Origin of the sequence: Kluyvera genomosp. 2 (assembly GCF_036759865.1) — a bacterium.
Lineage (GTDB): Bacteria > Pseudomonadota > Gammaproteobacteria > Enterobacterales > Enterobacteriaceae > Kluyvera > Kluyvera ascorbata_B.
Genome location: NZ_JAPKIA010000013.1, coordinates 133 through 56552, shown reverse-complemented (window position 1 = coordinate 56552; position 56420 = coordinate 133). Strand labels below are relative to the sequence as shown.

Here is a 56420-nt window from a genome sequence, read left to right as displayed (position 1 = left end):
CGCCCAGGCGTGCGACTTCGCGCATGTTTTTGCTGCGGGCAAAAATGAGCATGGCAATGACCAGTGACAGCGTGGCCCCTGCGCCACCCATCCAGATCATGTCAAAGAACTGCTCGGTAATAATGTGCGGCGGCGTTACGCCGGCCTGGATGGCGGCGATATTATCGGTCTGGTTTTCCATCCACAGCGGACGAATGATGCCGTTCACCATCGAACCGGAGTTGATCCCCACCGACCACAGGATAGTGATACTGAATACCGTCATCAGTGCACCGAAGTAGGAGGTGCCGAAATGGCGAACCGGCGTCGCGACCACTTCATAGATGAACTGGTGAATGGTGTTGTAGTGGGTGTTTTCAAAACCGATGCGGATAGCCAGCACCAGAATCATGACCAGCAGCGCCGGGATTAACGCGGCGAATGATTCCTGTACCGCTGGCGGCACGCCTTCCGGCATCTTGATGACCAGCTTTTTACGCTTCAGCCAGCAGAACAGTTCGGTCCACAGCAACGAGCCAATCATGGCGACGAACAGGCCTTTAGTACCAATCCATTCTACCGGTATCACGGTGATGCCGCCGTTCTCTGCGACCTTAATAAACGGCGTCAGGATGAGGAAGCAGACCAGTGCCAGGATTCCGCTGGAAATTTTGTCATCACCGTAGTGTTCCGCCAGGCGGTAGGCGACCAGGAAGCTGATAAACAGCGACATTGTCGAGAAGACGGCATTAAACGGAATTTCGACGATCGCGCTCCAGTTAGCGCCAAACATGCTGGACATAAACTGCTGGTAACCCTGATTCGGGAACGACGAGATAACCAGCAGGATGGAGCCGACGATAATGAACGGCATAAAGGAGACGTAAGCGCCACGGATGGCGCCAAGGTGACGTTGCTGCGACGTTTTGGCAGCAATCGGCATTAATTTTTCTTCTAAAAATCCCAGAACATTGTTCATTGTGAACTCCGTATAAGATTAACGGACATTGTGTGTGTTATGTAATAGAAACGGCGGGAGGGATTATCGGAGAAAGCCTGGTGTAGAAAGGTGAAACGGGTCACAATGCGCCGACTTAATTCATATAAATCTCATATGATTGGTTATTTGTTTTTCAGAGGGCGTCATGGAAATTAAGCTGCATGCCAACGCAACGACTACGCCGAGGATCAGAAAATACCTTCAGGATTCAACGAAAAGTGACCGTGAACTGGCGCTTGAACTCGGTATTTCCGTTACTACGGTGCGCCGCTGGCGAAACCGTGAGCAAACGGCCGATCGCAGTACGGCACCTTCTGTAGTACACAAAGTAATGAGACAAGAACAGATTATATTGATTAACGTTCTGCGGCATATTTTGCAGGCGCCGCTGGATGACCTGCTGTTTATCGTGGTGGAGGGGCTGGGCATTCCGCTGTCGCGTGCGACGCTGAGCCGCTATCTGACGCCTTCATATCCCAAAAATAGCGCCGAGCGGCTTAGCGGAAAGAAGGCTATCAAGGCGGGCGTCAGGCCGCAGATGCTGACGCTGCACTATCGTTTTCTGTCGCTGCATATGGATGACGACGGCGATCATCACGTGCTGTGGGCGCAGGAGCCGGTTAGCGGGTGGTGCGCGGCGCGCATCTATTCAGGGATGTCCGCGCCGCTGGTGACGCACTGGCTTGATGACGTGCTGTCGGCGTTTCCGGGTGATATACAATCTGTTGAGATTAAAAGCGACGAATGGCTGAATGAGGCGCATGTTGTCGCGTTGCGCCAGCATCTGGCCGCGCGGGGTATTGCCTGTAGTATGACGATGGCGGGGGAAAAACGTCAGGCAGTGGCGGTAACCGTGCCGTTAGCGGAAATCATTCCGGCCGTACGGGCCGTTACGCCGGATGCGCTGGTTGTGCGGCTGTGTGAACTGTTTAACGCGGGCAAGCCGCAGAAAAAACTCGGTAATATGACGCCGCAGGCGTTTCTCGACGCGCTGCGGCATGAGGGGGGTTAGCTCACGATTTCCAGTACCTGCTCGGGTGGGCGCCCAATGCGCGCCTGCCCGTTGCTGACGACGATCGGGCGTTCAATCAGCTTCGGGTTGTCGACCATCGCCTGAATTAGCTCCGCTTCGCTCAGGTGGCTGTCGGCCAGATTCAGCGACTTGTACAGATCTTCTTTCTGACGCATCAGATCGCGGGCGCTGGCGAAACCGAGCAGGGCAATCAGCTCACGTAGCGTGGCGGCGTCCGGCGGTGTCTCCAGGTAGAGCACCACGTTAGGGTCAATGCCGTTGGCCTTCAGCAGGCTCAGGGTGTCGCGGCTCTTTGAGCAGCGCGGGTTATGATAAAGGGTGACTGAATCCGTCATCGTCTCTCCAGTTACATTTTCTGATAAGGGCGGAAACGCTCTTGCAGCTGGCGCAGCTGGTCGATACGCGCGTCGTAGCGTGCCTGCTGCAGGCTGCGTAATTTCACCTGCGCGCTGGCGGCGCTGAGCAGGGAAATGGCCTGGTCGAGTCGACCCACCAGCGCCATGTTTTCAGCACGCGCGGCCAGCTCCTGATCGCGGTTGCCCAGCTTGGCCTCCGCCTGGGCCAGCAGATCCCAGCCGTTGGTATCGTCTTTGTTATTAAAGGTGTAGCGGTTGAGGATCGTCGCCGCCTCTGCGGCCTGGCCACCTTCCAGAAGGGCGTTAGCCAGGTTGAGCTGCAGTACCGGGTTGGTGCGCAGCTCGCGAGCGTTCTTCAGCCGGTTGATGGCTTCACTCGTTTTGTTCTGGCCGAGATCGATATCGGTCGCCAGATCGAGGAACCAGGCGTTTTGCGGATCGGCGCTCAGCAGCGGTTGCAGCAGCTTGCTGGCCTCAGCGTAGTTTTTGGCTTCCATGGCCAGCAGCGCTCGCCCGTACTGGGCGGCGTGTTGCTCGCGGATGTTGCCCTTTGACCAGTTATCGAGCAGGTCGGTGCCCAGCTGGTTTTGCCCGTTGTTATACATGCCGAGCGTACGCGCTTTGGCAAAGTAGAAATCGGCGGAAGACTGAACCACCACCGGGCGCATTTGGTTGGCGCGGTTGCGCGCGTCCGATAAGCGGCTTTCCGGCAGCGGGTGAGTTAACAGCATTTCCGGCGGGCGCGAAGAGTAGCGCGACTGATCGAGCAGCTTTTCCATAAAGGCAGGCATGGCCTGCGGGTCGAAGCCGGCGCGCTGGAGAACCTGAATACCAATACGATCGGCCTCTTCTTCATTCTGGCGGGTAAAGCTGATCATCCCCTGCTGGGTGCCCGCTAAAGTCCCGCTCAGCGCTGCCATCCCGGCCTGTGGGCTGGCCATCGCCAGCAGAATGGAACCCAGCGCGCCGACCCACGTTAGCGGGGCGTTACGTTTCTGGTCTTCCATTGCGCGCGCCAGGTGGCGTTGGGTCACGTGGGAGATTTCGTGCGCCATAACCGATGCCAACTGACTTTCGGTGTCAGAATAGCGGAACAGCGCGGAGTGCAGCACTACGTTACCGCCGAAGAAGGCGAAGGCGTTGATATCGTCGTTGTTAATCAGATAAAAATGAAACGGCGTACGTACGGAGAAGGCGTGCGAAACCAGGCGCATGCCCAATGAATTAATGTACTGAACCAGCAGCGGGTCGTTGATGAGCGGCGCGCTACCGCGCAGTTGTCGAACATAGTAATCCCCCATTTGCATCTCCTGACCAATGGAGAGCGTGCTTCCTGCGGATGTACCCATATCCGGTAGATTATCGGTTGTATCGGCAAATGCCGGCGCAACCTGACCGAAAGTGAGTGTCGCAATAAGGGATGCCAACAGCGTTTTTTTCAACTGCCTGAACATAACCTCTGTCCTGTAATGTGGGATGTGCCTGTTTTGACCAGCAGGATAATCTGACGTTCAATTACCGTCTGCTTTTGGAGTGTATCTATCTGCTCACGGCTTGAAAACGATAATCGCGAGAATGCGGAGATAAAAATAAAAAGCGAAGTCTTTTTTGTGACACTTAGATACAATTCATCTTCTATATGAAAGCGATAGGCTTCAGGGAATAGATTTATGCTCGAGATGTTGATGCAATGGTATCGCCGCCGATTCAGCGACCCGGAGGCCATCGCGCTGCTGGTCATTCTGCTCGCCGGTTTCTGCATTCTGTTTTTCTTCAGCGGCCTGCTGGCGCCGCTGCTGGTGGCAATAGTGCTTGCCTACCTGCTGGAGTGGCCGACGGTACGGTTAGAGCGGCTGGGCTGGTCGCGCACCTGGGCGACCAGCGTCGTGCTGGTGCTGTTTGTTGGCATTCTGCTGCTGATGGCCTTTGTGGTAATGCCCATCGCCTGGCAGCAGGGAATTTACCTTATCCGCGACATGCCCGGTATGCTCAACAAGCTTTCCGATTTTGCCGCCACGCTGCCGCGCCGCTACCCGGCGCTGATGGACGCCGGGATTATCGACGCGATGGCGGAGAATATGCGTACGCGTATGCTGACCATGGGCGACTCGGTGGTGAAATACTCGGTCGCTTCGCTGGTGGGGCTGCTGACCCTGGCCGTGTATCTGGTGCTGGTGCCGCTGATGGTTTTCTTCCTGGTGAAAGACAAAGAGCAAATGCTCAACGCCGTACGCCGCGTGCTGCCGCGCAACCGTGGGCTGGCGGGGCAGGTGTGGAAAGAGATGAACCAGCAAATCACCAACTATATTCGCGGTAAAGTGCTGGAAATGGTGGTGGTAGGTGTCGCCACCTGGCTTGGTTTCCTGATGTTTGGCCTCAACTACTCGCTGCTGCTGGCGGTGCTGGTGGGGCTGTCGGTGTTGATTCCGTACATCGGTGCGTTTGTTGTGACGATCCCGGTTGTCTGCGTCGCGCTGTTTCAGTTCGGTCTAGGCACCGAGTTCTGGAGCCTGTTTGCGGTGTATCTGATTATCCAGGGGCTGGACGGTAACCTGCTGGTGCCGGTGCTGTTCTCTGAAGCCGTGAACCTGCATCCGCTGGTGATTATCCTGTCGGTGGTGATTTTTGGCGGCCTGTGGGGCTTCTGGGGCGTATTCTTCGCCATACCGCTGGCAACGCTGATTAAGGCGGTGGTTCACGCCTGGCCGGACGGTCTGGTGGTGGAAGAAGACGAAACGGCATAATCGATAAAAAACCCGGCGTCGCGATGCTCAGCCGGGTTACGTCATTCACGTCAGGGAAAGGGTCAGGCGTTGGCCTGCAGCCAGCTCAGTACCACGTCGTGGTGATTGCTGGTTTTGAAGTCGTCGAAGACGTGCTCAATTTTCCCTTCCGCATCGACCAGGAAGCTGATGCGGTGAATGCCATCATAGGTTTTGCCCATGAAGGTTTTTTCGCCCCAGATACCAAACTGCTCGCAGACCTGGTGATCTTCATCGGAAAGCAGAGTGAAGTTCAGCAGCTCTTTTTCTGAGAAGCGGGAGAGTTTTTCCGGTTTGTCGGTGCTGATGCCCAGAACTTCAACGCCCGCTTTTTTCAGCTCGTCCATATTATCGCGAAGGCCGCATGCCTGCACGGTGCAGCCAGGGGTCATCGCTTTCGGGTAAAAATAGACCAGAACACGTTGTCCCTGGAAGTCGGTCAAATTTACTTGCTCGCCGTCTTGATCGGGCAAACTAAATTTCGGTGCGATATCACCGGCTTTCAGTGGGTTCATTACTCAGCTCCATCCTGTTCATCATGCTGTGAATAATTAATCACGTTTATACTGCCTTGCGCTTTCAGTTCTGTACATAGTGCTTTGAACGCTTGCTCAATATTTGATGCATTTTGCGTAGCTGGGCTATGGGCGGTAATTTGAATAAACAGCTGCGCCGCGCCTTCGTCGGCGCCCGGCTGGGTTCGCGACACCAGCTCGGCGATGTTCATTTCCCAGCTGTCGAACAGGGCGGTAAAACGCTCAATAATATGCGGCGAATCAGGGACTTCGACCTGTACCCATACGGTGGCCGGCATCGCCGGGCGCGGGCTGGCGGTGGTGCGTTTCATCACGATAAGCAGGTCCAGCTCCGCACCTTTGAGCGGCAGGGTGGACTCAATCAGCGTGATGGCGTTCCAGGTTCCGGACAGCAGCATAATAAAAGTGAATTCATCCCCCAGCATCGCCAACCGACTGTCTTCGATATTACAGCCGCAGCTGCTCACATGACGGGTAATCGTATTGACAATGCCGGGGCGATCCGCGCCCAGGGCCGTAATGACCAGATAGTGTTGTAATGAGGCTGTCAAACCTGTTCTTCCTTTAAAAAGGTGCGGTATATCCTAGGAAAGCATAAAAAAAACCGGCATACAACATTCTGAAGGCCCTGAGTCTCTTGCTTTTATTACAGGACCAAACGTACCATTGAGTTTCATGTCCGCACGTCAGCACAGAGGATGGCCCATGTTCACGGGAAGTATTGTAGCGCTTGTCACGCCGATGGATGAAAAAGGTAATGTCGACCGTTCAAGCCTGAAAAAACTGATTGATTATCATGTCGCCAACGGAACCTCGGCGATTGTGTCGGTAGGGACTACCGGTGAATCAGCCACGCTGAGCCACGAAGAGCATGGCGATGTGGTATTAACCACGCTGGAACTGGCCGATGGTCGCATTCCGGTTATCGCGGGAACGGGGGCAAATGCAACCGCAGAGGCGATTAGCCTGACCCAGCGTTTTAACGACAGCGGCGTCGTTGGCTGCCTGACCGTGACCCCCTATTACAACCGCCCGACTCAGGAAGGGTTGTTCCAGCACTTTAAAGCGATTGCCGAGCATACTGACCTGCCGCAAATTCTGTATAATGTGCCGTCACGTACCGGCTGCGATATGCTGCCGGAAACCGTAGGTCGCCTGGCGAAAATTAAAAATATTATCGCCATTAAGGAAGCCACGGGGAACTTAAGCCGCGTTCATCAGATCAAAGAGCTGGTTTCAGACGATTTCATCCTGCTTAGCGGCGATGATGCAAGCGGTCTGGACTTCATGCAGCTTGGCGGGCACGGCGTTATTTCGGTAACGGCGAACGTTGCGGCGCGTGATATGGCTGAAATGTGCAAGCTGGCCGCCGAAGGGCAGTTCGCGCAGGCGCGCATCATCAACCAGCGTTTGATGCCGCTGCACAATAAATTATTTGTCGAACCCAATCCTATCCCGGTGAAATGGGCGTGTAAGGAATTGGGGCTTGTGGCGACCGACACCATGCGCTTGCCGATGACACCGATCACCGACCACGGTCGTGACGTTGTGGCATCCGCACTGAAGCATGCCGGTTTGCTGTAAAGTTTAGGGAGATTTGATGGCTTACTCAGTACAGAAGTCGCGCCTGGCCAAGGTTGCGGGTGTATCGCTGGTTTTACTGCTTGCGGCCTGTAGTTCCGACTCGCGCTATAAGCGCCAGGTGAGCGGCGATGAGTCCTATCTGGACGCGACGCCGTTAGGTGAACTTCACGCCCCTGCTGGCATGATCCTGCCGATTGAAAATGGCGACTACAACATTCCTGTCGCTAACGGCAGCGGTGCCGTCGGTAAAGCGCTGGATATCCGCCCACCGGCTCAGCCGCTGGCGCTGGTTGCCGGTGCGCGCACGCAGTTTACGGGCGATACCGCCACGCTGCTGGTGGAAAACAGCCGCAGCGGTTCACTGTGGCCGCAGGTGGTCAGCATTATTCAGGCGAAAAACTACGCCATTACCAAGCGTGATGATGCTAGCCAGACGCTGACAACCGACTGGGTTGAGTGGAACCGTCTGGACGAAGACCAGCAGTATCGCGGTCGTTATCAAATCTCCGTGCAGCCTCAGGGCTACCAGCAGGCGGTGATGGTGAAGCTGGTTAACCTAGAACAGGCCGGTAAACCGGTCGCCGATCGTGCTTCTCTGCAGCGCTACAGCGCCGAAATGCTGAATGTGATCTCCGCCGGTCTGGATAAGAACGCCAGCGACGCGCAGGCCTCTCGCGGCACCGCGGGAGCCACCTTTGACGTGCAGAGCGCTTCCGATGATACCGGCCTGCCGATGCTGGTGGTGCGCGCGCCGTTCAACCAGGTCTGGCAGCGTCTGCCGGGCGCGCTGGAAAAAGTGGGCATGAAAGTGACCGACAGCACGCGTTCTCAGGGCAGCATCGCGGTGACCTACAAGCCGCTGTCTGACGGCAGTTGGAGAGATCTGGGTGCCAGCGATCCGGGTCTGGTCTCCGGTGACTACAAACTTCAGGTCGGCGATCTGGACAACCGTAGTAGCCTGCAGTTCATCGATCCGAAAGGCCATACGCTGACGCAGTCGCAGAATGACGCCCTGGTCGCCGTATTCCAGGCCGCATTTAGCAAGTAATTAAACAGGGCTGGAGCAATCCGGCCCTTTTTTCTGTATAGTGACGCAAACGTGTGCGTAGACAGAAAAGCACAAATATTTATGGTTAATCATCACTGGAGTGACAAAGATGCAAAAGCTAGCTGAGTTGTATCGTGGTAAAGCGAAAACCGTATACAGCACCGAAAACCCGGATCTGTTGGTACTCGAATTCCGTAACGATACGTCAGCAGGGGACGGCGCCCGCATTGAACAGTTCGATCGTAAAGGCATGGTGAACAACAAGTTCAACCATTTCATTATGAGCAAACTGGCGGAAGCAGGGATCCCGACCCAAATGGAAGCGCTGTTGTCCGATACCGAATGTCTGGTGAAAAAGCTGGATATGGTGCCGGTGGAATGCGTTGTGCGTAACCGTGCCGCCGGCTCGCTGGTGAAACGTTTAGGGATTGAAGAAGGCATTGAGCTGAATCCGCCGCTGTTTGACCTGTTCCTGAAAAACGACGCGATGCACGACCCGATGGTCAACGAATCCTACTGCGAAACCTTCGGCTGGGTGAGCAAAGAGAATCTGGCGCGTATGCAGGAACTGACCTTCAAAGCGAATGACGTGCTGAAAAAACTGTTCGATGACGCGGGTCTGATCCTCGTGGACTTCAAGCTGGAATTCGGTCTGTTCAAGGGCGAAGTGGTGCTGGGCGATGAATTCTCGCCGGACGGCAGCCGCCTGTGGGACAAAAAGACCATGGACAAAATGGATAAAGACCGTTTCCGCCAGAGCCTTGGCGGCCTGATTGAAGCCTACGAAGAAGTGGCACACCGTTTAGGCGTGAAGCTCGACTAAGTCATAATGCCTCCCGGCCTCCCGGCCTCCCGGCCTCCCGGCCTCCCGGCCTCGCGCCATGCGGAGGCCGGATAAGGCGTTGACGCCGCTACTCCGGCAAGGTGCCTATTGTGCCCGATGGCGCTACGCTTATCGGGCCGACTACAATCTCCCTTCCTGACGCATTTCCAGTGGTAATCCCGCCCGTAACCGCCTACGATCGTAACAGTCATAATAAAAAAAGATCGAGGTAGTTATGCGTTGGCAAGGCCGTCGTGAAAGCGACAATGTAGAAGACCGGCGGAACAGTTCCGAATCCCCGTTATCCGGGCGCGGTCCAGGTTTCCGTATTCCAAGCGGCAAGGGCGGCATTATCCTGCTGATTGTCGTGCTGGTCGCGGGCTATTACGGCGTTGACTTAACCGGGCTGATGACCGGCGAGCCGGTTGGACAGAGCCAGCAGCAAAGTTCTCAGCGCGTCAGCAACCCGAATGATGATGAAGCGGCTAAGTTCACCTCGGTTATTCTGGCCACTACCGAAGACACCTGGGCGCAGCAGTTTAAAGAGATGGGCAAAACCTATCAGCCGCCGCGCCTGGTCATGTATCGCGGCGCAACGCGTACCGGCTGCGGCACCGGGCAATCGGTTATGGGGCCGTTTTACTGCCCGACCGATAGCACGGTCTACATCGACCTTTCTTTCTACGATGACATGAAAAGCAAGCTCGGCGCGGGCGGTGATTTCGCCCAGGGCTACGTGATTGCTCATGAAGTGGGTCACCATATTCAAAAACTGCTGGGTATTGAGCCGAAAGTGCGTCAGATGCAGCAGGGGGCATCTCAGGCAGAGGTAAACCGTCTGTCGGTACGTATGGAGCTACAGGCCGACTGCTTCGCTGGCGTCTGGGGCCATAATATGCAGAAGCAAGGGATTCTGGAAGCGGGCGATCTGGAAGAGGCGCTGAACGCCGCGCAGGCTATCGGCGACGACCGTCTACAGCAACAAAGCCAGGGGCGCATCGTGCCGGACAGCTTCACCCACGGGACGTCGCAGCAGCGTTACACCTGGCTGAAACGCGGCTTTGACAGCGGCGACCCGGCGCAGTGCAACACCTTCAGTAAATCGTTCTAAGCCGATGCAGGACGTCATGGATGAGCTGCTCGCGCAGGCCGCGCGGATGGCGCAGGAGGGCATTCGCCGCCTGCTGGTGGTCAGCGGCGAGCCCGACTGGTGCGCTCAGCGGGCAGCGGCGTTTCGTGATGCCGTCGGCCCCGAGGTGCTATGGGTCGGCCCGCAGGCCGCCGCCGAGCCTTTTTGCCCACCGGGTAAATTCGCCACGCTGCTGGGACGTGAGTTCCAGCACGCTATTTTTGACGCCCGCGCGGGGTTTGACGTTTCGGCGTTTGCCGCGCTGGCCGGTACGCTGCGCGCCGGTAGCTGGTTGTTGCTGCTGGTGCCGGACCTTTCTCTCTGGCCAACCCGTGCCGATGCGGACTCGCTGCGCTGGAGCGATACGCCGGAACCTATTGCCACGCCGCATTTTGTCCACCATTTTTGCCGCACGCTAAAGAATAACCCGCAGGCGCGAATCTGGCGTCAGGGGCTGCCGCTTGCGCCGCTAAACGAGACGCCGCGCCCGCGCTGGCAACGTGCGAACGGCCAGCCCGACGGTGAACAGCTGGCGATTTTGTCGGCGCTGGCGAACGCGACTGCGCAGGTTTCCGTGGTCACGGCAGAGCGCGGTCGCGGCAAATCGGCGCTGGCCGGGATGCATATTCGCCAGATTGCCGGTTCGGCGCTGGTGACGGCGCCATCCCGCGCCTCGGCGGAGGTGATTGCCGCCTTTGCCGGCGAGCACTTTCGTTTTATTGCCCCCGATGCGCTGTTGGCTTCCGATGAAAAGGCCGACTGGCTGGTGGTTGACGAGGCTGCCGCCATTCCGGCGCCGTTGTTACAAAAGCTGATCTCCCGTTTCCCGCACGCACTGCTGACGACCACCGTTCAAGGTTATGAAGGCACCGGGCGCGGTTTCTTGTTGAAATTTTGCGCTGCATTCCCCCAGCGGCAGGCGTTTACCCTGAGCCAGCCCATCCGCTGGGCCGCAGGATGCCCGCTGGAAGCGGTGGTTAACGAGGCGCTGATTTTTGACGATGATGCATTTAATTCTCCTCTTCAGGGGGACGTACGGCCAATCGCCGTTCCCCAATCGGCATGGCAAAGTGCACCGGCGCTGCCGCGTGCGCTGTATCAGCTGCTTTCTGGTGCCCATTACCGTACCTCACCGCTGGATCTCCGACGCATGATGGATGCACCGGGGCAGCATTTTATCAGCGCCCAGTGCGACAGCGGCCCGGCAGGCGCGCTGTGGTTGGTGGATGAAGGTGGCCTGTCGCCGGCGCTGAGCCGCGCCGTGTGGGCCGGCTTTCGCCGTCCGCGGGGTAACCTGGTGGCACAGTCGTTGGCAGCGCACGGCGGCAGTCCGTTGGCGGCGACGCTTATCGGGCGACGCATCAGCCGTATTGCAGTACATCCGCAGCGCCAGAGAGAGGGGATAGGGCAACGCCTGGTGACCCAGGCATGGCAAGAGGCGAAAGGCATTGATTACCTGTCTGTCAGCTTTGGCTATACCGACGCGCTGTGGCGTTTCTGGCAACGCTGTGGTTTTACGCTGGTGCGTATTGGCAGTCAGCGCGAAGCCAGCAGCGGCTGCTATGCGGCAATGGCCCTGCGGCCGTTGACGGCGGCGGGGGAGGCGCTGATGCAGCATGAGCATCAGCGTCTGTGCCGTGAATGGCGCTGGCTAAGCCAGTGGGTGGATGAAAAATTGCCGCTGCCGGATGCCGCAGACGCTATGCTTACTGACGATGACTGGTGGGATCTGGCTGGCTTCGCGTTTGCCCATCGCCCTCTGCTGGCGGTGCTGGCAAATCTCCATCGGCTGAGCGAGCTGGCCGAGAGTGCGATGCCTGCGCTACGTGGGCGACTGCGGGGAGAGAGTGAAGCCGCACTCTGCGCCCAGCTGGGCGTACAGGGCCGTAAGGCGCTGCTGGCGCAAATGCGCCGCGAGGCAGCACACGCGATGCGCGTTATTGATGGCGAACGCACAAACCGTTTGTCGGAACAGATCCTACAACTGCAATTTTTTTAACTGACTCATTCAGTTAAATGGCATGGTCATTATTCTGGTGCGGCGTAAACTGACCGTCAAAACCAAGGAGACAGCCATGACACACGATCATTTTGTTGTTCAAAGCCCCGCGAAGCCCGCTCAACAGCTGCTGCTGTTGTTTCATGGCGTGGGCGATAATCCGGTGGCAATGGGGGAGATCGGCAGCTGGTTTGCGCCGCTGTTCCCGGACGCGTTAATCGTCAGTATCGGCGGTGCCGAGCCGTGCGGCCCAGCGCCGGGGCGGCAGTGGTTTTCCGTACAGGGCGTGACCGAAGACAATCGTCAGGCGCGCGTTGATGCCATTATGCCGACCTTTGTTGAAACGGTGCGCTACTGGCAAAAACAGAGCGGCGTCGGTCCACAGGCCACCGCGCTGATCGGCTTTTCTCAAGGGGCGATTATGTCGCTCGAAAGCATCAAAGCCGAGCCAGGACTCGCCTCACGCGTCATTGCTTTTAACGGCCGTTATGCCACGCTGCCGCAACATGCAGATACCAGCACCACCGTTCATCTGATTCACGGTGGGGAAGACAGGGTTATCGATCTGGCCTGGGCCGTTCGCGGACAGGAAGCGCTGCTGGCAGCCGGTGGCGATGTGACGCTGGATATTGTTGACGAGCTGGGGCACGCGATTGACGATCGCAGCATGCAGTTTGCGCTCGACCATCTGCGCTATACCGTGCCGAAGCACTATTTTGATGAAGCGTTGAGCGGCAGTACGCCGAAAGACGACGATATTATCGAGATGCTATAAGAACATGTAGGCCGGAGAAGACGTTTACGCCACCATCCGGCAATCTGCAGCGGATTGCCTGATGGCGCTACGTTTATCAGGCCTACACGATCCTGCACTATTTCTTCGGCTGGTCTTTCTTCGGCCAGTCGTCGTCATCGTCCCACTTATCGTTAAAGTCGCGATGCGGTGGCAGTTCCGGCTTATCGGCAAGGAATTTTTTATGATCGACGCGGCTAAGATCCTTAATCACGTTGATAATGACCCCCGCCAGAAACACCAGCACCAGAATCCACCAGTATTTTGTCAGCCAATCCATGCGCGTTACCTCTTATGTTATGCCGTCAGGCGACAAGTTGTTCCATGATACGCTGATACATCCGCGCCAGCATCTGCAGGTCGGCGGCGTTCACACATTCGTTGATTTTATGAATGGTGGCGTTCACCGGCCCCAGTTCAACAACCTGTGCACCCATCCGGGCGATAAAGCGGCCATCTGACGTTCCACCGGTGGTCAGCAGCTGCGGTTCTATTTCATTATAGTGCGCAATGGCATTGACTACGGCGTCAACCAGTTTACCGCGGGCGGTCAGGAACGGCTGGCCGGAGATCCACCAGTCCACGCTGTAGCGCAGCTGGTGTTTCTCCAACAGGGCGATAACGCGTTCTTTGATCATCTCGTCGGTCAGTTCGGTGCTGAAGCGGAAGTTGAACTGGACGAACAGATCGCCTGGGATCACGTTGTTGCTACCGGTACCCGCCTTGATGTTGGCAATCTGCATGCTGGTTGGCGGGAAGAATTCATTGCCCTGGTCCCATTCGATAGACACCAGCTCGTTCATCCACGGCGCGGCGCGGTGAACCGGGTTGTCGGCAAGGTGCGGATAGGCAACATGGCCCTGCACGCCGTGAATCGTCAGGTTACAGGTCATCGAGCCGCGACGGCCGTTTTTCACAACGTCGCCCACGACCTCGGTGCTGGAGGGTTCGCCGACCAGACAGTAGTCCAGGCGCTCGTTGCGCGCCATCAGCGCTTCGACCACCTTCACGGTACCGTGGGTAGCGCTCGCCTCTTCATCGGAGGTGATGAGGAACGCCAGGCGGCCTTGATGGTTTGGATGCTGGGCGACAAACCGTTCGGCGGCAACTACCATCGCAGCCAGCGAGCCTTTCATGTCGGCCGCGCCGCGACCAAACAGCATTCCGTCGCGAATCGTAGGTTCGAACGGTGGATTAATCCAACGGTCGGCGTCGCCGGCGGGTACCACATCGGTGTGGCCAGCAAACGCCAGGGTTTCCCCTTTGCCGCGCCATGCCCAGAAGTTCTGGGTATCGCCAAAATCCATCGGTTCAACGGTAAACCCGATTGCGCGCAGGCGTTCAATCATTAATGCCTGACAGCCCGCGTCATCCGGGCTAAGAGAAGGGCGGCGAATAAGCTGCTGAGCCAGCTCAATGACTGGGCAAGACATAAACTAAACCTCGTTATTGTTCGTTATCTGCAAAAAGTCAAAACGGGCGACGGCGTTAACGCGTCTGCGCGAGCCACTGACCATAGCTGGCGTCACTAAAACCCAGCAGCATAGGCTGTGCGGGCGCGTAGAGCAATGGGCGTTTGATGATTGCCGGCATTTCCAGCATTAGCGCGGCGGCGGCATCGGCGTTGTCGATCCCCGCACGAACCTGCTCGTCCAGCTTCCGCCAGGTCGTACCGCGCGTATTCAGCAGCGCTTGCCAGCCGAGTTCGGCAATAAAGGACGCCAGCAGTTCTGGCGTCAGACCGTCGACGCGGTAGTCGTGGAAACGATATTCAACCTGGTGGTCATCCAGCCAACGACGGGCTTTTTTTATCGTGTCGCAGTTTTTTATTCCATAGAGGATGGTCATGTTCCACCTTTATATCAACCGGTTTTAGGGACTCGAATATACACGGAATTCCGGCGGCTGCCTGTTTTAATTTTGCTGCCGCAAATTGGCTAAAAATCATGCAGTTTATTGCGCTAATTACGCAGAAAGTCGCAGATGATTTGCTTTGACATAGCGTAAATTTTTATCATAACATTCACACTTCGATAACTATTTCAGAATATTGCTGTCCGTCACATTAAATGTCCACATTCCGGCCCATAGTGGCTTCAAGCAGTAAACAAATGTTGGCAGCGGCAATTAAAGTAATCGGATTAACCGTATTCACAGGTCATACGACAGTACGTAAAATACGCATAATAATAAGAGAGGTAGTTATGATCGAACGTGAACTGGGGAACTGGAAAGATTTTATCGAAGTGATGCTTCGTAAATAATTTTCAGCAATGTGAGTGACAAAGCGCTGTGTTCTTTCAATAACCAAGACGGTGTTGTTTGCAGTACAGAGTATAAGCATCACATAAAGATAAAAGGCGACATCCTGTGTCGCCTTTTTTTGTGGCTGCGTGAACCCCTCCTGCGAGGGGCTGAGGACTTATTCCTGCTTTTCTTTCAGCGGGAAGCGTCGACGCACCAGCACAAAGAACAGCGGCACGAAGAAGATAGCCAGCACCGTGGCGGATATCATCCCGCCAACTACGCCGGTGCCTACCGCGTGCTGGCCGCCTGAGCCCGCGCCGGTGGTGAGCGCCATTGGCAGCACGCCGAAGATAAATGCCAGCGACGTCATCAGAATCGGGCGCAGACGCTGGCGGCAGGCTTCGAGCGTTGCCGACATCAGGTCTTCGCCTTTCTGGTTCATTTCGTTGGCAAATTCAACAATCAGGATGGCGTTCTTTGCCGAGAGCCCGATGACGGTCAGGAGCCCTACCTGGAAGTAGACGTCGTTCTCCAGGCCGCGCATCCAGGTGGCCAGCAGCGCGCCGATAACTCCCAGCGGGACAACCAGCATCACCGAGAATGGCACCGACCAGCTTTCATACAGCGCCGCCAGACACAGGAACACCACCAGCAGTGAAATAGCGTACAGCGCCGGCGCCTGCGCGCCGGAGAGGCGTTCCTGGTAAGACATCGCCGTCCATTCCAGGCCAAAGCCGGAAGGCAGCTGCTGCACCAGATTCTCCATGACATCCATTGCCGTACCGGTGCTGACGCCCGGCGCGGCTTCGCCGACAATCTCTACCGCCGAATAGCCGTTATAGCGTTCCAGACGCGGTGAGCCCGTTTCCCAGCGAGAGGTGGCGAAGGCGGAGAAGGGCACCATCTGGCCCGCGCTGTTGCGCACATACCACAGGTTGATATCGTCCGGCAGCATGCGGTATTTCGCCGCGGCCTGCACGTAGACTTTCTTCACGCGCCCGCGATCCATAAAGTCATTCACGTAGCTTGAGCCCCATGCGGTTTGCAGCGTGTCGTTGATGTCGTCGATAGAGACGCCCAGCGCCTGCGCTTTGCGTTGATCGATATCGATTTGCAGCTGCGGGCTGTCGTCGAGGCCGTTATGGCGCACGCGGGTCAGCTGCGGGTCCTGGCCCGCCAGCTCAAGCAGCTTGTCGCGTGCCGCCATCAGCGCGTCGTGTCCGGCGCCGCCGTGGTCCTGAAGCTCCATATCGAAGCCTGCGGAACTGCCCAGGCCGCTGATGGCCGGTGGGCTACTGGCGTAGACGCGCGCTTCCTTGATTTTGTTCAGCGCTTTGGTGGCGCGCTCGATAATGGCAAATGAGGTGCCGGTAGTGCTGTCGCGCTGGTCCCAATCTTTCAGGCGCACAAACATACGCGCCACGTTCTGGCCGTTACCGCCCGGGCCGGAGCCGATGGTCGCAAAGATAGAGGTAACGTTGTCCGGCTCATTTTTAAAGAAGTAGTCTTCGACTTTCTCAACCACCTTCAGCGTCTGCTGCTGGGTTGCACCGCTGGGTAGCTGTACCGAGGTGGTAAACATTCCGCGGTCTTCCAGCGGCAGGAAAGAAGAGGGCAGACGCAGGAACAGGAACACCATTCCGCCGAGGAGCACGACGTAAATCAGCATCCAGCGTACGCTGCGATGCAGAATTTTCGCTACGCCGGATTCATAGCGACGCGCGCTGGCGTCGAAGCTGCGGTTGAACCAGCCGAAGAAACCTTTCGTGCCGTGGGTTTCGCCTTTATGTACAGGCTTAAGGAGAGTGGCGCACAACGCGGGCGTAAGGATCATCGCCACCAGCACCGACAGCACCATGGCCGAAACGATCGTAATGGAAAACTGGCGATAGATAGCCCCGGTGGTACCGCCGAAGAAGGCCATCGGAATAAACACGGCCGACAGCACCATGGCGATACCGACCAGCGCCCCCTGAATCTGGCCCATTGATTTTCGCGTGGCCTGCCTTGGCGAGAGCCCTTCGGTGCTCATGATACGCTCAACGTTTTCTACCACCACGATGGCGTCATCTACCAGCAGGCCGATGGCGAGCACCATGGCGAACATCGTCAGGGTGTTAATACTGTAGCCACAGGCGTACAGCACCGAGAAGGTTCCCATCAGCACCACGGGCACGGCGATGGTTGGAATCAGCGTTGCACGGAAGTTCTGTAAGAACAGATACATGACCAGGAACACGAGCAGAATGGCTTCCAGCAGCGTTTTCACCACGTCTTTAATCGACGCCTTCACGAAGGAGGTGGTTTCGTAAGCGACTTTGTATTCCAGCCCGTGCGGGAAGTAGGCCTTCAGTTCATCCAGACGCTGAATCACGCGCTCGGCGGTGGCCATTTCGTTAGCCCCGGAGGCAAGCTTAATCCCCAGACCAGAGGCCGGGTTACGGTTGTAGCGGCTAAGGTAGTCATACTTTTCGGCGCCCATTTCGACGGTGGCGACGTCGCCCAGCGTCACTTCTGAACCGTCCTGATTGACGCGCAGCGTGATATTACGGAACTGCTGCGGCGTTTGCAGCAGCGACTGGGCGTTGATGGTTGCGTTCAGCGCCTGTTTATCAACCGACGGCGTGCCGCCTAGCTGCCCGACGGCAATCTGCGCGTTCTGGGATTTAATCGCGCTGGTAACGTCGGCAGCCGTCATCTGATAGCTATTGAGCTTGGCCGGGTCGAGCCAAATACGCATGGAGTATTGGGAACCGTAGGCGTCAATATCGCCCACGCCGTCGACGCGGCTAAGCGGATCCTGAATGTTACTGGCGACATAGTCGGAAATATCTTGCTTATCCATGCTGCCATCGGTAGAGACGAAGGCGATGGTCAGAATATTGGTATCCCCGGTTTTACGTACCGTTACGCCCTGATTTTGTACCGCCTGCGGGAGTTTGTTCATCGCGGTTTGTAGCTGGTTTTGCACCTGCTGTACCGCTTCATCCGGGTTGGTACCGGCGACGAAACTGAGGGTAATGCTGGCCTGACCGGTGGCGCTGCTCTGGGATGACATATACATCAGGTTATCGATGCCGGTCATATTCTGCTCGAGAACCTGCGTTACGGTATTCTCCAGCGTTTGCGCGGACGCGCCGGGATAGTTCGCCGTCACGCGAACGTTGGGAGGAGCGAGGTCGGGGTATTGCTCTACCGGTAAAGAAAAAATCGCCAGGGCCCCGGTAAGGCATAGCAGAATTGCCAGCACCCAGGCAAAAATGGGGCGATCGATGAAGAAATTCGCCATCAGGATCCAAACCTCGTGTTGTTCATTTTTTTTACGTACAGAATTGCGAGAAACACTGTAGCCGTAAGGCTCTCAGCAATCGTGGAGAAAAAAAGGAGATAATGTAAATTATCATGCCGCTTTTACGAAAGCTTTGCATAGCATGACGTAAGCGGCTTAAAGCCAATGAAACGTAATTTCATTTAAGATGAAATTTTTTGATCTGCCACAGCTAACCGACAAATAGTCGCGAATTCTGGACAAATGGACATTGCCTGTACGGTAGCTCCTCGGCTAATAAATAGGGCTTATAAATATAAGGTTTTATAACCATAGGCTGAGAGAGTATGAACCGTTTTATTCGGGTGGATAGCCAAAAATGTATTGGATGTAGAGCATGTGAAGTGGCCTGTGTGATGTCGCATAACGATGAGCAACATGTGCTCGACGTCGCGCAGTTTTTGCCGCGCATCACGGTCGTCAAAATGAATCAACAACGTGGCGCTGCGACCTGCCATCATTGTGAGGACGCCCCCTGCGCCCGCAGCTGCCCGAATGGCGCCATTCGTCAGGTCGATGACGCCATCCAGGTCGATCAGGCAAAGTGTATTGGCTGTAAATCCTGCGCCGTCGCCTGCCCGTTTGGCACCATGCAGATAGTCCTGGCACCCGCAGCCGATGGCCGTGTCAAAGCCACCGCGCACAAATGTGACCTTTGTCAGACACGTCCGGGTGGACCGGCCTGCGTGGAAAACTGTCCGGCAGACGCGCTGCAGCTGATGACCAGCCAGCAGTTAACTGAGATTGCCCGCACCCGTCGTCTGCAGACGGCCTGTCGCGAAGCGCAGCCGTGGCATGGCGATACCCGGGCCGTAGCGCCAATCGCGCAGCGCAGCAAGGTGCAGCAGATGGCGCAAACGCCCGCGCGCGGCGAAGCTGATAAACTCAACCTGGCGGAACGTAAAACCGGTTTTGGCGAAATCTATTTGCCGCTGCGTGAAGATCAGGCTCAGCAGGCCTCCTCGCGCTGCCTGAGCTGCGGCGAGCACAGCGTCTGCGAATGGACCTGCCCGCTGCACAACCATATTCCACAGTGGATTGCGCGGGTGAACGCTGGCGATATCGATGCGGCGGTGGAGCTGTCGCATCAGACCAACCCGCTGCCGGAGATTACCGGCCGCGTTTGCCCGCAGGACCGACTCTGCGAAGGGGCTTGTACTATCCGTGACGAACACGGTGCAGTGACCATCGGTAATATTGAACGCTATATCTCCGATCGCGCGCTGGCCAAAGGCTGGCGGCCGGATATCGGCAATGTTGTCAGCAGCGGCAAGCGGGTGGCGATTATCGGTGCCGGGCCTGCGGGGCTGGCGTGTGCCGATATTCTGGTGCGCCAGGGCGTTGAGCCGGTGGTATTCGATCGCCATCCGGAAATCGGCGGCCTGCTGACCTTTGGCATTCCGGCGTTCAAGCTGGATAAATCGCTGATGGCCCGCCGCCGTGAAATTTTCACCGAGATGGGCATCCGCTTTGAGCTGAACTGCGAGATTGGCGCAGACATCACGCTGGACACGCTGCTGAATGACTACGACGCAGTGTTCGTCGGCGTGGGGACCTATCGTTCCATGAAGGCCAACTTGCCGAATGAGGACGCGCCCGGCGTGTATGACGCGCTGCCGTTCCTGATTGCCAACACCAAGCAGGTGATGGGGCTCGGCGAGTTACCTGATGAACCGTATATCAACACCCAGGGGCTGAACGTGGTCGTGCTCGGCGGCGGTGATACGGCGATGGACTGCGTGCGTACCGCACTGCGTCACGGGGCAGAAAAAGTGACCTGCGCCTATCGTCGCGATGAAGCCAACATGCCGGGTTCGAAAAAAGAGGTCAAAAACGCTAAGGAAGAGGGGGCCGAGTTTGAATTCAACGTCCAGCCCGTGACCCTTGAACTGGATACCAGCGGCCGCGTGTGCGGCGTGCGCTTCCTGCGGACTCAGCTCGGCGAACCGGACGGCCAGGGGCGTCGACGCCCGACACCCATTCCCGGCAGCGAGTTTGTGATGCCTGCCGATGCGGTGATCATGGCGTTTGGTTTCCATCCGCACAGCATGCCATGGCTGAACGCGCAGGGCGTTGAGGTGGACGACTGGGGACGCATTCGTGCGAACGTGCATTCGCGCTATCGCTATCAGACCTCGAACCCCAAAATTTTTGCCGGCGGCGATGCGGTGCGCGGGGCCGACCTGGTGGTGACGGCCATGGCGGAAGGGCGCCATGCGGCGCAGGGGATCCTCGACTGGCTGGGCGTAAAAGTGACTCGCGCGCATTGACGATACCCGGGCTTCACGGCGTAATATGGCGCGAAAGCGTTATCGCCGTGGAGCCCACATGTCCCTTAATATCAACGTCATCAAAGATCAAATCCTCTCTGACAACTACTTTGTCCTGCGCAATATTACCTACGATTTAACCCAGAAAAACGGTACGGTCGTGCGCCATAAGCGTGAAGTTTACGATCGCGGCAACGGCGCGACGGTGCTGCTGTACAACAGCCAAAAAAAGAGCGTGGTGCTGGTGCGCCAGTTCCGCGTGGCAACCTGGGTGAACGGCAATGCCGACGGTATGCTGATTGAAGCCTGCGCCGGGCTGCTCGACGACGACGATCCGGAAACCTGCATCCGCAAAGAGGCCATCGAAGAGACCGGCTACCAGGTGAGTCACGTACGTAAGGTCTTTCAGCTGTATATGTCGCCGGGCGGCGTGACCGAAATCATCCATTTCTTTATCGCGCAATACGATGACCGCCTGCGCGATAACGCCGGCGGCGGGGTCGATGATGAAGATATTGACGTGCTGGAACTGCCGTTTTCCCAGGCGCTGGAAAAGGTGCGCAGCGGCGAAATTTGCGACGGTAAGACGGTGATTTTACTTCAGTATCTTCATGCATCCGGCCTGATGGCGTAATTTTGCCTGTAGCTCAATCCGATAAATCCGATTGAGGGTTGCCGCTTCGTCATCCAGGATAGCCCCGGTAAGTTGATGCTTTTTTCTTCTGGGGTTGTACCGTCCATGCGTTACCGCGTTTTCCTTTTTATCTTCTGCATCGGGTGGCTCCCGACGTCGTCGACGTGGGCGGCGCCGGCGCAGCAGCTTTTCTCCGATTGGTTAGTCACCTGCAATAATCAAAATTTCTGCGTGACCCGCAACGTAGGCCTGCACTATGGGCTGGTGATGACGTTAAGTCGTAGCGCCGGGGCGCATACCGATGCGCAGCTGCGCATTGAGCTGGGCGGGCTGGTTAATCCGGTGGCGACCGTACCGGCGATTGAACCGCGGTTGCTGCTTGACGGTAAGCCGCTGAAGCTGAATGGTGAACGCTGGAAAGTTCAGCCGAAGCTGTTGACGACCGGCGATAGCGCCACGATCGATGCTTTCCTGCAGCTGATTCAGGATGCCCACGCGATGACCCTGGCGAGGGGCGTTCAGGTCATTTCATTGCAGGGGTTGAAGGCGGCACTGCTGTTTATCGACGCGCGCCAAAAACGGGTGGGCAATGAAACCGCGTGGGTAAGAAAAGGCGACGAGCCCCCGCTCAGCGTGCCGCCCGCGCCGGCGCTCAAGGCGGTGGCAAAAGTGAATGCCGCGCCGACGCCGTTGGGTCATGATGAGTACAACGACCTGCTGGATTTTGCCACCTGGCGGATGAACAACGTGCAGTGTTCACTCGACCCCCTGCGTCGTGAAGTGTGGGTGACGGCGCTGACCGATGATAAGGCGCTGATCATGACCAGCTGCGAGTCTGGCGCTTATAACACCTTCTACCGTGCCTGGCTGGTGTCGCGAAAAAAACCGTTTGTGACGACGCCGATTCGCCTGCGTCTGCCGTTCGTGCCTTCCGGCAGCGAAGGGCGTGATATTGAGCTGGTCAATCTCACGTACAACGAAAAAAGCCGCGAGCTGGTGACGCTTGAAAAAGGCCGCGGCCTTGCCGACTGCGGTGTACAAACGCGCTGGCGCTACGACGGCCAGCGTTTTCGCCTGGTGCGCTACGCCGCGCAGCCGCAGTGTGATAACTGGCAGGGGCCAGACGCCTGGGCAACACAGTGGGTTTCCGGCTAACATTTTTCCCTTCCTCTGCGCCGCCTGATGACGGCGCATTCCCCCTATATCCTCGTGCGTCTAGCCTATCAACGTAATGATTAATTTAGCTATTCAGGATGATGGCTGAACATTATCGCGGTAAGGCATGATGATGCCAGGAAATGGCCAGACGCTTTGCCCATAGCCATTAGGTTATGGCTGGCATAACAAAAAAGCATATCTGGAAATCATGATCTTACTATCGATACTTGATAACATGTCAGACATAAATAGATAACAAAGACAGGCGTGTTCGCAAGAGTATGGCGGCCTTCAAAGTTTACCGGGCGGCCACAGGCGATACTAGGCGCTTCCCTTCGGGAGTGCATCAGGACGTAATTGCGCTTCACCCTTTTAGTTCGATACGTGAAAGGAACCCTAAATGGACGACCAATTAAAACAAAGTGCCCTCGATTTCCATGAATTCCCCATTCCAGGTAAAATTCAGGTCTCTCCCACCAAGCCGTTAGCCACCCAACGCGACCTTGCGCTGGCCTATTCGCCGGGCGTTGCCGCACCGTGTCTTGAAATTGAAAAAGACCCGCTGGCGGCCTACAAATATACCGCGCGTGGCAACCTGGTGGCGGTGGTGTCAAACGGCACCGCGGTGCTCGGCCTCGGCAATATTGGCGCGCTGGCCGGTAAGCCGGTGATGGAAGGTAAGGGCGTTTTGTTCAAGAAGTTCGCCGGTATTGACGTTTTCGATATCGAAGTGGATGAGACTAATCCGGACAAATTTATCGACGTGGTGGCGGCGCTGGAGCCGACCTTTGGCGGCATCAACCTCGAAGACATTAAAGCGCCGGAATGCTTCTACATTGAGCAGCAGCTGCGCGAACGTATGAACATTCCGGTGTTCCACGACGACCAGCACGGCACGGCGATTATCAGTACCGCCGCTATTCTTAACGGCCTGCGCGTGGTGGAGAAAAATATCTCCGATGTTCGCATGGTGGTTTCTGGCGCTGGCGCCGCAGCGATTGCCTGTATGAACCTGCTGGTGGCGCTGGGGATGCAGAAACACAACATTGTGGTCTGCGACTCCAAAGGCGTTATCTACGAAGGCCGCGAGCCGAACATGGCGGAAACCAAGGCGGCTTATGCGGTGAAAGATAATGGCAAACGCTCGCTGGACGATGTGATTGCCGACGCGGATATCTTCCTTGGCTGCTCTGGCCCGAAAGTGCTGACCCAGGAGATGGTGAAGAAGATGGCCCGCGCGCCGATGATCCTTGCGCTGGCGAACCCGGAACCGGAAATACTGCCGCCGCTGGCCAAAGAAGTGCGCCCGGACGCCATCATCTGTACCGGCCGTTCCGACTACCCGAACCAGGTTAACAACGTCCTGTGCTTCCCGTTCATCTTCCGCGGCGCGCTGGACGTCGGCGCGACGGCCATCAACGAAGAGATGAAGCTGGCGGCCGTTCACGCTATCGCTGAGCTGGCCCATGCCGAGCAGAGCGAAGTGGTGGCTTCCGCCTACGGCGATCAGGATCTGAGCTTTGGCGCGGAATACATCATTCCTAAACCGTTCGATCCGCGCCTGATCGTGAAGATCGCCCCGGCCGTTGCTAAGGCGGCGATGGACTCTGGCGTCGCGACGCGCCCGATTGCTGATTTCGATGCCTACATCGAAAAACTGAGCGAGTTCGTCTATAAAACCAACCTGTTTATGAAGCCTATCTTCTCGCAGGCGCGCAAAGAGCCGAAGCGCATCGTGCTGGCGGAAGGGGAAGATACCCGCGTGCTGCACGCGACGCAGGAGCTGATCACTCTGGGGCTGGCAAAGCCGATTCTGATTGGTCGCCCGAGCGTGATTGAAATGCGTATTCAGAAGCTGGGGCTGCAGATTAAACCGGGTGTTGACTTTGAAATCGTTAACAATGAATCTGACCCGCGCTTTAAAGAGTACTGGCAGGAATACTACAGCCTGATGAAGCGTCGTGGGCTTACCCAGGAGCAGGCGCAGCGTGAGATGCGCAGCAACACCACGGCGATTGGTTCCATCATGGTACATCGCGGCGAAGCGGACGGCATGATTTGTGGCACCATCGGCGACTACCACGAGCATTTCAACGTGATTAAGCCGCTGTTTGGCTACCGCGACGGCGTTCACACCGCCGGGGCCATGAACGCGCTGCTGCTGCCGAGCGGCAACACCTTTATTGCCGATACTTACGTCAATAACGATCCTACGCCGGAGCAGATCGCCGAAATCGCCCTGATGGCGGCGGAAAGCGTGCGTCGTTTCGGTATTGAACCGCGCGTGGCGCTGCTGTCGCATTCCAACTTTGGCTCTTCCGATTGCCCGTCGGCCAGCAAAATGCGTGACGCGCTGGAGCTGGTGAAGGCGCGCGCGCCGGAGCTGATGATTGACGGCGAAATGCACGGCGATGCCGCGCTGGTCGAAAGCATCCGCAATGACCGCATGCCGGACAGCCCGCTGAAAGGCTCCGCCAATATTCTGGTGATGCCGAATATGGAAGCGGCGCGTATCAGCTACAACCTGCTGCGCGTATCCAGCTCTGAAGGGGTGACCGTGGGGCCGGTGCTGATGGGGGTGGCAAAACCGGTTCACATCCTGACGCCGATTGCCTCTGTACGCCGTATCGTCAACATGGTGGCGCTGGCGGTAGTTGAAGCGCAGACCCAGCCGCTGTAAGCATTTAAATCTCTTATTAGGCGCGGGTTCCCCCTGCGCCTTTTTGCAGGAATAGTTAACGCCTGACCGGATAGGCGATAAATAACCCAAGAATAGTCAAAATACATGCAATCATGCACATGAAAATACAATTCTTACGCGTGCGTTGAATAGGGATGACTGCGCAGATAAGGGCTATTATTGCCATTACTATCGGGGTTGCGGCGATATTGATAATAAGCAGTACAATTAAGCCAAAACTTGCCCCGCCACTGTGGGGGATAAAGATTTTATCGTGAAAGCAAACCTCCATCACAAAGGCGATCAGGCTTCCCGCGAGGCTCATATCCAGGTGATGGTACCACCTGGCGCTTTCCGTATCTGCGATGGGTATGTTGTGCTCCATTAAAACTTAACCCTTTCTTTTTGCGAAAAAAAGCCAGCCGCATCTTTATGTCTATTATGTTGTTCTGTATTTTCTAATGAATGCTCATAGGGTTATGTTTGCTGATGGGTTGTTGCCGTTGTTTTACATGAAGGGCAAATAAATCCATAAAGCATTCCAGCAAGATAAGTATCTATATCGTGGCAATCAATCTGCGCAATAAACGTCATTGTCTGGCTGCATTCAGGGCATTGCGGGTATTCCGCATCCTGAACCCAGGTGGGATGCCCGCCAATCTGCGAGAACGTTGTCGGCAGCAGTTCATCTGCGGCGAATAATGGCAGACGATCTTCGGCGGGATATAATCCGTTGATGGGCAACGGGCACCAATCTTTCGCATTTTCAACGGCAAGTGCTGAGAGCGGGTTTTTGGGGTGTAATTGCGGCTTGCCCTTGTCATCAATCTGGCTGTAAACAGGGTGATAAACGGAACAGCACTCGCAGGTCATCATACGCAGTGCGCCAGGCCAATTATTGATACCCAGAGCGTCAGGCGCGATTTCAAATAGATTAATCAGCGGCAGATGGCAGTGAGGGCAATTTTCGCCCTGTTTTATAATGGTGCTGAACGGGCGAGAGGCTGTGCTGGGTTGCCGGGTTAAATGAATGCATTGCGGGAAGTAGAGATTGCGTCGACCGCCTGATTGCGTTAATTCCCACCCTGCGGTGCGCGCGTAATCCTCTGGCGGGATGTAGAGGGAATGACGCCATGTTGGCGGCGTTTGCCGCCAGTGGTTAAAGCGTTCGACGACGGCTGAATCACCAATCCAGGCGAGAGCGCAAAGTAGATTGCTGCGGTTTTCTTCATCGTATTCAACGCGTTGTAAAAGCGTATCGCGAACATCGGCAGGGGCGCGATGAAAGGGGAAGGCAGGATAGCAGTCGAAGTCCTCTTCATCTTCAACCCATTGGCGCAAACAATTATCCAGATTCGCCTCAGTAAATGCGGCCAGACAAAGACAAATCTCTTGTGCTTGCTCGTATTCGTCGTTATCGAATAGCGCTTCAGCGTGGCAGGCCATTTCGCTGGCCTGGCTGGGGGTGAGTTGCTGGTAAAGCGTATCGGTGGCGACAGGGCATGGCACCCAGAAAATGAGTGGATCGTTAGCCGGCGGTAGGTGAACCCGTTTTAACATCTCGACCGGATCGCTAATGCCCTCGAATATGTTTACCGTTTTCCGATTTTTTTTGATGTAATCATCGTATTCCTGTTTTTCACGAGCTCGAACACAGGGAATACAATATCCATCTGTACGTGCCGCTGTGGTGGGGAGAATACGGTGTGAACAATCAGGATTTCTACATGCAACGCGATCATCATCCATGAGTACTGCTCCGGGCATTGTGATGTGGAGGAGACTGTGCGCGCAGCGATGACGCGCCATCCGATAATTCAGTATCGTCATTCCGGATGGCGTAACTTGAGGAAAAATGCGTAACTAGACCCAATCGCGAACTTTCAGAAAAGTGCTCAGCGCTGCTTCTGGGCTGCCATCTTCCGGCTGGTAGTTATACTCCCAGCGCACCAGCGGCGGCATCGACATCAGAATGGACTCCGTGCGCCCGCCGGTCTGCAGGCCGAACAGCGTGCCTCTGTCCCACACCAGATTGAACTCAACGTAGCGCCCGCGGCGGTAGAGCTGGAAATCGCGTTCGCGCTCGCCATAAGCCATCGCTTTGCGACGCTCGACGATGGGCAGGTAGGCGTCGGTAAAGCCGTTTCCTACCGCCTGCATAAAGGCGAAGCAGTGGGCAAAGTCTGGCGTATTCAGATCGTCAAAGAACAGGCCGCCAATGCCGCGCTGCTCCTGGCGGTGCTTAAGATAGAAGTAGTCGTCACACCACTTTTTATAACGCGGATAGACGTCATCGCCAAACGGCTGGCACAGGTCGCGCGCGACGGTGTGCCAGTGCACGGCGTCTTCATCAAAACCGTAGTAAGGGGTTAAATCGAAGCCGCCGCCGAACCACCACACTGGCTCAGCACCCGGTTTTTCGGCAATAAAGAAACGCACGTTGGCATGGCTTGTCGGCACATACGGATTACGCGGGTGAACGACCAGCGATACGCCCATGGCCTCGAAGCTGCGCCCGGCAAGCTCCGGGCGGTGCGCCGTTGCGGAGGCGGGCATCGCGTCGCCATGTACGTGGGAGAAATTGACGCCAGCCTGTTCAAAGACGGCGCCGTCGCGTAGCACCCGGCTACGGCCGCCGCCGCCGGCATCGCGCTGCCAGCTATCTTCGATAAATGCGCCGCCGTCGAGCTGTGCAAGCTGGCGGCATATCTCGTCCTGTAGCCCGAGCAGAAAGGCTTTAACCTGATCGACGTTAATGGTCATCAGCGTCGCTTCGCGTGGGCTTTCTGGTTATCGAACCAGTGGAAGTAGCTGATGATGCCCGAAGCGATAGCATCGGCGATTTTTTGTCGAAATGCCGTGGTGCCCAGCAGCTTCTCTTCGGCCGGGTTGGTAATAAAGGAGGTTTCGACCAGCACGGAGGGAATCGACGGCGACTTCAGAACCACAAATGCCGCCTGCTCGGTGCTGCGGCTGTGCAGCTTGTGCACTGGCTTAATTTTCTTCAGCACGTGCGAGCCGAGCGTCAGGCTGTTTTTGATGGTATCGGTCTGTACCAGATCGAACAGCACCTGCTGCAGAAGATGGTCTTTGTCTTTGGCCTTCTTGCCCGCCAGCTCATCAGCGGCGTTTTCACGGTCCGACAGATACTTTGCCATTGCGCTACTGGCCCCGCGGTTGGAGAGGGCGAAGACCGACGCGCCTGCGGCAGAGGGGTTAGTAAAACCATCTGCGTGAATTGACATAAACAAATCTGCGCCGTGCTTATGGGCGATTTCAACCCGATCGTACAGCGGAATAAAGGTATCGCCCGAGCGGGTCAGCCGAGCATCGATGCCGTTTTTCTGCAGAATAGCGCGAACGTTTTTGGCAATCGCCAGCACCACATGCTTTTCTTTCGAACCGTTATGGCCGATTGCGCCGGTATCAATACCGCCGTGGCCTGGATCCAGCATCACCAGCCGACGGCTTGATGTTTTTTTCGCCGGCTTACTGTGACCATTGCTGGTTTTTAAGGTGGTGTCTTTTGCTGCCGCGTGGGAAGCTATCCCTGACAGCGTGAGCGCAGCCAATCCGGCTTTCAGCACCTGGCGGCGCGAAGTCAGTATTTTTAATGGTTTAAAAGTGCTCATTCCGGCCTGAGTTGTAAAAACAAGAATCTATATGTTATATCGTATCGCGATCTTCGTTACGACAGTTCGTGATGAGAATTGTTTTACTTTTCATTTCAATACGTGTCTGTACCTTATTATGCCATTTTTTTCACTGTGCCGCGCCAGATATTGGCTAAATTGGCCGTTCACGCCATAATCACTGTTTTTGAACCTGAAAAGGCGGGCAATACCATGGAGATACGCGTTTTTCGCCAGTCGGACTTTGAAGAGGTCATCACTCTATGGGAGCGATGCGATCTGCTGCGACCATGGAACGATCCTGAGATGGATATCGAACGTAAGGTAAACCATGACGTCAGCCTGTTCCTGGTGGCGGAGGTCAACGGTGAAGTGGTCGGTACCATTATGGGCGGCTACGACGGTCATCGTGGTTCAGCTTATTATCTTGGCGTTCACCCGGAATACCGCGGCCGCGGTATTGCTAACGCGCTGCTCAATCGTCTTGAGAAAAAGCTCATTGCCCGCGGCTGCCCGAAAATTCACATTATGGTGCGTGAGGAAAACGACGTCGTGCTGGGCATGTACGAGCGTCTGGGCTATGAACATGCCGATGTGCAAAGCTTAGGAAAACGTCTGATCGAAGATGAAGAGTACTGATTTCTCGCCCGCCGACTACGATCCGCAGGGCCGCCTGCGACTGCCGTTTTTGTTCTGGTGCCTGCTGTTGTTACAGGCGCGGACGTGGGTGCTGTTCCTGATGGCCGGCGCCTCACGCGATCAGGGCGATGCCTTGCTCAATCTGTTCTATCCTGACCACTCGCTTTTCTGGATTGGCCTGCTGCCCGGCGTACCGGCCGTACTGGCGTTTCTGCTTAGCGGGCGGCGCCACGTCTACCCGCGATTATGGCGATGGCTGCATCCGGCGTTAATCGTGTCGCAGATTATCCTGCTGCTGTGGCAGCCGTGGCTGTGGCTCAGCGGTGAGGCGCTGTCCGGCGTTGGGTTAAGCCTGTTTTTGCTGGATATCTATGCCCTGTGGTGGCTGCTGAGCAATCGCCGTTTACGCGCCTGTTTTCGCGAGGTCATAGATTAAACGGCACTTTTTGCGTTTACTGGACTCCAACAGGCCTGACTTGAATTTATAGGAAGTATCAATGAAATCGCTGCGTTTATTCTTCTGTGCACTGCCGCTGGCGTTGACCGGCTGCACAACGCTGTCGTCGGTTAACTGGTCGGCGGCCTATCCGTGGAACTGGTTTGGCTCTTCGGCCGGTATCACCGAGCAGGGCGTGGGCGGGATTAGCGGAACCACGGCGCTGAACGAACAGGCCATTAGCGACGCATTGGGCAGCAGCTATCGTATTCGAAGCGGCATGAAGGCGCACCAGGGCAATATTGTTCACTACTTTGAAGCGCTGCGCGGTGACAAGCTGGCGATGGTGATTAACGGCGATGGCGGCAGCGTCAGCCGGGTTGACGTCCTGGATGACAGCGTTGAAGCCGCCGACGGCGTGAAGGTCGGCGCAGCGTTTAACGCTATTTACGATAAAGCCTTCGGCAACTGTGCACCTGCAGTTGACGACGAGAGTAACGTGGTGGAATGTAAAGCAAAAGAGAGCCAGCACATTAGTTACCAGTTCTCCGGCACCTGGCAGGGGCCGCAGGGGCTAATGCCGCCGGACGATGCGTTGAAAAACTGGACGCTGTCAAAAATAATCTGGCGGCGCTAATTTTGTCGGCAAATTGACCCGCTGCGTCGAAAAGCGGGTACAATGTGTAAGGTTTTTCTATGCCACGATGTCGTGGCATTTTATTTCAGGAGGAGCGATGTCTCAGGTTCAGAGCGGCATTTTGCCGGAACATTGCCGCGCGGCGATTTGGATTGAAGCCAATGTTAAAGGGGACGTTAACGCCCTGCGTGCCGGCAGCAAAATTTTTGCCGAAAAGCTGGCGGCGTTTCAGGATAAATTCCCGGAAGCCCATTTAGGCGCGGTTGTCGCGTTTGGCCACAACACCTGGCGCGAGCTGAGCGGCGGCGTAGGTGCAGAAGAGCTGAAAGATTTCCCTCCGTACGGTAAAGGACTTGCACCCTCCACGCAGTTTGATGTGCTTATCCACATTCTGTCGCTGCGCCACGACGTGAACTTTTCCGTTGCTCAGGCTGCACTGGCGGCGTTCGGTGATTCCCTGGACGTGCAGGAAGAAGTGCACGGTTTCCGCTGGGTTGAAGAACGTGACCTGAGCGGTTTCGTTGATGGCACCGAGAACCCGGCGGGTGAAGAAACGCGCCGCGAAGTGGCCGTGATTAAAGACGGCGTTGATGCGGGCGGCAGCTACGTGTTCGTACAGCGCTGGGAGCACAACCTCAAGCAGCTTAACCGCATGAGCGTGCCGGATCAGGAAATGATGATTGGCCGTACCAAAGAAGCCAACGAAGAGATCGACGGCGACGATCGCCCGGAAACTTCTCACCTGACCCGCGTTGACCTGAAAGAAGACGGCAAAGGGCTGAAAATTGTGCGTCAGAGCCTGCCTTATGGTACGGCGAGCGGTACCCACGGCCTGTACTTCTGCGCGTACTGCGCGCGTCTGCATAACATTGAGCAGCAGCTGCTGAGCATGTTTGGCGACACCGACGGTAAGCGCGATGCGATGCTGCGCTTTACTAAGCCGGTGACCGGTGGGTATTACTTTGCGCCTTCGCTGGATAAGTTAGTGGCGTTGTAAGGTGCATTCTCTTCAGATGCCATAAAACGGGCCGTCTGATGGTGATACCGGCATGCCGCAACCAGTAGAGCATCGTTATCAAGTTTGTAGACAAGTCGATGCTCTAATGTGATCCGGCGGGACCAAAATCCCGCCAGATCAAATTTCAGCGGTTCTGGCTTACCTTTGCCGACAAAGGGCGTGCGTTTAATCTCCCTGATAAGCTCGTTTATCTTTTTTATCATGCTCTTATCCGTATCTTGCCAGTACAGATAATCGTCCCATGCCTGTGCTGACCAGATAAGTTTCACTCCATCAAATCCCTTTGGATACCTTTTCCAGTTTTTAGCTCCTCAATCGCATCCATGAGTCGTCCGGCATTTGCGGGTGATCGCATCAGATAAGCGGTTTCTTCCAGCGAACGGTATTCTTCGAGCGACATCAGCACGCATGCCTTACCGTTTTGTTGGGTGATGATAATAGGGGCGCGGTCTTCCGTCGCTTGCCGTAGCGTTGTGGATAGGTTTTGCCGGGCTTCGCTATCGCTGATTATTCTCATGGCACTCTCCTGATGATGTCACACATGTCCATTGTTTATGTGTGGTTATTTGACCCTGGATTAACAGCCCGAACAAGCCGTTGATAATGCTTTTGCGAGTCGTTATCCAGATATTCCTGGCATGTTAAAAATCCTTATTCCCTTTTCAACTTCCAAATCACCAAACGGTATATAAAACCGTTACTCCTTTGGTCTCCGTTATAAATACACTGGTGCTCAGAGAGTCTCCAAACGATAGGGTGCGCAATGGCTATGACGTTACTGAAAAAAAGATACCTGGCGCTGGCCGCTTCAATGCTGCTGGTGGCACAAGCACAGGCGACGGAGCTGCTAAACAGCTCTTACGACGTCTCCCGTGAGCTGTTCGCCGCCCTGAATACGCCGTTTGAACAGCAGTGGGCGAAGGATAATGCGGGTGACAAGCTGACGATTAAGCAGTCACACGCCGGTTCTTCCAAGCAGGCGCTGGCTATTTTGCAGGGCTTAAAAGCAGACGTTGTAACTTATAACCAGGTGACCGATGTGCAGATTCTGCATGATAAAGGCAACCTGATTCCGGCGGACTGGCAGGCGCGTTTACCGAACAACAGCTCGCCGTTCTACTCGACCATGGCGTTCCTGGTCCGTAAGGGCAACCCGAAAAATGTTCATAGCTGGAACGACCTGGTGCGCCCGGACGTGAAGCTGATTTTCCCGAACCCGAAAACCTCCGGTAACGCGCGCTATACCTATCTGGCGGCGTGGGGCGCGGCGGATCAGGCTGACGGCGGCGATAAAGCCAAAACGCAGCAGTTTATGACCCAGTTCCTGAAAAATGTCGAAGTGTTTGATACCGGCGGCCGTGGCGCGACCACCACTTTCGTGGAGCGTGGTCTGGGCGACGTGCTGATCACCTTCGAATCGGAAGTGAACAATATCCGTAAGCAGTATGAAGATCAGGGCTTCGAAGTGGTGGTGCCGAAGGTCAACATTCTGGCGGAGTTCCCGGTCGCCTGGGTCGATAAAAACGTTAAGGCCAACGGTACCGAGAAGGCGGCGAAAGCCTACCTGAACTATCTGTATAGCCCGCAGGCGCAGACCATCATCACCGACTACTACTACCGCGTGAACAACCCGCAGGTGATGGACAAGCTGAAAGACAAATTCCCGCAGACCGAACTGTTCCGCGTGGAAGACAAATTTGGCGCCTGGCCTGAAGTGATGAAAACGCATTTCGCCAGCGGTGGTGAGTTAGACAAGCTGTTAGCGGCGGGGCGTAAGTAATGTTTGCTGTTTCTTCCAGACGCGTGCTGCCGGGCTTTACCCTGAGCCTTGGCACCAGTCTGCTGTTTGTTTGTTTAATTCTGCTGCTGCCGCTGAGCGCGCTGGTGATGCAACTGGCGCAGATGAGCTGGTCGCAGTACTGGGACGTGATTACCAACCCGCAGGTGGTGGCGGCCTACAAAGTGACGCTGCTGTCGGCGTTTGTGGCCTCGATTTTTAACGGCGTGTTCGGCCTGCTGATGGCGTGGGTGTTAACCCGCTACCGTTTCCCGGGCCGTACGCTGCTGGATGCGCTGATGGATCTGCCGTTTGCGCTGCCAACGGCGGTGGCGGGCCTGACGCTGGCGTCGCTGTTCTCGGTGAACGGCTTCTACGGCGAGTGGCTGGCGAAGTTTGATATTAAGGTGACCTACACTTGGCTCGGCATCGCGGTGGCGATGGCGTTTACCAGCATTCCGTTTGTGGTACGTACCGTTCAGCCGGTGCTGGAAGAGTTAGGCCCTGAATATGAAGAAGCGGCGGAAACGCTGGGCGCTACGCGCTGGCAGAGCTTCCGTAAAGTGGTGCTGCCGGAACTTTCTCCTGCGCTGGTGGCGGGCGTCGCGCTGTCGTTCACCCGCAGCCTTGGCGAGTTTGGCGCGGTGATTTTTATCGCCGGGAACATTGCCTGGAAGACGGAAGTGACCTCGCTGATGATCTTTATTCGCCTGCAGGAGTTTGATTATCCGGCGGCGAGCGCGATTGCGTCGGTTATCCTCGCGGCCTCTCTGCTGCTGCTGTTCTCCATCAATACCTTGCAAAGTCGCTTTGGTCGACGTGTGGTAGGTCACTAATGGCGGAAGTTACTCAATTGAAGCGCTATGACGCACCCCGCATCAACTGGGGTAAATGGTTTCTGATTGGTACCGGGATGCTGGTTTCGGCCTTTATCCTGCTGGTGCCGATGATCTATATCTTCGTCCAGGCGTTCAGCAAAGGGCTGATGCCGGTGCTGCAAAACCTGGCCGACCCGGACATGCTGCACGCCATCTGGCTGACGGTGATGATTGCGCTGATTACCGTGCCGGTAAACCTGGTGTTCGGCGTGCTGCTGGCATGGTTGGTGACGCGCTTTAACTTCCCGGGGCGCCAGCTGCTGTTGACGCTGCTGGATATCCCGTTTGCCGTCTCGCCGGTCGTCGCGGGTTTGGTTTATCTGCTGTTTTACGGTTCCAACGGCCCACTCGGCGGCTGGCTGGAAGCGCATAACCTGCAAATTATGTTTGCCTGGCCGGGCATGGTGCTGGTCACCATCTTTGTGACCTGCCCGTTCGTGGTTCGTGAATTGGTACCGGTAATGCTGAGCCAGGGCAGTCAGGAAGACGAAGCGGCGGTGCTGCTCGGTGCCTCCGGCTGGCAGATGTTTAAACGCGTTACGCTGCCAAATATTCGCTGGGCGCTGCTGTACGGTGTGGTGCTGACCAACGCTCGTGCTATCGGTGAGTTTGGCGCGGTGTCGGTGGTCTCCGGCTCGATTCGCGGCGAGACCCTGTCGTTACCGTTACAGATTGAACTGCTGGAGCAGGACTACAACACCGTCGGTTCTTTTACCGCCGCGGCGCTGCTGACCCTGATGGCGATTCTGACCTTATTTTTAAAGAGTGCGTTGCAGTGGCGTTTGCATAATCAGGAAAAACGCGCGCAACAGGAGGGAAATCATGAGCATTGAGATTGCCAATATTAAGAAGTCTTTTGGTCGCACCCAGGTGCTGAATGATATCTCTCTGGATATCCCTTCCGGCCAGATGGTCGCACTGCTGGGGCCGTCCGGTTCCGGGAAAACCACGCTGCTGCGCATTATTGCCGGGCTGGAGCACCAGACCAGCGGGCATATTCGCTTCCACGGCACCGACGTCAGCCGCCTGCACGCGCGCGATCGTAAAGTGGGGTTTGTATTCCAGCACTACGCGCTGTTCCGCCATATGACGGTGTTCGACAACATCGCCTTCGGCCTGACGGTGCTGCCGCGCCGCGAGCGTCCAAACGCCGCGACCATTAAAGCAAAAGTTACTAAACTGCTGGAGATGGTGCAGCTTGCTCATCTGGCAGACCGCTATCCGGCACAGCTTTCTGGCGGACAAAAACAGCGCGTGGCGCTGGCTCGTGCGCTGGCGGTGGAGCCACAGATTTTACTGCTTGACGAACCGTTCGGCGCGCTGGATGCGCAGGTACGTAAAGAGCTGCGTCGCTGGCTGCGTCAGCTGCATGAAGAGCTGAAATTCACCAGCGTCTTCGTCACCCACGATCAGGAAGAAGCGATGGAAGTCGCCAACCGCGTGGTGGTGATGAGCCAGGGTAATATCGAACAGGCCGATGAGCCGGATCAGGTTTGGCGCGAGCCCGCCACCCGCTTCGTGTTGGAGTTTATGGGTGAAGTGAACCGTCTGCAGGGGACCATTCGCGGCGGGCAGTTCCACGTTGGCGCGCACCGCTGGCCGCTGGGCTATACGCCGTCTTATCAGGGGCCGGTAGATCTGTTCCTGCGCCCGTGGGAAGTGGATGTGAGCCGCCGTACCAGCCTCGATTCCCCGCTGCCGGTTCAGGTACTGGAAGCCAGCCCGAAAGGTCACTACACCCAATTAGTTGTCCAGCCTCTGGGGTGGTATCACGAGCCGTTAACGGTGGTGATGCGCGGGGACGATGCGCCGCTGCGTGGCGATCGTCTGTTTGTGGGCTTGCAGAATGCACGCCTCTATCATGGTGACCAGCGCATTGAGTCCCATGAGACGCTTGCTCTGGCAGAAACGGCCTGATAGCTTAATCGCACGTGGTTTTGCCGGGTGGCGCTACGCTTACCCGGCCTACAAAACAATATTGACAGGCCCGGTAAGCGAAACGCAGCCGGGCTTTTTATTGGACAGCAGAAGTGAATACATTAGAACAAACGATCGGCAACACGCCGCTGGTCAAATTACAACGTCTGGGGCCGGATAACGGCAGTGAAATTTGGGTCAAACTGGAAGGTAACAATCCCGCCGGGTCGGTGAAGGATCGGGCCGCGCTGTCGATGATTGTCGAGGCGGAAAAGCGTGGCGAGATTAAGCCGGGCGACGTGTTGATTGAGGCAACGAGCGGCAACACTGGCATTGCGCTGGCAATGATCGCCGCGCTGAAAGGTTATCAGATGAAGCTGCTGATGCCGGACAATATGAGCCAGGAACGCCGTGCGGCGATGCGTGCCTACGGTGCTGAGCTGATTCTGGTCACCAAAGAGCAGGGCATGGAGGGGGCGCGTGATTTAGCGCTGGACATGGCCCAGCGCGGCGAAGGCAAGCTGTTAGATCAGTTCAACAACCCGGATAACCCGTACGCGCATTACACCACGACCGGCCCGGAAATCTGGCGGCAGACGGAAGGGCGTATCAGCCACTTTGTCTCCAGTATGGGCACCACCGGTACGATTACCGGCGTGTCACGTTTTTTACGTGAACAGGAAAAAGCGGTCACCATCGTTGGCCTGCAGCCGGAAGAGGGCAGCAGTATTCCCGGTATTCGTCGCTGGCCAGCGGAATATATGCCGGGGATTTTTAACGCCAGCCTGGTTGACCAGGTGTTGGATATTCACCAGAACGACGCGGAAAACACCATGCGCGCGCTGGCGGTGAAAGAAGGCGTGTTCTGTGGCGTGAGTTCCGGCGGCGCGGTGGCGGGCGCGATTCGCGTGGCCGAGCAAAACCCGGGTGCGGTAGTGGTAGCGATCATCTGCGATCGCGGCGATCGCTATCTGTCTACCGGGGTATTTGGTGAAGAACACTTCAGCCAGGGGGCGGGGATTTAAGTCGCCGTGCTGTCCAGCAGGTCGGTGCCGTACGAGTTATCTACCGTACACAGCCAACGCTCTGCCTGCTGGCGAAATACGTAGGTCGCGCGGCGCGTGACCTGCGTTGTTTCACCGTTTTCCTGAGCAATATCCAGCCGGGTTTCCATGATCACCAGCGCGTTATCGCCGCCTTCGATAATCTCCATTCTGCCCTGCGTCACCGTCAGTCGATGCTGAAAATAATCGGCGATGGCAATAAACGCTTTGCGAATGTTTTCTTTCCCGCTGACCATCATGCCGGGTTTCACCACCAGCGTGGCGTCCTCGGCGTAATATTCCATCAGCGTGGCGTAGTCTTCCTGCGAGATGGCGCGGTCGCAGGCTTCGATAACCGCTTTAAGCGATGACGCTGGCATGTCTTCTCCTTAACGCATTGGTGGTGGGTTACTGCGTCAACTTATCAAGAAATCCCCATAGCTTCTCATTCATTTCGCGATAGTCATAGGCGCGCATCTCATCGACGCTACGGATATACGGCTTACCTTTGGCTTCATCCAGCTCCTGTTGGGAGTGCTGAATCAATCCTTCAACCGCGTCGGCGGTAAACTCCATGTGGCACTGGAAGCCATACACCTTATCGGTATATTGCACTATCTGGCGCGGGCAGCCGGCGCTGGTGGCCAGAACGACCGTGCTATCGGTCAGCCCCGGCATGTCGTTGTGCCAATGGCCGACGGTGAGCGGCGAACCGAAATGGTTGAACAGCGGGTGTTGAAGCGCAGCCTCGGTGAGGGTTATCGGGTAGTGACCAATCTCTTTTTCCGGACTCTGGCCTACGGCCGCACCCAAGGCTTCGCCAATCAGCTGCGAACCGAGGCAAATGCCGACCACCGTGCGCCCGGCGTCAATGGCCTGACGAATGAGCTGCTGTTCGGCTTTGGAATCGAAGTAAGCGCATTCGGCGAGCGTTGTGCGCGGCGACTGAGGGCCGCCAAAGACGACAAGCATGTCAAAACCATCGGCGTTGGCGGGGACGCGCTCATGGTTATAGACGTGCGTCCAACTGATCTCATGGCCGCGCGACTCGGCCCACGGCAGGTAAGCGCCCGCAGATTCAAACGATTCGTGAATAACAAAATGGACTCGCACTGTTTTACTCCTGATAGAGGCTAAGCGCCTGATGAATATCGGCCGCTAGTCGGGTGATGTCGTTATCGCTAAGTGTAGAAATGGTAATACGCAGTCCATGCGCAGGGGCACTGACGCCAAACGCCTCGCCTTCACGCACCAGCCAGCCTGATTTTGCCAGCGAAAACGCCGCTGTCTGGCTGGCGGCGGGGAGCGGAAGCCACAGGTTCAGACCATCACCGGGGGGCGCATTTTCAATGCCACGGCTGCGTAGCGCCCGTGCCAGCTTTTGTTGTTGGCTGGCGTAAAACTGACGAGCCAGCGCCTGCTGTTGTGGGAACGCCTCATCCGTCAGGCAGGCGTAGACTAAATCTTGTAGCAGATGACTTACCCACTGGCTCCCGGCGTTGAGCCGCAGCCGCAGCTTCGCCGACGTGGCCGTATCGCTGGCAACAAAGGCCAGGCGCAGATCCGGACCCAGCGCTTTGGACATCGAGCGAATCACCGCCCAGTGTCGGGTATCCGACGTAAGCACGGGGTGCCAGTCGGCTGCCGAAAGAAGCGCAAAGTGGTCATCGACGATAACCAGCGCCTGCGGGTAGCGGCTGAGCACCTGGCGGATAGCGGCGGCTCGTGCCGCGCTGAGGCTGTAGCCGGTGGGGTTATGGGCGCGTGGTGTCAGGATCACTGCGCGAGCGCCGGCGGCGAGCGCACGTTCCAGGGCGTCCGCCTGCATCCCTTCGCTGTCGATGGTAACCGGGCTGGCGTGAAAACCGCTGTACCGTAGCATGCTGATGCTACTGAGGAAGCAGGGTTCTTCCACGGCGACGCTATCGCCGGGCAGCAGATGAGCGCTCAGCAGGCGTTCGATGGCATCGACGGCACCGTTGGTCAGATCTATTTCGCCCGCCGTGGGTATCGCCTCTTGCATCCAGCCCTGGGCCCAGTCATACAGCGCGGGTGATACCGGCGCATCGCCATACAGGCGCGGCGTTCGGCTAATGTGTGATAGATAACGACCCAAATCCGGTAATTTATCCGCGGCAGGATTGCCGCCGGAGAGATCGGTGAGCGGGGTATGCGGGTTGCCACCTTCCAGCGCTACCGGCGCTGGCGTGGCTTTAATCACCGTGCCGTTGCGGCCAAGGCTAAGCGCCAGCCCGGAGGTCACCAGTCTTTTATAGGCGGCGGCAACCGTATTGCGGTTAACGCCCAGACGCATCGCCAGGAAACGCACGGGCGGCAGCGTTTCCCCCTTCGCCAACTGTCCGCTGGTGATATGCTGGCGAATACTGTCAAAAATTTCACTGGCGCTTTTTCCGTCGATCATTATTGACCTATGACAAAATGAATTTTAGCATATGACGATAATAGTGAGGCGCTCGCCCGCTGTCCAGAGTCATAAGGAGAAGGAGATGGGGCAGGATAGTGAAATACAGTCGGTGCTGTTCCACGATACGCACCGTGCGCTGCAAACGGACATCGTGGCCGTGCAGTCTCTGGTGGTCTACGGCAGCGTCGGCAACAGTATTGCCGTCCCGGCGATCAAGGCCCACGGTCTGCGGGTGACCGCCGTGCCGACGGTGCTGTTTAGCAATACGCCGCACTACGACACGTTTTACGGCGGGATTATCCCCGGCGAGTGGTTCGGTGGGTACCTCCAGGCGCTGAATGAACGTGATGCCTTGCGCGAGCTGAAAGCGGTCACCACCGGCTATATGGGCAGCGCGGAGCAGATTGCACTGCTGGCGGAGTGGCTAAAAACGGTACAGATCACCCATCCGGATATCTGCATCCTGGTTGACCCGGTGATAGGCGACGTCGACAGCGGGGTCTACGTCAAAGCGGAAATTCCGCAAGCCTATCGCACTCATCTGCTGCCGCTGGCGCAGGGGTTAACGCCCAACGTATTCGAGCTGGAAATGCTGAGCGGTAAGCCTTGCGGCACGCTGAGCGAGGCGATAGCCGCCGCGCAGTCGCTGCTTTCTGACAGCCTGAAATGGGTAGTGATCACCAGCGCGCCGGCCCAGACGGCCGATAACATTACCGTAGTGGTGGTGACGGCGGAATCGACGGCGGTCATCGATCACCCACGTCTGGAAACGGACCTTAAGGGCACCGGCGATCTGTTCTGTGCGGAGCTTATCAGCGGCATAGTGCAGAAAAAATCGCTTTCTGATGCCGCACACGATGCCGCGCAGCGGGTTCTGGAAGTGATGCGCTGGACGCAAACGTGCGGCTGCGATGAGTTAATTCTGCCACCGGCAGGGGAGGCGTGATGAAGCGCTATCGTCTGGTTGTACGCCATAATGGTCGGCTGGTGGGGCATTTTGATACCAGCGGCAAGGATGCGCTGGAAGATGCTTGCGTGGCGCGGGCAGTATTCGGCGTTACCGGAGGGTATCAGTGCGAGCTGTGGGTGTCCGATTCCGAACGTCGGGTGCTGGAAAGCGGCCCGGATGGGATGAAAGTCCTGATGCACGAGCCTTGTTTTCGCCCGGTGACCTCGGCGCTGTAGGCTGCGGCTGGTGGCCGGATGGTGGCGTAAGCGCCCGCTCCGGCCTGCGGACAAAAAAATGGCGCCAATCGGCGCCATTTTTTATGCAGCAAGCATTACTTCTTGATGCGGATAACCGGGGTTTCACCAACGGTTACGCTGCCAGAAAGTTTGGTCAGCTCTTTGATCTCGTCCATGTTGGAGATAACAACCGGAGTCAGGGTAGACTTCGCTTTCTCTTCCAGCAGGGCCAGATCGAACTCAATCACAGTGTCGCCAACTTTAACGCGCTGGCCTTCTTCTGCGATACGTTTGAAACCTTCACCTTTCAGTTCAACGGTGTCGATACCGAAGTGAACGAACAGCTCGATGCCGCTATCGGATTCGATAGAGAAAGCGTGGTTGGTTTCAAAGATTTTACCAATGGTGCCGTCAACCGGCGCAACCATTTTGTTGCCGGTTGGTTTGATAGCAATGCCATCACCAACGATTTTCTCAGCAAACACTACGTCCGGCACGTCTTCGATGTTGACGATCTCGCCAGAGAGCGGTGCAATAATCTCAATTGTTCCTGTGTCTTTTTTGTCATCAGAAACCAGAGATTTCAATTTATCGAACAAACCCATGATCTTCTCCTAAGCAGTAATTTGGGCCGCGTCTCGTGGATTAGCAGATTGTTTTTTCTTCAATGAACTTGTTCACCAACGCCAGCAGTTCGTCTGTGGTCGGTTGAGCAAGCGCTTGCTCTGCTAATACCTTCGCATCTTCGAAGTTCGTGTTACGGATAATCTTCTTAATGCGCGGGATAGAAATGGCGCTCATAGAGAATTCGTCCAGACCCATCCCCAGCAACAGAAGTGTAGCACGTTCGTCGCCTGCAAGCTCACCACACATGCCAGTCCATTTGCCTTCAGCATGAGAAGCATCAATAACTTGCTTGATCAAAGTGAGGACAGACGGTGACATCGGCTGGTAAAGATGTGAAATCATATCATTACCACGGTCAACTGCCAGAGTATACTGCGTTAAATCATTGGTACCGATACTAAAGAAATCAACTTCTTTGGCTAAATGACGCGCAATGGTCGCTGCGGCTGGGGTTTCCACCATCACACCGATCTCAATGGATTCGTCAAATGCTTTACCTTCGCTACGCAGTTCCGCTTTGTAGATTTCAATCTCTTTCTTCAGTGCGCGCACTTCTTCAACAGAGATGATCATCGGGAACATAATACGCAGCTTACCGAAAGCAGAAGCACGCAGGATTGCGCGAACCTGGTCACGCAGGATCTCTTTACGATCCATTGCGATACGCACGGCACGCCAGCCCAGGAACGGGTTCTCTTCTTTCGGGAAGTTCATGTACGGCAGCTCTTTGTCGCCACCGATGTCCATGGTGCGGACGATGACCGCCTGAGAGCCACAGGCTTCAGCAACGGCTTTGTACGCGGCAAACTGCTCTTCTTCAGTCGGCAGCGCATCGCGGTCCATGAACAGGAATTCAGTGCGGTACAGGCCTACGCCTTCCGCGCCGTTACGCTCAGCACCGTCGATATCACGCACGGTACCGATGTTGGCGCAAACTTCAACCTGGTGGCCATCAAGGGTGATTGCCGGCAGATCTTTCAGTTTTGCCAGTTCGGCTTTCTCGGAGGCAACCTGTTCCTGTACAGCGCGAAGTTTTTCAATTTCTTCGTTTGTTGGGTTGACGTAAACCAGATTGTTTACGGCATCCAGAATCAGATAGTCGCCATTTTTCACCTGAGTGGTGACGCTGCCGGTACCCACGATAGCCGGCAGTTCCAGGGAACGTGCCATGATGGAGGTGTGGGAAGTACGGCCACCGACGTCAGTGATAAAGCCCAGCACCTTCTTCAGGTTCAGCTGTGCGGTTTCAGACGGCGTCAGGTCTGCGGCAACCAGGATAACTTCGTCCTGAATCGCGCTCAGGTCAATAATCGCCAGACCCAGGATGTTGCGCAGCAGGCGCTTACCGATGTCACGTACGTCAGCCGCACGTTCTTTCAGGTATTCATCATCCAGTTCTTCCAGGGCAGTCGCCTGACCTTCGATAACTTCATGCGCAGCTGCATCAGCCGTCATGTTCTTATCTTTAATCAGGGCTATGATTTCCTGCTCCAGCTCCTCATCTTCGAGCAGCATGATATGCCCTTCGAAGATGGCTTCTTTTTCTTCACCGAAAGTTTCGCCAGCTTTAGTTTTGATAGCTTCGAGCTGCGCGGACGCTTTAGAACGACCGCTCAGAAAACGCTCAACTTCCTGCTCAACCTTATCGGCAGAAATTTTCTTCCGGTCGATGACAATTTCATCTTCTTTCAGCAGCAATGCTTTACCGAAAGCGATACCCGGGGATGCTAAAATGCCTGAAATCATAACCCTACCTTACTTGTGACTGATATTTAAAAGAACTCGTTGAACTTACTCGAGTTCAGCCATCAGTTTAACCAGATGCTCAACTGCTTTCTGCTCGTCTTCACCTTCTGCGGACAGGGTAACAACGGTACCCTGAGTCAGGCCCAGAGTTTGCAGTTTGAACAGGCTTTTCGCGCTAGCGCTTTTGCCGTTGGAGGTCACAGTGATCTCAGAAGTGAAGCCTTTCGCTTCTTTAACAAACTGAGCAGCAGGGCGGGTATGCAGACCGTTCGGAGCGGTAATGGTAACTTCTTGCTGGAACATTATATTTCCCCAACTTATAGGTTTAGTGTTGTGGAACTAAAGTCTAGCCTGGTGGCTAGACTTTAGCCTGTATTACTCAATTCAAGCGACGTCCACAAATCAGCGCTACCATCGGCGACAAACCTTCCGACGCAGACGCTTCTGGCCTTTGACGTTTCGCTTATCATTAAACATTATGCCGCGAAAGCAGGATTTGAACCAAATCATAAAATCGATTCAGCACAGGAAAACCTGTAATGAATAATTTCGCGGCTCAAAATAAATATGATGGTTAAATACCAGACCTAAGGAGGTGAAGCAATGCCAGGGGGGGTAAAAGTTTGACGTACGCCACAAAAAAGCACCCGACTGGGTGCTTTTTTACACGATTTTAACGCACTGGCATTACTGTTGCAGTTCTTTCTCGGTGAAGAGATCTGCAAATAACGCGGTGCTCAAATAGCGTTCACCCGAAGAGGGTAGGATAACCACAATATTCTTATTGGTAAAGGTTTCATCTTCCTGAAGTTTCAGCGCGGCGGCAACGGCAGCACCGGAAGAGATACCGGCCAGAATACCTTCTTCTTCCATCAGACGACGTGCGGTAGAAATGGCTTCTTCATTGGTGATGGCGACCACTTTGTCGATCAGTTTCAGATCGAGGTTGCCGGGAATGAAGCCCGCGCCGATCCCCTGGATCTTGTGTGGGCCAGGCTTCAGCTCTTCACCTGCCAGCGCCTGCGCGATGACCGGAGAATCGGTTGGTTCAACGGCCACGGAGATGAGATCCGTTTTGCCCTTGGTGCCTTTAATATAACGCGTGACGCCGGTAAGAGTACCGCCGGTGCCGACGCCTGCAATGAATACGTCAACCTGGCCGTCGGTATCTTCCCAGATTTCCGGGCCGGTGGTCTTTTCGTGGATTTCCGGGTTCGCCGGGTTGCTGAACTGTTGCAGCAACAGGTATTTTTCCGGATTGCTGGCGACGATCTCTTCCGCTTTCTGGATTGCGCCCTTCATGCCTTTCGCACCTTCGGTCAGCACCAGATTGGCGCCCAGCGCTTTCAGCAGCTTACGGCGTTCAATACTCATGGTTTCCGGCATGGTCAGCGTCAGTTTGTAACCGCGAGCGGCGGCGACGTAGGCCAGAGCGATCCCAGTGTTGCCGCTGGTCGGTTCAACCAGTTCAACGCCCGGTTTCAGTACGCCACGTTTTTCGGCATCCCAAATCATATTGGCACCGATACGGCATTTGACGCTGAAGCTCGGGTTACGTGATTCAACCTTCGCCAGAATGCGCCCGTTACCGATGCGGTTCAGTCGTACCAGCGGCGTATGACCGATAGTCAGGGAGTTATCTTCAAAAATCTTACTCATGGCCTGTCCTTAACTGTATGAAATTTGGGGTACTGGACCAGCATACCTGCTTAAAGATTCTGCGGAAGTAAGGATTTCGCATATCTATATACTGAAGGGAAATAATGGCTATCGTGATGGAATAAGGCAAGGCATAACGGGAAACGGCAGGCCGGATAAGCGCAGCGCCATCCGGCAGAGCCCATACACGTTGCCGGATGGCGCTGCGCTTATCCGGCCTACAACGTCAGTTAAGCATTACGCCTGAAAGTGAGGTTATTTCCACATCGCGTGTTTATCGCGATAGCAGTCCACCCACATCGCCGTCGCGCCGCAAATCGCCACCGGAATAATCACCAGGTTAAGCACCGGGATCAGGGTGAACAGGCTGGTCAGCGCGCCAAACTGCATGTTAGTGACCTTACGGGTGCGCAGCGCTTCACGCATAGTTTTAAACGGTACCTTGTGGTTATCGAACGGATAGTCGCAGTACTGAATCGCCAGCATCCAGGCGCTGAACAGGAACCACAGCACCGGCGCGACCGTCTGGCCGACGCCAGGAATGAAGTACAGCAGCAGCAGCACAATCGCGCGCGGTAGATACCACGCCAGTTTTTGCCATTCGCGTTTCATGATGCGGGGCAGGTCTTTCATAATACCGACAATACCGGTGTCCGGCGGGGTGGCGCCGGTTAAGCGCGCCTCTAACTGCTCGGCCAGCAGACCGTTAAACGGCGCGGCTATCCAGTTGGCGATGGTTGAGAAGAAATAGCCGAAAACCAGCAGAATTGAAATCACGATCACCGGCCAAAGCAGATAGCTCAGCCACTGCAGCCAGTCGGGAATACGCCCCATCAGCGAGGGGATCCAGCTCTCCAGCTTGCTGAACAGCCACCAGAAGGCGCCGCCCATCAGCACAATATTGACCAACAGCGGTAAGATGACGAATCGGCGAATGCCCGGCAAGCCGATCAGTTTCCAGCCCTGAGAGAAATAGTAAACGCCGCTGCGTGCGGCAGGGGTGGACGATGAAACCATGGTCAGGTGAAGCTCCTTTGTCTGACTACATTGAAAAGACGACACTATATTAGCGAGTTGTTGGACAATCACCAGTTAAGAAATGTTCGAAAAACAAGCAAAAAGTACGATTTAACGCATCTTTCTGCGGTGAATGTCATGTGCACACTTGCACTTGACGTGATGGGCAAATACTCTTAGTGAGTAAATGTTTGCCGTGGTGGCAAGGTGTTAGAACAACAGAGAATATAATGATGCAGGATTTGCGTCTGATATTAATCATTGTTGGCGCGATCGCCATACTCGCTTTACTGGTTCATGGTTTCTGGACGAGCCGTAAAGAGCGTTCCTCGATGTTCCGCGATCGCCCAATCAAGCGTATGAAGTCTCGCGATGCCGACGATGAGTCGGAAGACGACGTTGATGACAATGTTGAAGGCGTGGGTGAAGTTCGTGTCCACAAGGTTAATCACGCCCCTGGGGCCGCTGGGGAGCATGAAGCCCCCCGTCACGCGCCTCAACACCAGTACCAGCCGCCTTACGAGCGACAGGCTCCTCAGCCTGTGCAGCAGCCCGTGCGCCCGCCGGTTCTCGAACAACCGCAGCCCGTGCCGCCGGTACATCAGCCTCAGCCTGTTGCTCCGCAGCCGCACGTTGCCGCGCCGGTAGCAGCGCCGACGGCCCAGCCGCTGCCGGTGCAGCCGCCGCAGCCAGAACCGGTTGCACAGCCAGCGCCAGAACCCGCCGAACCGGTTAAGCCGGAGCGCAAAGAGACGGTCATCGTCATGAACGTGTCCGCTCACCAGGGCTCATACATTAACGGTGAACTGCTGCTCAACAGCATTCAACAGGCCGGATTCAAGTTTGGCGATATGAACATCTTCCATCGCCATCTCAGCCCGGACGGAAGCGGCCCGGCGCTGTTTAGCCTGGCGAATATGCTCAAGCCGGGGACGTTTGATCCGGACAACATGAGCGATATGCAAACGCCAGGCGTGACTATCTTCATGCAGGTGCCGGGCTACGGTGATGAGCTGCAAAACTTCAAGCTGATGCTCCAGTCGGCACAGTATATTGCCGATGAAGTCGGCGGCGTGGTGCTCGACGATCAGCGTCGGATGATGACCCCGCAAAAGCTGCGCGAGTATCAGGATCGTATTCGCGAAGTGAAAGACGCCAACGCCTGATTCGGCGCGTGCGTTTTCAACCCCTCCTGAACCCCCGCCTGTCGGGGGTTTTTTATCATTGATGGTGTGATATGCAATCTATAGAACAACGACTGAATGAACTGCGAGCGACGCTTCGCCATCATGAATATCTGTACCACGTTCTGGATGCGCCGGAGCTACCGGACGCCGAGTACGACCGCCTGATGCGCGAGCTGCGCGAGCTGGAAGCGCAGCATCCGCAGTTAGTTACCGCTGACTCACCGACCCAGCGCGTCGGCGCTGAGCCGCTGGGCGCCTTTAGCCAGATTCGTCATGAAGTGCCGATGCTGTCGCTGGATAACGTGTTTGATGAAGAGAGTTTCCTCGCCTTCAACAAACGCGTGCAGGACCGCCTCAACAGCAGCGACAAGCTGACCTGGTGCTGTGAACTGAAGCTCGACGGGCTGGCGGTGAGCATTCTTTATGAAAACGGCGTGCTGGTCAGCGCCGCCACGCGCGGTGATGGCACTACCGGGGAGGACATTACCTCTAACGTGCGTACCATCCGTGCGATCCCGCTGAAGCTGCACGGCGACAACATTCCGGCGCGGCTGGAAGTCCGCGGCGAAGTGTTCCTGCCGCAGGCCGGGTTCGAAAAGATCAACGAAGACGCCCGCCGGACCGGCAGCAAGGTGTTTGCCAACCCGCGTAACGCGGCGGCCGGTTCGCTGCGCCAGCTGGACCCGCGCATTACCGCGAAGCGACCGCTTACTTTCTTTTGCTATGGCGTCGGCGTGCTGGAAGGCGGCGAGCTGCCGGATACCCATCTGGGTCGCCTGATGCAGTTTAAAGCGTGGGGCCTGCCGGTGAGCGACCGCGTGACGCTCTGCGATTCGCCGGAGGAAGTGCTCGCTTACTACCATAAAGTTGAAGAAGATCGCCCAACGCTGGGCTTTGATATTGATGGCGTGGTGATCAAGGTCAACTCGCTGGCGCTTCAGGAACAGCTGGGCTTCGTTGCCCGCGCCCCTCGCTGGGCGGTCGCGTTCAAGTTCCCGGCCCAGGAGCAGATGACCTTTGTTCGCGACGTTGAATTCCAGGTCGGGCGCACCGGCGCGATTACGCCGGTTGCACGGCTTGAGCCGGTCCAGGTGGCGGGCGTGCTGGTCAGCAACGCCACGCTGCACAACGCTGATGAAATTGCGCGGCTGGGGCTGCGTATCGGCGATAAAGTGGTGATTCGTCGCGCTGGGGACGTTATTCCGCAGGTGGTCAACGTGGTGGTTTCTGAGCGCCCTGATGACACGCAGGAAATTGTCTTCCCGACCCACTGCCCGGTGTGTCACTCCGACGTTGAACGCGTAGAGGGGGAAGCGGTGGCGCGCTGCACCGGCGGCCTGATCTGCGGTGCGCAGCGCAAAGAGTCGCTGAAGCATTTTGTCTCTCGCCGCGCTCTCGACGTGGACGGCATGGGGGATAAAATCATCGATCAACTGGTGGAAAAAGAGTACGTCCATACGCCAGCCGACCTGTTTACCTTAACGGCAGGCAAACTGACCGGCCTGGACCGCATGGGGCCCAAGTCGGCGCAGAACGTGGTGAATGCGCTGGAAAAGGCGAAGCAAACGACATTTGCCCGTTTCCTCTATGCGCTCGGCATTCGTGAAGTGGGTGAAGCCACTGCCGCAGGGCTAGCGGCCTATTTTGGTACGTTGGATGCGCTTGAGGCCGCGTCGATTGACGAGCTGCAAAAAGTGCCGGACGTCGGCGTCGTGGTGGCTAACCACGTGTTTAACTTCTTTGCCGAAGCGAGCAACCGCGAAGTCATTGAACAGTTGCTGAAAGAAGGCGTCAGCTGGCCTGCGCCGGTGGCAATCAACGTTGAAGAGATAGACAGCCCGTTTGCAGGTAAAACCGTGGTGCTGACCGGCAGTCTGAGCCAGATGTCCCGTGATGACGCCAAAGCACGGCTGGTCGAGCTGGGCGCGAAGGTGGCGGGCAGCGTATCAAAGAAAACCGACCTGGTGATTGCCGGCGAAGCGGCAGGCTCGAAGCTGGCCAAAGCGCAGGAGCTTGGCATCGCGGTGATTGATGAAGCGGAAATGCTGCGGCTGCTAGGAGTGTGACGTGGATAAAGCGCAGCTGATTGAGATTGCCAACACCGAGATGCCGTTCGGCAAGTATAAAGGCCGACGTTTAATCGACGTGCCGGAGGAGTATCTGCTGTGGTTTGCCCGCAAGGATCAGTTTCCGGCGGGCCACCTTGGCGAGCTGATGCAGCTGACGCTGTTGATTAAAACCGAGGGGCTGACCCAACTGGTGCAGCCCCTTAAACGCTAGCCTTAAACGCGGGCCTGCTCTTTGGCCTGCAGTTTTTCAGTCTGCGCTTTGTAGCGGCGCGCCAGCACCGCGCAGGTCATCAGCTGAATCTGATGGAAGATCATCAGCGGCAGCACCATCATCCCCAGAATTGACGTCGGGAAGAGAATATTGGCCATCGGAATGCCGTTGGCCAGACTCTTTTTCGAACCGCAGAAAACAATCGTAATTTCATCGGCTTTATTGAAGCCCAGACGGCGGGCAACCACGGTATTGATCAGAATCACCACTGCCAGCAGCACGATACTGACCACGACGATAAACAGCAGCGACCCCAGACCGACTTTGTGCCAGATCCCGTTAACCACCGCTTCACTGAAGGCGGAGTAGACCACCAGTAAAATTGACGTCTGGTCGGTTTTGGCGATCCATTTTTTGTGTTTGCTGACAAATGCGGCAGTCCAGGGGCGGGAGAGATGGCCAAGAACGAACGGCAGCAGCAGCTGCAGCATAATTTTGCCCACCTGCTCGAGACTGCCGCCGGCGCCGTGAACATTCATCACCAGGCCAACCAATAGCGGCGACAGGAAAATCCCCAGCAGACTAGAGGCGGACGCAGAACAGACGGCGGCAGCTACGTTACCGCCCGCCAGGGACGTGAAGGCGATGGCCGATTGCACGGTTGCAGGCAGTATGCAGAGATACAGGAAGCCTGAATAGAGTGCCGGATCGACGTTAATGGGCGCCCACCAGGCGAACAGTACGCCGAGCACAGGGAAGACCACAAACGTACTGCACATCACCCACAGGTGCAGTCGCCAGTGGCTGCCGCCGGCAATAATTGATTCACGCGATAGCTTGGCACCGTGCATGAAGAACAGCAGCGCGATGGCGGCGGTGGTTAAATTTTCGAAAAATGGTACGAAATCGCCGCGCGCGGGAAAGAAGGTGGCGAGCAGGACGACGGCGATAAGAGTAAGCGTAAACGGATCTAAAATGCGGAAAAGTTTCATAAAGACTCCTGAAGATCGATGATGCTATTTTGCTTTTTTATTGTTGAGAAATAAAATTGATTTATTGCATCCATTAATGAATAAAAAAGATGAATTACTCTCTTCGACAGTTAAAGGTGTTTGTGACGGTTGCGCAGGCGAAAAGCTTTAGTCGGGCGGGGGAGATCATTGGCCTCAGCCAGTCGGCGGTTAGCCATAGCGTAAAGGAACTGGAGCATCAGACCGGCGTGCGTCTGCTCGACCGCACCACGCGCGAAGTGGTGCTAACCGAAGCTGGGCAGCAGCTGGCGCAGCGGCTTGAGCGCCTGCTGGATGAGCTGCATAGCACGCTGCGTGAAGCCGGGCGTATTGGTCAGCAGCTTAGCGGGACGGTGCGCGTGGCGGCAAGCCAGACCATCTCGGCGCATCTTATTCCGCAATGCATTGCCCAAAGCAATCGCCGCTATCCGGATATTCGCTTTGTGCTGCATGACCGACCGCAGCAGTGGGTACTGGAGAGCATCCGCCAGGGCGAGGTGGATTTTGGCATCGTTATCGATCCGGGCGTTGTGGGGGATTTACAGTGCGAAGCCGTGCTGTCGGAACCGTTTTTCCTGTTGTGCCGCGGCGATCATCCGTTTGCTGGGCTGCCGAGCGTGAGCTGGCAGGCGCTACAGGGGGCGAAGCTGGTGCTGCAGGACTACGCCTCGGGCAGCCGAATGCTGATTGATGCCGCGCTGCGCCTGCATGATATTGAAGCCGATATCGTGCAGGAAATTGGCCACCCGGCAACGCTGTTCCCGATGGTGACCGCCGGTATTGGTATTAGCATTATCCCCGCGCTGGCGCTGCCGTTACCTGAGGGGAGCCCGCTGGTTGTGAAGCGACTGACCCCAGGGGTAGAGCGTCAGCTGATGCTGGCGCGGCGAAAAAATCGCTCGCTCTCGACGGCCGCCCAGGCGCTGTGGGACGTGGTGCGTGAGCAGAGCCAGCTGCTGATGGATAACCGCGCTCAGGAGCCGCTGTATCAGATATAGATATCGATTTGACGGTCGTCGCTGGGCTTATTGATGCCGGTGACGGGGGCGGCAGAGGCTTCCTGTTTTTCTTGTTCCTTTTCCGCCTGCTGGCGCTGCAGCTGCGCCAGCTGTGCTTCCAGCATGGTAATCTGCTCCTGAATCATTTCCGCCCGCTTTTGTTTTTCTTCGGTGCTCCCGCTGCCGTCGGCGATTTCTTTTAGCTGCTGGGTGAGCTTCACAATCTGTTGGGTGATACGCGCCATCTGCGATGCGGCATCGTTACCTTCCGGCGCGGCGGAGCTGGTGGTGGCTTTCAGCGCTGCGAGGGAAGTTGTGCTGATAGTGGTCATGATCGAGGCCTTATAAAGGGAAATATAACCAATATCGGCCTGCTAGCGGGAAGCTTGAGCATTGCTTCCCGCATTTGAGCATCAGAAATTGAATTTTACCGAGTAGATGATAGCGTCCTGATACCAGCTTTCGCCGAGCTTATCGTCCGCGTAGCGGTATTGAATACCGGTGGTCAGATGGGCTGTTGCGTTCCACCATACCGCCAGCGCGCCGTTCAGCCCTTCCTTACCGCCGTTACCGGCCGCATAGCTTGGATCCCGATCAAATTCGTATTCGTTCCAGTTGGTGACGGTGAATTTCTCATGGCCGAGCATAAAGCTGTACCCGGCAACCCACCCGGCCACGTAGCCATTATCACCGGTGTAGTAGGTCTGATCGGTATAGCGTTTAGCAATAAACGGCTTAAACCAATAACCGTTGCCGGTAAAGTTGTAGCCAAGGCCGTAGAGGAACATATCATCGTGGAAATTGACCCGGTTCGGTGAGCCATAGGTCCCGTAGGCGTGGAGATAGAGATTCAGCCCGGTATCGCCCAGATAAATGCGGTTGGTGTTTTTAAACGTATAGCGTTGTTCGCTGCCGGGTTTATCGTGACGGTTGTTATAAAAATTTTCCCAATCGAAGAAACCGTACATTTCGCCCCAGCTGAAATTGGCGCCGCCTTCCAGTTCAAGATAGCCAAAGTCATCTTTATGCGACTTATTACTCGATTTCTCCGTGGTTCGGTTTGACCAATCAAGATAATGCAAACCAATATCGGCGAATCCGCCTTTAAATTCGGCATGAGACGCGGCGGGAAGTAAAAGCAGAGAGGTAATGGCAAGAATAATGCGTTTATTGTTCATTGTTAATTTCTCTATTTTTAGGAATAATAAAAACATGCCATTTGTATTGTTAAACCTGGCCCATTACCAATACTGTTTTTACGCTGAATTAATACTTGCAGAATATAAGTTCCGATTGATTTAAAATTACTATCGATTGTGAGAATAAATAGTATTGGTTAGTTCCATATAAGTATCGCTATAAACAGTGAATTATTTCATGTTCTGTTCACACTGTTTAAGGATAGCTATGACCCATCCTCATTTTTCAAATAACCCGCAGTACTGCGTTGATATTATTCACCGTTACAAGCCGGGCTTTACGCCGCGAGTGGCGTTTATATTAGGTTCCGGGTTAGGGGCGCTGGCTGAGCAAATTGAAGACGCCGTTGCCATTTCTTATGAAAAATTACCCGGCTTCCCGGTGAGTACCGTGCATGGCCACGCGGGAGAACTGGTGCTCGGCACGCTGGCGGGCGTACCGGTGGCGTGTATGAAGGGGCGTGGCCACTTCTACGAAGGCCGCGGGATGCGCATCATGACCGACGCTGTGCGTACGTTCAAGCTGTTGGGCTGCGAGCTGCTATTTTGCACCAATGCGGCGGGTTCTCTGCGCCCGGAAGTGGGGGCAGGCGAGCTGGTGGCGCTGAAAGACCATATCAACACCATGCCGGGCACGCCGATGGTGGGGCCAAATGATGAGCGCTTTGGCGAACGATTCTTCTCATTGGCGAACGCCTACGACGCAGACTATCGCGCGTTGCTCCAGACCGTTGCAAAGGAAGAGGGCTTCCCGCTGAGCGAAGGCGTGTTTGTCTCCTACCCGGGGCCAAATTTTGAAACGGCGGCTGAAATTCGCATGATGCAAATCATCGGCGGCGATGTGGTGGGGATGTCGGTGGTGCCGGAAGTGATCGCCGCGCGCCACTGCGGGCTGAAGGTGGTGGCGGTTTCCGCCATTACTAATATGGCGGAAGGGCTGAGCGATGTGAAATTGTCACACGCGCAGACGCTGGCCGCTGCCGAACTGTCCCGCCAGAACTTTATCAATCTTATCTGCGGCTTCTTACGCAAACTGGCCTGATAGCCGATGACAAGGCCCTTTCGGGGGCCTGATGCTACGACAAGGAAATGATGATGGACATTACGTCTCGCTTAAAAATCATGTCGTTTTTACAGTATTTTATCTGGGGAAGCTGGCTGGTCACCCTGGGTTCTTACATGATCAATACGTTACATTTTACCGGTGCTAACGTGGGGATGGTGTACAGCTCTAAAGGGCTGGCGGCAATTATTATGCCGGGAATTATGGGCATTATTGCCGATAAATGGCTGCGTGCGGAACGTGCGTATATGTTGTGTCATCTGGTGTGTGCCGGGGTGCTGTTTTACGCCGCATCGGTCACCGATGCTGACACCATGTTCTGGGTGATGCTGGTTAACGCGATGGCGTTTATGCCGACCATTGCGCTGTCGAATAGCGTGTCGTACTCCTGCCTGGCGCAGGCGGGGTTGGATCCGGTGACCCGTTTCCCGCCGATTCGCGTGTTCGGGACCCTCGGTTTTATTGTGGCCATGTGGTCGGTCAGCCTGCTACATCTTGAACTGAGCAATGTGCAGCTTTATATCGCTTCCGGGGCGTCGGTATTGCTGACGCTGTATGCGTTCACGTTGCCGAAAATTCCCACGGCTGAGAAGAAAGTGGCCACCACGCTTGCCAGCAAACTGGGGCTGGATGCGTTTGTGCTGTTTAAAGATCCGCGCATGGCGCTGTTCTTTTTATTCGCCATGATGCTGGGCGCGGTGCTGCAGATTACCAACGTGTTCGGTAACCCATTCCTGCATGATTTTGCCCGTAATCCTGAATTCGTCGACAGTTTTGTAGTTAAGTATCCTTCCATCCTGCTTTCAGTTTCTCAGATGGCGGAGGTCGGGTTTATTCTGACGATTCCGTTCTTCCTCAAGCGCTTTGGCATTAAAACCGTCATGCTAATGAGCATGGTGGCATGGACGCTGCGGTTTGGCTTTTTTGCCTTTGGCGACCCGTCGCCGATGGGCTTTGTTCTGCTGCTGATGTCGATGATTGTGTATGGCTGTGCGTTCGATTTCTTCAATATTTCCGGTTCCGTATTTGTTGAACAGGAAGTGGGGGCACATATTCGCGCCAGCGCCCAGGGGCTGTTTATGACCATGGTGAACGGTGTCGGCGCGTGGGTGGGGTCACTCTTAAGCGGCATGGCGGTAGATTATTTCTCCGTCGATGGCGTGAAAGATTGGCAAACCATTTGGTTGGTCTTTGCTGCCTACGCATTAGCACTGGCGGTGATCTTCGCTATTTTCTTCAGATATAAACACGAGCCGGAGAAAATATCCTCGGCATCGGTGGCGCATTAATTAACTCATCGCTGGTGAGGATTGTCGCCAGCGATTATTTAACTACAAGGAATCGTTGTGAAAGATATTATTATGTCATCCGGTATTGGGTTCGGTATTGGTGCGCGGTTTACGCTTTGCCGCTTACCTATTCCTGCGCCAAATGTGCTTCCCGGTGTTTTATCAATTGTATTTATGTATTTTGGCTATCTGGCCGTCAGGTTTATTTTTCACTGAGGGGTGTGGTAAGTTAATCCTTCAAATAGCCATTATGGAGCGTAATAGTGATGGGACGTGAGCACCGTATCGATCTTAAATTATTACGCTATTTTATCGCCGTGGCGGAAGAGCTGCATTTTGGCCGAGCCGCAGTGCGTTTAAATATGTCGCAGCCTCGCTCAGTATTCATATCAAAGAGCTTGAACAGCAGCTCGGTACGCTACTGTTTGTGCGGCATTCTCGCAGCGTAGCGCTCACGCACGCCGGCAAGGTGCTGATGGAGGAGTCACGACGCTTAATCGAAAGCACCAATCAGGCGCTGGCACGGGTTGAAAAGATTGGTCGCGGCGAGTCTGGGCGAATTGAGCTGGGCGTGGTTGGCACGGCGATGTGGGGGCGAATGCGGCCGATGATGCATCGGTTTTTAAAGGAGAACCCCAACGTTGATGTGATATTCCGTGAAAAGTCGCCGGGGCTGCAAATGGCACTGCTGGAGAGGCGCGAGCTGGACGCCGGGATCTGGCGGATGGCGACGGCATTGCCAGAGCGCTTTTCTGCCCAGCGCCTGTATGAAGCATCGTTCCTGGTGGCTATGCCGGAAGATCACCTCCTGGCAGCCTGCGATCGCGTTCCGTTAGACGCCTTGCGCAATGAGTACTTCGTGACGCTGCCGTCGGTACATTCCGATTGGGCCTTTTTGCAGATTGTCTGTCAGAAAGCGGGCTTTACCCCAATGATCGTTCGTGAAGTGGTCGAACCGCAAACGGTGCTGGCGATGATCAGCATGGGGATGGGGATTACATTAATGGCTGACAGCTATGCACAAATGAACTGGCCCGGCGTGGTGTTTCGGCCGCTGGAAGAGCGGATAGCGGCAGATCTCTACCTAGTGTATGAGCATCAGCAGGTTACGCCTGTGCTGAGCAAGCTGATTGCAACATTTATGCAGGAAGGTTGTTAATCGCTGATAATTGCGGGTAAATTGCAGATAGCAAAAAAGCGCCTTTAGGGCGCTTTTTTACATTGGTGGGTCGTGCAGGATGACTCGCTTCGCTCGCCCTTCGGGCCGTCGCCGTAAACGGCTCCGTTGTTTCGCTGCGCTCAACACCGAACCTGCAGCAGGTTCGAATCGTTTATATCGCAGATAGCAAAAAAGCGCCTTTAGGGCGCTTTTTTACATTGGTGGGTCGTGCAGGATTCG

General features: G+C 55.8%; 56 protein-coding genes and 2 pseudogenes (1 of these 58 running past the window's edge). 32 read left to right on the top strand and 26 right to left on the bottom strand.

Annotated elements, in window-relative coordinates; all coding sequences use genetic code 11:
• Positions 1-958: the 5' portion of a PTS cellobiose transporter subunit IIC gene (gene celB / locus V6942_RS15170; RefSeq protein ID WP_333501425.1), read on the bottom strand. It extends 359 nt beyond the left edge of the window; only the first 958 of its 1317 coding nucleotides appear in the window; its start codon is at positions 956-958; the stop codon falls past the left edge of the window.
• Between the two features lie 166 nt (positions 959-1124).
• Here celB and V6942_RS15165 point away from each other — a divergent pair, with 166 nt between their 5' ends.
• Positions 1125-1991: an XRE family transcriptional regulator gene (locus V6942_RS15165; RefSeq protein ID WP_333501424.1), complete on the top strand. Its 867-nt coding sequence runs from the start codon at positions 1125-1127 to the stop codon at positions 1989-1991.
• On the opposite strand, the gene arsC is transcribed toward V6942_RS15165, so the two are convergent.
• Both arsC and bepA read right to left on the bottom strand, forming a co-directional pair.
• Entirely contained in the window at positions 1988-2347 is a 360-nt protein-coding gene (gene arsC, locus V6942_RS15160) for an arsenate reductase (glutaredoxin) (protein WP_106924142.1), read from the bottom strand. The genes V6942_RS15165 and arsC overlap by 4 nt on opposite strands.
• A gap of 11 nt (positions 2348-2358) precedes the next feature.
• Positions 2359-3822, bottom strand: a complete 1464-nt coding sequence (bepA, locus tag V6942_RS15155; RefSeq protein ID WP_182930202.1) for a beta-barrel assembly-enhancing protease — start codon at positions 3820-3822, stop codon at positions 2359-2361.
• 216 nt (positions 3823-4038) lie between these two features.
• Here bepA and V6942_RS15150 point away from each other — a divergent pair, with 216 nt between their 5' ends.
• The gene (locus V6942_RS15150; protein ID WP_106924144.1) at positions 4039-5112 is read left to right on the top strand and encodes an AI-2E family transporter; all 1074 of its coding nucleotides are present in this window, start codon (positions 4039-4041) and stop codon (positions 5110-5112) included.
• A 62-nt stretch (positions 5113-5174) separates the two neighbouring features.
• On the opposite strand, the gene bcp is transcribed toward V6942_RS15150, so the two are convergent.
• Both bcp and V6942_RS15140 read right to left on the bottom strand, forming a co-directional pair.
• The gene (gene bcp / locus V6942_RS15145; protein ID WP_106924145.1) at positions 5175-5645 is read right to left on the bottom strand and encodes a thioredoxin-dependent thiol peroxidase; all 471 of its coding nucleotides are present in this window, start codon (positions 5643-5645) and stop codon (positions 5175-5177) included.
• Positions 5645-6217, bottom strand: coding sequence for a glycine cleavage system transcriptional repressor (locus V6942_RS15140; protein ID WP_181357944.1), 573 nt, complete (start codon positions 6215-6217; stop codon positions 5645-5647). Before V6942_RS15140 ends, bcp begins: the two co-directional genes overlap by 1 nt.
• 154 nt (positions 6218-6371) lie before the next feature.
• Between V6942_RS15140 and dapA the strand changes: the two genes are divergently transcribed.
• The 6 genes from dapA (at position 6372) to ypfH (ending at position 13024) form a co-directional block, all read left to right on the top strand.
• Positions 6372-7250 carry a 4-hydroxy-tetrahydrodipicolinate synthase gene (gene dapA, locus V6942_RS15135; RefSeq protein ID WP_106924147.1) on the top strand — a complete coding sequence of 293 codons (879 nt, stop codon included), beginning with the start codon at positions 6372-6374 and terminating at the stop codon, positions 7248-7250.
• Between the two features lie 16 nt (positions 7251-7266).
• Positions 7267-8298: an outer membrane protein assembly factor BamC gene (gene bamC, locus V6942_RS15130; RefSeq protein WP_106924148.1), complete on the top strand. Its 1032-nt coding sequence runs from the start codon at positions 7267-7269 to the stop codon at positions 8296-8298.
• 109 nt (positions 8299-8407) lie between these two features.
• Positions 8408-9121 carry a phosphoribosylaminoimidazolesuccinocarboxamide synthase gene (purC, locus tag V6942_RS15125; protein ID WP_035891480.1) on the top strand — a complete coding sequence of 238 codons (714 nt, stop codon included), beginning with the start codon at positions 8408-8410 and terminating at the stop codon, positions 9119-9121.
• A 235-nt stretch (positions 9122-9356) separates the two neighbouring features.
• On the top strand, positions 9357-10232 hold the full coding sequence (locus V6942_RS15120; protein ID WP_106924149.1) for a neutral zinc metallopeptidase: 876 nt from the start codon (positions 9357-9359) through the stop codon (positions 10230-10232).
• Positions 10233-10248: 16 nt separating this feature from the next.
• Complete coding sequence (locus tag V6942_RS15115; protein WP_333501423.1) at positions 10249-12249, top strand: tRNA(Met) cytidine acetyltransferase TmcA; 2001 nt, start codon at positions 10249-10251, stop codon at positions 12247-12249.
• A 76-nt stretch (positions 12250-12325) separates the two neighbouring features.
• On the top strand, positions 12326-13024 hold the full coding sequence (gene ypfH, locus V6942_RS15110) for an esterase (RefSeq protein ID WP_106924436.1): 699 nt from the start codon (positions 12326-12328) through the stop codon (positions 13022-13024).
• A gap of 97 nt (positions 13025-13121) precedes the next feature.
• On the opposite strand, the gene V6942_RS15105 is transcribed toward ypfH, so the two are convergent.
• The 3 genes from V6942_RS15105 to V6942_RS15095 are packed head-to-tail and all read right to left on the bottom strand — an operon-like array spanning position 13122 to position 14890.
• Positions 13122-13322, bottom strand: coding sequence for a YpfN family protein (locus V6942_RS15105; RefSeq protein WP_106924151.1), 201 nt, complete (start codon positions 13320-13322; stop codon positions 13122-13124).
• A 25-nt stretch (positions 13323-13347) separates the two neighbouring features.
• A complete protein-coding gene (gene dapE / locus V6942_RS15100; protein WP_106924152.1) occupies positions 13348-14475 on the bottom strand; it encodes a succinyl-diaminopimelate desuccinylase in 1128 nt (375 codons plus the stop codon).
• A 55-nt stretch (positions 14476-14530) separates the two neighbouring features.
• Positions 14531-14890 (bottom strand): ArsC family reductase, encoded by a 360-nt coding sequence (locus V6942_RS15095; RefSeq protein WP_106924153.1) that lies wholly within the window; start codon positions 14888-14890, stop codon positions 14531-14533.
• A 356-nt stretch (positions 14891-15246) separates the two neighbouring features.
• On the opposite strand from V6942_RS15095, the gene ypfM reads away from it, so the two are divergent.
• Positions 15247-15306 (top strand): protein YpfM, encoded by a 60-nt coding sequence (gene ypfM / locus V6942_RS15090; RefSeq protein WP_001386977.1) that lies wholly within the window; start codon positions 15247-15249, stop codon positions 15304-15306.
• 158 nt (positions 15307-15464) lie between these two features.
• Here the strand turns inward: ypfM and acrD are convergent, their stop codons facing one another.
• Entirely contained in the window at positions 15465-18578 is a 3114-nt protein-coding gene (gene acrD / locus V6942_RS15085) for a multidrug efflux RND transporter permease AcrD (protein ID WP_106924154.1), read from the bottom strand.
• 326 nt (positions 18579-18904) lie between these two features.
• Between acrD and aegA the strand changes: the two genes are divergently transcribed.
• From aegA to maeB, 4 genes are all read left to right on the top strand, one after another.
• Positions 18905-20887, top strand: a complete 1983-nt coding sequence (gene aegA / locus V6942_RS15080; RefSeq protein ID WP_333501422.1) for a formate-dependent uric acid utilization protein AegA — start codon at positions 18905-18907, stop codon at positions 20885-20887.
• A 58-nt stretch (positions 20888-20945) separates the two neighbouring features.
• Positions 20946-21521 carry a GDP-mannose pyrophosphatase NudK gene (gene nudK, locus V6942_RS15075; protein ID WP_106924156.1) on the top strand — a complete coding sequence of 192 codons (576 nt, stop codon included), beginning with the start codon at positions 20946-20948 and terminating at the stop codon, positions 21519-21521.
• A gap of 105 nt (positions 21522-21626) precedes the next feature.
• On the top strand, positions 21627-22676 hold the full coding sequence (locus V6942_RS15070) for a DUF1176 domain-containing protein (protein WP_106924157.1): 1050 nt from the start codon (positions 21627-21629) through the stop codon (positions 22674-22676).
• Between the two features lie 403 nt (positions 22677-23079).
• On the top strand, positions 23080-25359 hold the full coding sequence (gene maeB, locus V6942_RS15065) for an NADP-dependent oxaloacetate-decarboxylating malate dehydrogenase (protein ID WP_333501421.1): 2280 nt from the start codon (positions 23080-23082) through the stop codon (positions 25357-25359).
• A 55-nt stretch (positions 25360-25414) separates the two neighbouring features.
• Here the strand turns inward: maeB and V6942_RS15060 are convergent, their stop codons facing one another.
• From V6942_RS15060 to amiA, 4 genes are all read right to left on the bottom strand, one after another.
• Positions 25415-25744 (bottom strand): hypothetical protein, encoded by a 330-nt coding sequence (locus V6942_RS15060; protein WP_182930683.1) that lies wholly within the window; start codon positions 25742-25744, stop codon positions 25415-25417.
• A gap of 92 nt (positions 25745-25836) precedes the next feature.
• On the bottom strand, positions 25837-27108 hold the full coding sequence (locus V6942_RS15055; RefSeq protein WP_333501420.1) for a DUF1963 domain-containing protein: 1272 nt from the start codon (positions 27106-27108) through the stop codon (positions 25837-25839).
• 114 nt (positions 27109-27222) lie between these two features.
• Positions 27223-28122 (bottom strand): oxygen-dependent coproporphyrinogen oxidase, encoded by a 900-nt coding sequence (hemF, locus tag V6942_RS15050; protein WP_333501419.1) that lies wholly within the window; start codon positions 28120-28122, stop codon positions 27223-27225.
• Positions 28122-28991: an N-acetylmuramoyl-L-alanine amidase AmiA gene (gene amiA, locus V6942_RS15045; RefSeq protein WP_106924160.1), complete on the bottom strand. Its 870-nt coding sequence runs from the start codon at positions 28989-28991 to the stop codon at positions 28122-28124. The genes hemF and amiA overlap by 1 nt, the downstream gene beginning before the upstream one ends.
• Positions 28992-29204: 213 nt before the next feature.
• Between amiA and V6942_RS15040 the strand changes: the two genes are divergently transcribed.
• From V6942_RS15040 to V6942_RS15025, 4 genes are all read left to right on the top strand, one after another.
• A complete protein-coding gene (locus V6942_RS15040) occupies positions 29205-29630 on the top strand; it encodes a GNAT family acetyltransferase (RefSeq protein WP_181357945.1) in 426 nt (141 codons plus the stop codon).
• On the top strand, positions 29617-30066 hold the full coding sequence (locus V6942_RS15035; RefSeq protein ID WP_333501418.1) for a DUF2919 domain-containing protein: 450 nt from the start codon (positions 29617-29619) through the stop codon (positions 30064-30066). Before V6942_RS15040 ends, V6942_RS15035 begins: the two co-directional genes overlap by 14 nt.
• A gap of 61 nt (positions 30067-30127) precedes the next feature.
• Positions 30128-30703: an RpoE-regulated lipoprotein gene (locus V6942_RS15030; protein WP_333501417.1), complete on the top strand. Its 576-nt coding sequence runs from the start codon at positions 30128-30130 to the stop codon at positions 30701-30703.
• A 97-nt stretch (positions 30704-30800) separates the two neighbouring features.
• Entirely contained in the window at positions 30801-31700 is a 900-nt protein-coding gene (locus V6942_RS15025; RefSeq protein ID WP_106924164.1) for a Dyp-type peroxidase, read from the top strand.
• Positions 31701-31738: 38 nt separating this feature from the next.
• Here the strand turns inward: V6942_RS15025 and V6942_RS15020 are convergent.
• Both V6942_RS15020 and yefM read right to left on the bottom strand, forming a co-directional pair.
• Positions 31739-31990 (bottom strand): annotated as a pseudogene (locus V6942_RS15020) (Txe/YoeB family addiction module toxin); the annotation flags it as partial.
• A complete protein-coding gene (yefM, locus tag V6942_RS15015; protein WP_106924166.1) occupies positions 31987-32238 on the bottom strand; it encodes a YoeB-YefM toxin-antitoxin system antitoxin YefM in 252 nt (83 codons plus the stop codon). The gene yefM and the pseudogene V6942_RS15020, both read right to left, overlap by 4 nt.
• Positions 32239-32484: 246 nt before the next feature.
• Between yefM and V6942_RS15010 the strand changes: the two genes are divergently transcribed.
• From V6942_RS15010 to cysM, 5 genes are all read left to right on the top strand, one after another.
• Positions 32485-33501 (top strand): sulfate ABC transporter substrate-binding protein, encoded by a 1017-nt coding sequence (locus tag V6942_RS15010; protein ID WP_106924167.1) that lies wholly within the window; start codon positions 32485-32487, stop codon positions 33499-33501.
• Entirely contained in the window at positions 33501-34334 is an 834-nt protein-coding gene (gene cysT, locus V6942_RS15005; protein ID WP_035897290.1) for a sulfate/thiosulfate ABC transporter permease CysT, read from the top strand. Before V6942_RS15010 ends, cysT begins: the two co-directional genes overlap by 1 nt.
• Complete coding sequence (gene cysW / locus V6942_RS15000) at positions 34334-35209, top strand: sulfate/thiosulfate ABC transporter permease CysW (RefSeq protein WP_106924168.1); 876 nt, start codon at positions 34334-34336, stop codon at positions 35207-35209. The genes cysT and cysW overlap by 1 nt, the downstream gene beginning before the upstream one ends.
• Positions 35199-36293: a sulfate/thiosulfate ABC transporter ATP-binding protein CysA gene (cysA, locus tag V6942_RS14995; protein WP_035897287.1), complete on the top strand. Its 1095-nt coding sequence runs from the start codon at positions 35199-35201 to the stop codon at positions 36291-36293. The genes cysW and cysA overlap by 11 nt, the downstream gene beginning before the upstream one ends.
• A 113-nt stretch (positions 36294-36406) precedes the next feature.
• Positions 36407-37318, top strand: coding sequence for a cysteine synthase CysM (gene cysM, locus V6942_RS14990; RefSeq protein WP_106924171.1), 912 nt, complete (start codon positions 36407-36409; stop codon positions 37316-37318).
• Here the strand turns inward: cysM and V6942_RS14985 are convergent.
• From V6942_RS14985 to ptsJ, 3 genes are read right to left on the bottom strand one after another with little or no spacing between them, the layout of a single operon-like run.
• Complete coding sequence (locus tag V6942_RS14985; protein WP_333501416.1) at positions 37315-37716, bottom strand: SgcJ/EcaC family oxidoreductase; 402 nt, start codon at positions 37714-37716, stop codon at positions 37315-37317. The two genes, cysM and V6942_RS14985, sit on opposite strands and share 4 nt — an antisense overlap.
• Positions 37717-37744: 28 nt before the next feature.
• Complete coding sequence (locus tag V6942_RS14980; RefSeq protein WP_106924173.1) at positions 37745-38449, bottom strand: type 1 glutamine amidotransferase; 705 nt, start codon at positions 38447-38449, stop codon at positions 37745-37747.
• A 4-nt stretch (positions 38450-38453) separates the two neighbouring features.
• A complete protein-coding gene (gene ptsJ / locus V6942_RS14975; protein WP_333501415.1) occupies positions 38454-39758 on the bottom strand; it encodes a transcriptional regulator PtsJ in 1305 nt (434 codons plus the stop codon).
• An 85-nt stretch (positions 39759-39843) separates the two neighbouring features.
• Here ptsJ and pdxK point away from each other — a divergent pair, with 85 nt between their 5' ends.
• Both pdxK and V6942_RS14965 read left to right on the top strand, forming a co-directional pair.
• Positions 39844-40707, top strand: coding sequence for a pyridoxine/pyridoxal/pyridoxamine kinase (pdxK, locus tag V6942_RS14970; protein WP_182967331.1), 864 nt, complete (start codon positions 39844-39846; stop codon positions 40705-40707).
• Positions 40707-40946, top strand: a complete 240-nt coding sequence (locus V6942_RS14965) for a cytoplasmic protein (protein WP_106924176.1) — start codon at positions 40707-40709, stop codon at positions 40944-40946. Before pdxK ends, V6942_RS14965 begins: the two co-directional genes overlap by 1 nt.
• 95 nt (positions 40947-41041) lie before the next feature.
• Here V6942_RS14965 and crr read toward each other — a convergent pair whose 3' ends face one another.
• The 5 genes from crr to cysZ all read right to left on the bottom strand — a co-directional run bounded on the left by crr (position 41042) and on the right by cysZ (position 45995).
• Entirely contained in the window at positions 41042-41551 is a 510-nt protein-coding gene (crr, locus tag V6942_RS14960; protein ID WP_052282364.1) for a PTS glucose transporter subunit IIA, read from the bottom strand.
• 40 nt (positions 41552-41591) lie between these two features.
• A complete protein-coding gene (gene ptsI / locus V6942_RS14955; protein ID WP_106924177.1) occupies positions 41592-43319 on the bottom strand; it encodes a phosphoenolpyruvate-protein phosphotransferase PtsI in 1728 nt (575 codons plus the stop codon).
• Positions 43320-43364: 45 nt separating this feature from the next.
• On the bottom strand, positions 43365-43622 hold the full coding sequence (gene ptsH, locus V6942_RS14950) for a phosphocarrier protein Hpr (protein WP_002913505.1): 258 nt from the start codon (positions 43620-43622) through the stop codon (positions 43365-43367).
• Positions 43623-44006: 384 nt separating this feature from the next.
• Positions 44007-44978, bottom strand: coding sequence for a cysteine synthase A (gene cysK, locus V6942_RS14945; protein WP_106924178.1), 972 nt, complete (start codon positions 44976-44978; stop codon positions 44007-44009).
• Between the two features lie 255 nt (positions 44979-45233).
• On the bottom strand, positions 45234-45995 hold the full coding sequence (gene cysZ / locus V6942_RS14940) for a sulfate transporter CysZ (protein WP_333501414.1): 762 nt from the start codon (positions 45993-45995) through the stop codon (positions 45234-45236).
• A 230-nt stretch (positions 45996-46225) separates the two neighbouring features.
• Here cysZ and zipA point away from each other — a divergent pair, with 230 nt between their 5' ends.
• The 3 genes from zipA to V6942_RS14925 all read left to right on the top strand — a co-directional run bounded on the left by zipA (position 46226) and on the right by V6942_RS14925 (position 49462).
• Entirely contained in the window at positions 46226-47161 is a 936-nt protein-coding gene (gene zipA, locus V6942_RS14935; protein WP_333501413.1) for a cell division protein ZipA, read from the top strand.
• 71 nt (positions 47162-47232) lie between these two features.
• Entirely contained in the window at positions 47233-49248 is a 2016-nt protein-coding gene (ligA, locus tag V6942_RS14930) for an NAD-dependent DNA ligase LigA (RefSeq protein ID WP_106924180.1), read from the top strand.
• Between the two features lies 1 nt (position 49249).
• The gene (locus V6942_RS14925) at positions 49250-49462 is read left to right on the top strand and encodes a DUF3820 family protein (RefSeq protein WP_106924181.1); all 213 of its coding nucleotides are present in this window, start codon (positions 49250-49252) and stop codon (positions 49460-49462) included.
• Between the two features lie 2 nt (positions 49463-49464).
• Here the strand turns inward: V6942_RS14925 and V6942_RS14920 are convergent, their stop codons facing one another.
• On the bottom strand, positions 49465-50454 hold the full coding sequence (locus V6942_RS14920; protein WP_106924182.1) for a bile acid:sodium symporter family protein: 990 nt from the start codon (positions 50452-50454) through the stop codon (positions 49465-49467).
• A gap of 89 nt (positions 50455-50543) precedes the next feature.
• Between V6942_RS14920 and V6942_RS14915 the strand changes: the two genes are divergently transcribed.
• On the top strand, positions 50544-51470 hold the full coding sequence (locus V6942_RS14915) for a LysR family transcriptional regulator (protein ID WP_106924183.1): 927 nt from the start codon (positions 50544-50546) through the stop codon (positions 51468-51470).
• Here V6942_RS14915 and V6942_RS14910 read toward each other — a convergent pair.
• Together V6942_RS14910 and V6942_RS14905 are read right to left on the bottom strand one after the other, a co-directional pair.
• Positions 51461-51802, bottom strand: coding sequence for a FlxA-like family protein (locus tag V6942_RS14910; RefSeq protein WP_333501412.1), 342 nt, complete (start codon positions 51800-51802; stop codon positions 51461-51463). The two genes, V6942_RS14915 and V6942_RS14910, sit on opposite strands and share 10 nt — an antisense overlap.
• An 81-nt stretch (positions 51803-51883) precedes the next feature.
• Positions 51884-52648 carry an outer membrane protein OmpK gene (locus V6942_RS14905; protein ID WP_106924185.1) on the bottom strand — a complete coding sequence of 255 codons (765 nt, stop codon included), beginning with the start codon at positions 52646-52648 and terminating at the stop codon, positions 51884-51886.
• A gap of 229 nt (positions 52649-52877) precedes the next feature.
• Between V6942_RS14905 and xapA the strand changes: the two genes are divergently transcribed.
• The 4 genes and pseudogenes from xapA (at position 52878) to V6942_RS14885 (ending at position 56180) form a co-directional block, all read left to right on the top strand.
• Positions 52878-53711 (top strand): xanthosine phosphorylase, encoded by an 834-nt coding sequence (gene xapA / locus V6942_RS14900; RefSeq protein WP_182930218.1) that lies wholly within the window; start codon positions 52878-52880, stop codon positions 53709-53711.
• Between the two features lie 53 nt (positions 53712-53764).
• Positions 53765-55021: a nucleoside permease gene (locus tag V6942_RS14895; RefSeq protein ID WP_106924187.1), complete on the top strand. Its 1257-nt coding sequence runs from the start codon at positions 53765-53767 to the stop codon at positions 55019-55021.
• Positions 55022-55078: 57 nt separating this feature from the next.
• Entirely contained in the window at positions 55079-55237 is a 159-nt protein-coding gene (locus tag V6942_RS14890; RefSeq protein ID WP_333501411.1) for a DUF1427 family protein, read from the top strand.
• Positions 55238-55287: 50 nt separating this feature from the next.
• Positions 55288-56180, top strand: a pseudogene (locus V6942_RS14885) (LysR family transcriptional regulator).
• The last annotated feature ends 240 nt before the right edge of the window (positions 56181-56420 follow it).

What these genes read in the sequence shown, in the direction of transcription:
- V6942_RS15025 (WP_106924164.1), top strand. Translation starts at nt 30,801, where the DNA reads ATGTCTCAGGTTCAGAGCGGCATTTTGCCGGAACATTGCCGCGCGGCG.
- V6942_RS15055 (WP_333501420.1), bottom strand. Translation starts at nt 27,108, where the DNA reads ATGGATGATGATCGCGTTGCATGTAGAAATCCTGATTGTTCACACCGT.
- yefM (WP_106924166.1), bottom strand. Translation starts at nt 32,238, where the DNA reads ATGAGAATAATCAGCGATAGCGAAGCCCGGCAAAACCTATCCACAACG.
- nudK (WP_106924156.1), top strand. Translation starts at nt 20,946, where the DNA reads ATGTCCCTTAATATCAACGTCATCAAAGATCAAATCCTCTCTGACAAC.
- cysT (WP_035897290.1), top strand. Translation starts at nt 33,501, where the DNA reads ATGTTTGCTGTTTCTTCCAGACGCGTGCTGCCGGGCTTTACCCTGAGC.
- cysZ (WP_333501414.1), bottom strand. Translation starts at nt 45,995, where the DNA reads ATGGTTTCATCGTCCACCCCTGCCGCACGCAGCGGCGTTTACTATTTC.
- arsC (WP_106924142.1), bottom strand. Translation starts at nt 2,347, where the DNA reads ATGACGGATTCAGTCACCCTTTATCATAACCCGCGCTGCTCAAAGAGC.
- V6942_RS15095 (WP_106924153.1), bottom strand. Translation starts at nt 14,890, where the DNA reads ATGACCATCCTCTATGGAATAAAAAACTGCGACACGATAAAAAAAGCC.
- V6942_RS15010 (WP_106924167.1), top strand. Translation starts at nt 32,485, where the DNA reads ATGGCTATGACGTTACTGAAAAAAAGATACCTGGCGCTGGCCGCTTCA.
- crr (WP_052282364.1), bottom strand. Translation starts at nt 41,551, where the DNA reads ATGGGTTTGTTCGATAAATTGAAATCTCTGGTTTCTGATGACAAAAAA.
- xapA (WP_182930218.1), top strand. Translation starts at nt 52,878, where the DNA reads ATGACCCATCCTCATTTTTCAAATAACCCGCAGTACTGCGTTGATATT.
- V6942_RS14920 (WP_106924182.1), bottom strand. Translation starts at nt 50,454, where the DNA reads ATGAAACTTTTCCGCATTTTAGATCCGTTTACGCTTACTCTTATCGCC.
- V6942_RS14985 (WP_333501416.1), bottom strand. Translation starts at nt 37,716, where the DNA reads ATGCCAGCGTCATCGCTTAAAGCGGTTATCGAAGCCTGCGACCGCGCC.
- V6942_RS15070 (WP_106924157.1), top strand. Translation starts at nt 21,627, where the DNA reads ATGCGTTACCGCGTTTTCCTTTTTATCTTCTGCATCGGGTGGCTCCCG.
- ptsI (WP_106924177.1), bottom strand. Translation starts at nt 43,319, where the DNA reads ATGATTTCAGGCATTTTAGCATCCCCGGGTATCGCTTTCGGTAAAGCA.
- pdxK (WP_182967331.1), top strand. Translation starts at nt 39,844, where the DNA reads ATGGGGCAGGATAGTGAAATACAGTCGGTGCTGTTCCACGATACGCAC.
- bcp (WP_106924145.1), bottom strand. Translation starts at nt 5,645, where the DNA reads ATGAACCCACTGAAAGCCGGTGATATCGCACCGAAATTTAGTTTGCCC.
- cysK (WP_106924178.1), bottom strand. Translation starts at nt 44,978, where the DNA reads ATGAGTAAGATTTTTGAAGATAACTCCCTGACTATCGGTCATACGCCG.
- V6942_RS15120 (WP_106924149.1), top strand. Translation starts at nt 9,357, where the DNA reads ATGCGTTGGCAAGGCCGTCGTGAAAGCGACAATGTAGAAGACCGGCGG.
- amiA (WP_106924160.1), bottom strand. Translation starts at nt 28,991, where the DNA reads ATGAGCACTTTTAAACCATTAAAAATACTGACTTCGCGCCGCCAGGTG.
- ptsH (WP_002913505.1), bottom strand. Translation starts at nt 43,622, where the DNA reads ATGTTCCAGCAAGAAGTTACCATTACCGCTCCGAACGGTCTGCATACC.
- ligA (WP_106924180.1), top strand. Translation starts at nt 47,233, where the DNA reads ATGCAATCTATAGAACAACGACTGAATGAACTGCGAGCGACGCTTCGC.
- V6942_RS15060 (WP_182930683.1), bottom strand. Translation starts at nt 25,744, where the DNA reads ATGGAGCACAACATACCCATCGCAGATACGGAAAGCGCCAGGTGGTAC.
- bamC (WP_106924148.1), top strand. Translation starts at nt 7,267, where the DNA reads ATGGCTTACTCAGTACAGAAGTCGCGCCTGGCCAAGGTTGCGGGTGTA.
- acrD (WP_106924154.1), bottom strand. Translation starts at nt 18,578, where the DNA reads ATGGCGAATTTCTTCATCGATCGCCCCATTTTTGCCTGGGTGCTGGCA.
- cysW (WP_106924168.1), top strand. Translation starts at nt 34,334, where the DNA reads ATGGCGGAAGTTACTCAATTGAAGCGCTATGACGCACCCCGCATCAAC.
- maeB (WP_333501421.1), top strand. Translation starts at nt 23,080, where the DNA reads ATGGACGACCAATTAAAACAAAGTGCCCTCGATTTCCATGAATTCCCC.
- V6942_RS15040 (WP_181357945.1), top strand. Translation starts at nt 29,205, where the DNA reads ATGGAGATACGCGTTTTTCGCCAGTCGGACTTTGAAGAGGTCATCACT.
- dapA (WP_106924147.1), top strand. Translation starts at nt 6,372, where the DNA reads ATGTTCACGGGAAGTATTGTAGCGCTTGTCACGCCGATGGATGAAAAA.
- ypfH (WP_106924436.1), top strand. Translation starts at nt 12,326, where the DNA reads ATGACACACGATCATTTTGTTGTTCAAAGCCCCGCGAAGCCCGCTCAA.
- bepA (WP_182930202.1), bottom strand. Translation starts at nt 3,822, where the DNA reads ATGTTCAGGCAGTTGAAAAAAACGCTGTTGGCATCCCTTATTGCGACA.
- V6942_RS15150 (WP_106924144.1), top strand. Translation starts at nt 4,039, where the DNA reads ATGCTCGAGATGTTGATGCAATGGTATCGCCGCCGATTCAGCGACCCG.
- V6942_RS14895 (WP_106924187.1), top strand. Translation starts at nt 53,765, where the DNA reads ATGGACATTACGTCTCGCTTAAAAATCATGTCGTTTTTACAGTATTTT.
- dapE (WP_106924152.1), bottom strand. Translation starts at nt 14,475, where the DNA reads ATGTCTTGCCCAGTCATTGAGCTGGCTCAGCAGCTTATTCGCCGCCCT.
- V6942_RS15115 (WP_333501423.1), top strand. Translation starts at nt 10,249, where the DNA reads ATGGATGAGCTGCTCGCGCAGGCCGCGCGGATGGCGCAGGAGGGCATT.
- V6942_RS15030 (WP_333501417.1), top strand. Translation starts at nt 30,128, where the DNA reads ATGAAATCGCTGCGTTTATTCTTCTGTGCACTGCCGCTGGCGTTGACC.
- purC (WP_035891480.1), top strand. Translation starts at nt 8,408, where the DNA reads ATGCAAAAGCTAGCTGAGTTGTATCGTGGTAAAGCGAAAACCGTATAC.
- cysA (WP_035897287.1), top strand. Translation starts at nt 35,199, where the DNA reads ATGAGCATTGAGATTGCCAATATTAAGAAGTCTTTTGGTCGCACCCAG.
- V6942_RS15035 (WP_333501418.1), top strand. Translation starts at nt 29,617, where the DNA reads ATGAAGAGTACTGATTTCTCGCCCGCCGACTACGATCCGCAGGGCCGC.
- V6942_RS14915 (WP_106924183.1), top strand. Translation starts at nt 50,544, where the DNA reads ATGAATTACTCTCTTCGACAGTTAAAGGTGTTTGTGACGGTTGCGCAG.
- V6942_RS15105 (WP_106924151.1), bottom strand. Translation starts at nt 13,322, where the DNA reads ATGGATTGGCTGACAAAATACTGGTGGATTCTGGTGCTGGTGTTTCTG.
- hemF (WP_333501419.1), bottom strand. Translation starts at nt 28,122, where the DNA reads ATGACCATTAACGTCGATCAGGTTAAAGCCTTTCTGCTCGGGCTACAG.
- aegA (WP_333501422.1), top strand. Translation starts at nt 18,905, where the DNA reads ATGAACCGTTTTATTCGGGTGGATAGCCAAAAATGTATTGGATGTAGA.
- zipA (WP_333501413.1), top strand. Translation starts at nt 46,226, where the DNA reads ATGATGCAGGATTTGCGTCTGATATTAATCATTGTTGGCGCGATCGCC.
- V6942_RS14910 (WP_333501412.1), bottom strand. Translation starts at nt 51,802, where the DNA reads ATGACCACTATCAGCACAACTTCCCTCGCAGCGCTGAAAGCCACCACC.
- ptsJ (WP_333501415.1), bottom strand. Translation starts at nt 39,758, where the DNA reads ATGATCGACGGAAAAAGCGCCAGTGAAATTTTTGACAGTATTCGCCAG.
- V6942_RS14905 (WP_106924185.1), bottom strand. Translation starts at nt 52,648, where the DNA reads ATGAACAATAAACGCATTATTCTTGCCATTACCTCTCTGCTTTTACTT.
- V6942_RS14965 (WP_106924176.1), top strand. Translation starts at nt 40,707, where the DNA reads ATGAAGCGCTATCGTCTGGTTGTACGCCATAATGGTCGGCTGGTGGGG.
- V6942_RS15165 (WP_333501424.1), top strand. Translation starts at nt 1,125, where the DNA reads ATGGAAATTAAGCTGCATGCCAACGCAACGACTACGCCGAGGATCAGA.